Below are 55,419 nucleotides of genomic sequence, written 5' to 3'. Positions count from 1 at the left end.
CGAGGTGGCCGAGAAGATGGGCCGCACATTCACGGCCCGCTACCCCGGCGTGAAGGTCAACGTGGTGCGCACGACGGCGCAGGTGGCGTTCCAACGCCTCAACCAGGACCTCAAGGCCGGCACGCCCAACTGTGATGTGTTCACCTCCACGGACCTCGCGCACTACGTGGACCTCAAGGGCCGCAACCTGCTGCTGAAGTTTCTGCCGGCCGCCGTGGCGCAGCAGGACAAGCGCGTGCAGAACATGGACCCGGACGCGTACTTCCACGCGTCGAGCTGCTTCATGATGGGCCTGATCTACAACACCCAGAAGGTGCAGGCCGCCGCCGCACCCAAGCGCTGGAGCGACCTGCTCGACCCCCAATGGAACGGCGCCGCCCTGGTGGCGCACCCGGCCTACAGCGGTGCGGCCGGTGCCTGGTGCATCGAGATGCGCAAGCTGCACGGTGACGGCTTCTTCCAGAAGCTGGCCGCCAACAAGGCGCATGTGAGCCGCTCCACCATCGACGCCGTGACGACGGTGATCTCTGGCGAGGCCTCCGTGTCGGCCGGACCCATGAGCCTGGCGGCGCGCTCGGCCGCCAAGGGCAACCCGGTGGCCACGCTGGCGCCCAAGGAGGGGCCGGTGCTGATCCTCTCGCCCTCGGGCATCATGGCCAACACGCGCCGGCCGAACGCCTCCAAGCTGTTCATGGAATGGCTGCTGGGCAGCGAGGATACCGAGCGCATCTCGGTCGAGGAATTCAGCGTGCCGCTGCGCGCCCATGCCAAGCCGGCGCCCGGCGTGCTCGGCCTGGGCGATGCCAGCCCGCTGCTGGCGCCCACGCCGCCGCAGATGGTGGCGCAGATCCCCAAGGTGATCGACGCCTGGCGGGAGGCTTTCGGTGTCTGACGCCATGGCCCTCCATCCCCCTGCGGACCGCATGGCGGCGCGCCGCTTCGGCGACCCGGCCGTGTGGCTGTTCGGCGTGCTCATCGCCGTGCTGGTCCTGCTGGTGGCCAACCCCATCCTGCGCCTGGTGTGGGACAGCTTCCACACCGCCGATGGCGCCTGGTCGCTGCAGAGCTACGCCCAGGCCCTGGGGCGCAGCCGCAACCTGCAGGCGCTGCTCAACTCGCTCTACCTGGGCGCGGCGGTCACGGCCATCGCCCTGGCCCTGGGCGTACCGCTGGCGCTGGCGGTCTCGCGCACCAACATGCCGGGCCGGGGCTTCACCCACCTGAGTGTGCTGGCGGCCTTCGTCATGCCCAACTTCCTGGGTGCCATCGCCTGGATCCTGCTGGCCGGCCCCAATGCCGGCTGGCTCAACCGCCTGGTCGTGGAACTTGCTGGCGTGCAGAAGGGGCCGTTCAACATCTTCAGCTTCTGGGGCCTGGCCTTCGTCATTGCGCTGTACACCTACCCGCTGATCTATGTGTTCACCAAGTCGGCGCTGGACCTGGTGTCCACCGAGCTGGAGGACGCGGCCAGCATCCACGGCGCCGGCAAGTTCCAGACCATGGCGCGCGTGACCCTGCCACTGGTGCTGCCGTCCATCATCGGCGCGGCCATCCTGATCTTCCTGGAGGCCATCGCCCTGTACGGCACGCCGGCGCTGATCGCCATACCGGCGCGCATCAACCTGGCCACCACGCAGATCGTCTCGTTCTTCCAGTACCCGCTGCAGGTGGAGCAGGCGGCCGCCTTCTCCATGCCCATCCTGCTGCTGACCATCGTCATGCTCATGCTGCAGCGCCGGCTGCTGGCGCGGCGCGGCTACGTCTCGGTGTCGGGCAAGGGCGGTGAGCGGCGGCCCTTCGACATCGGCGCCTGGAAATGGCTGCTGCTGGCCTACTCAGGCCTGGTGGCCCTGCTCAGCGTGGTGATGCCCTTGGCCATCCTCATCCTGGCCTCGTTCTCCAAGGCCTGGGGCAAGGGGCTGGCCCTGGACAACCTCACGCTGGCCAACTTCTACGGCATCTTCTTCGAGCAGCTCACCGTGCGCTCGGCCCTCCTTAACACCGTGCTGTACTCGGGCGCCACGGCGCTGATCTGCGTGGGCATGGGCATCTGCATCGCCTATGCCACGCAGCGGCGCATCACGCCGTTTCCGGTACTGGTGCAGTTCCTGGCGCTGGCGCCCGTGGCGGTGCCGGGGCTCATCCTGGCCATCGGCCTGTATGCGGCGTATGCCGGCCCACCGTTCTCGCTGTATGGCATGGGCGTGCTGATCGTGATCGCCTTCACCACGCGCTTTCTGCCCATCTCGGTGGCCGCCAGCTCGGCGGGGGTGCGGGCCCTGAATCCCGAGCTGGAGGAGGCCGTGCGCATCCTCGGCGGTGGTCGTATCACCGTGCTCACCCGCGTGGTGGCACCGCTGCTCAAGAAGACGCTGGTGGGGGCCTTCATCCTGGTGTTCGTGATCTGCACCAAGGAGCTGTCCACGGCCGTGTTCCTCACCGGGCCGGGCTCGCGTGTGGTGTCGGTGCTCACCCTGGACCTGAGCGAGCAGGGCAACTACGAAACGCTGGCCGCCATGGGGGTGGTGCTGGTGCTCATCGTCACCGTGGTCGTGGCCATCGGCATGAAGCTCGCAGGGCGCGACTTCATGCTGCGCCGGGGCTGATTTCAGGAATCAAAAACCATGTCCAAACTCGAACTCAAAGAGCTGCGCAAGAACTACGGCGGCGCGTCTGTGGTGGACGGCGTGTCCCTGCAGTTGCAGCGCGGCGAACTCGTCACGCTGCTGGGCCCCTCGGGCTGCGGCAAGACCACCACCTTGCGCATGATTGCGGGCTTCATCGAGCCCAGCGCCGGTGCCATCCTGGTGGACGGGCGCGAGGTCTCCACACCCGCGCGCTCGGTGCCGCCCGAGCACCGCGGCATGTCCATGATCTTCCAGAGCTATGCCATCTGGCCCAACATGACCGTGGCCGAGAACGTGGGCTTCGGCCTGCAGGTGCGCAAGACGCCGGCCGCCGAAACCGCGCGGCGTGTGCAGGAGATGCTCGACGTGGTCAAGCTCGGCCCCTATGCGCAGCGCTACCCGGCCGAGCTGTCGGGTGGCCAGCAGCAGCGCGTAGCCTTGGCCCGCGCCATGATCGTGCGGCCCGAGGTGCTGCTGCTCGACGAGCCGCTGTCCAACCTCGACGCCAACCTGCGCGAGGAGATGGCCGCGGAAATCCGCCGCCTGCACGACGAATTCCGCTTCACCACGGTCTACGTCACGCACGACCAGACCGAGGCCATGGCCATCTCCGACCGCATCGCCGTGCTGCACCAGGGCCGGCTGGAGCAGATCGACACGCCCTGGAATCTCTACAACCGGCCGCAGACGCCGTTTGTCGCGGGCTTCATCGGCAAGACCAACCTGGTGCAGGGCGCCGTGCAGGGCGGGCGCATGCGGCTCGACGGCCTCCCTGACGGCATTCCGCTGGCGGGTGCGCAAGGCGACCGTGCCAGCCTGCAGGCGTCCATCCGGCCGCAGTCGCTGTACCTGGGCGCGGGGCCCGATGGGGCCGTGCCGCTCGGGTCCGTGTCGGTGGTGGGCCGCACCTATCTGGGTGAGTACTGGCACTACCTGGTGCAGCCCAGCGCGGGTGGCGGCACGCTCAAGGTCCATGCGGTGCCGTCCATGGTGCTGGAGGTGGGGCAGCAATCGGTGATCTACGTCGATCCCGCAGCCGTGGCGGCGGTGCAGTGATGTCTTCCATGAACGAACTCCCCATGCAACCCCCCGCCCATGCCGCCTCCGCCATGCCGCTGGCGGGCTACCGCGTGCTCGACCTCACCATTGCGCGTGCCGGCCCCGTGGCCGTGCGCCTGCTGGCCGACTGGGGCGCCGATGTCGTGCGCATCGACCCGCCGGACCGCAAGCCCACCCTGGGACCACGCCGGGGCTCCGACGAGCAGAACCTGCACCGCAACAAGCGCAGCCTGAGCGTGAACCTCAAGACCGCCGAGGGCATGCGCGTGCTGCGCCAGTTGGTCGAGCGCAGCGACGTGGTGGTGGAGAACTTCCGCTCCTCCGTCAAGGAACGCCTGGGCCTGACCTACGAGGCGCTGCGCGCGGTGAACCCGCGCATCATCCTGGCCAGCATCTCGGGCTTCGGGCAGACCGGCCCGTATGCCGAGCGCCCGGGGCTCGACCAGATCGTGCAGGGCATGAGCGGACTCAGCTCCGTCACCGGCGAGCCGGGGCGCGGCCCCTACCGCACGGGCATCGCCATCTCGGACACCACCGCCGGCATGTTCCTCGGCCAGGGCATCCTGCTGGCGCTGTTGCACCGCGAGCGCACGGGCCAAGGCCAGTGGGTGCACACCTCGCTGCTGGAAGCCATGCTCAACAAGCTCGACTTCCAGGGCGCGCGCTACACCGTGGAGGGCAAGGTGCCAGGCCAGGAAGGCAACTCGCACCCCACGCTGGTGCCCATGGGCACCTTCGCGGCGCGCGACGGGCAGGTCAACATCTGCGGGCCCGGTGCCGCCATGTGGGGCAAGCTGTGCGAGTTCCTGCAGGCTCCCCACCTGGCCGAAGACGGGCGCTACAAGGACCAGCCCTCGCGCCTGGCGCACCGGCGCGAGTTGGAAGAAGCGATCAGCGCCATCACGCGCCAGTTCGATGTGGCGGACCTCGTGGAGCGCCTGAACCAGGCCGGCGTGCCCTGTGGCCCGGTGTACGACATCGGCCAGGCTTTCGAGGATGTGCAGGCGAAACACCTGCGCATGACGCGCCCCGCACCACACGCCGAACTGGGGGCGCTGCCGCTGCTGCGCTCGCCCATCAACCTGTCGGGCTGCAGCCACCCCGAGGCCTTCCAGCGCGCTGCCCCCGATGCGGGCGAGCACACCAACGAGGTGCTGCGCGAGCTCGGCTATTCCGATGCGTCGATCGCGGCGATGCGCGGCGAGGGAGCGGTGGCATGAGCGCTTTGGACCTGGGAACCCCGCGCATCCTGGCCGAGGTGCGTGATGGCGTGGGCTGGATCACCTTCAACCACCCCGAACGGCGCAACGCCATGTCGCTGGACATGTGGCAGGGCCTGGGCATCGCGGCCGAGGCTTTCGAGCGCGACCCGGCCGTGCGTGCCGTGGTCATGCATGGAGCGGGCGGCAAGGCCTTTGTCTCGGGGGCCGATATCTCCGAGTTCGAGCAGCACCGCGCGGATGCGGCGCAGAAGAAGACCTACGACGAGATCGCCGCACGCGGCCATGCCGGCCTGGCCGCGCTGAGCAAGCCGCTGATCGCCATGATCGACGGCTATTGCGTGGGCGGCGGGCTGGCCATTGCGCTGGCGGCCGATGTGCGCTTTGCGTCGGCGTCCTCACGCTTTGCCATCCCCGCAGCGCGGCTGGGCCTGGGCTACGACTACCGGGGCGTGGCCGCGCTGGCGCGCCTGGTGGGGCCTTCGGTGGCCAAGGACATTCTGTTCAGCGCGCGCTTCCTGGAGGCCGAAGAGGCGCTGCGCGTGGGCCTGGTCAATGGCGTGGTCGAGGGGGGGCAGCTCGGGGAGCATGTGGCGGCCTATGCCGCGCAGATCGCCGCCAATGCCCCGCTCACGGTGCATGCCGCCAAGCAGGCGCTGCGGGCCTTCGAGCACTACTCCGATGGAGCGCCTGGCGCTGACGCCGTGGCCGCCCTGGTGCTGCGCTGCTTTGACAGCGACGACTACCGGGAAGGCCGCCGTGCCTTTCTGGCCAAACGCCAACCCCAATTCCAAGGCCGGTGAAACGACCGATGAACGAACTTCCCGAACTCAGCACCGATGGCGCCATCGCCACCATCACCCTGCGCCGGCCCGGGCAGGCCAACCGGCTCACGGCCGATGACCTGGAGCACCTGGCCGCCTTGATCGAAGAGGTCAATGATCGCCCCGAGATCCTGGTGCTGCTGCTGCGCAGCACTGGCAAGTACTTCTGCAGCGGCTACGACATCGGCAGCATCGGCGCCCCGCGCAAGATCGATTTCGCCGGCATGGTCGATGCGCTGGAGATGGCGCGACCCGTGACCATTGCCGTGCTGCATGGCGGGGTCTACGGCGGCGCGACCGATCTGGCGCTGGCCTGCGACTTCCGCGTGGGGGCCGAGGGCATCGACATGTTCATGCCCGCCGCACGCCTGGGCCTGCACTACTACCGCTCGGGCATGGAGCGCTATGTGAGCCGCCTGGGCCTGGACAATGCCAAGCTGCTGTTTCTCACCGCGCGCAAGATCGGTGCAGCGCAGATGCTGCGCATCGGCTACCTGACGCAACTGGTGGAGGCGGCGCAGCTGGAGCACGAGGTGGCCGATCTGGCGCGCGACTGTGCCAGCATGGCACCGCTGGCGCTGGTGGGCATGAAGCGCCACCTGAACCGCATGGCCCGGGGCACGCTGGACGTGGAGGCGTTCAATGCCGATGCGCTGCGCGCCTACCAGTCCGCCGACCTGCGCGAGGGACAGGCGGCCTGGGCGCAAAAGCGTGCGCCCCGGTTCACGGGCCAGTGAGGGATGGCACAGGAGACCAACGCCATGAAATTGCTGCATTGCATCGCAGGAGCCCTGCTGCTGGGCCTGGCAACGGCTGCCCAGGCCAGCGGCTACCCCGCCAAGCCCATACGCCTCATCGTGGGCTACTCGCCCTCGGGCGCCGGCGATGGCATCGCACGCATCGTGGCCGAAGCCATGGCCAAGGAGCTGGGGCAGGGCATCGTCGTGGACAACAAGCCCGGCGCCGGCAGCACGCTCGCGTCCACCCTGCTGTCGCGTGCCCCAGCCGACGGCTACACCATCGGCCTGGCCACTGGCACGCTCTACGGCATCGACCAGCATCTGTATGGCGTGCGCTACATGCCGGCCGATTTCACGCCCATCAACCGCCTCACGGTCTCGCCCCTGGTGCTGGCGGTCAGCCCCAAGAGCGGCATCACACAGCTCAAGGACCTGATCGCGACGGCCAGGGCGCGGCCGGGCCAGCTCAACTATGCGTCGTCGGGTATCGGCGGCTCGCCACACCTGGCGGCGCTCACGTTCGAGAAGGCCATCGATGCGGCCATGGTGCACATCCCGTTCAAGGGCGGTGCACCGGCGCTGCAGGCCGTGGCCACGGGCGAGGTGGACCTGTCCTTCGGCACCGCGGCATCGGTGTTGCCCCTGGGCCGACAGGGCGTGGTGAAGATGCTGGGTGTGACCACGCAGCAGCCTTCGGCCGTGGCCCCCGGCGTGCCCACGCTGGACGCGCAGGGCCTGCCGGGCTTCGAATTCTCGTTCTGGTTCGGGCTGTTCGGTCCGGCCAAGTTGCCGCCCGCGGTGCAGGCACGGCTGGTCGCCGCCTCCAGCAAGGTGCTGGCCGACCCGCAGGTGCAGGAAAAGCTGCTGTCCACCGGCAACGAGGCCGCGCCCTTTGCCAGCCCGGCCGCGTTTCATGCCTGGGCAGTCGAAGCCGGCAAGACCCAGCTCGAACGCGTGAAGATCGCCAACGTCAAGGTGGAGTGAGCGATGATCGACGTGTATTCCTGGGCCACGCCCAATGGCCACAAGGTCCACATCCTGCTGGAGGAATGCGGTCTGCCGTACCGGGCCCACGCCGTGAACATCGGCGCGGGCGACCAGCTCCGGCCCGAGTTCCTGGCCATCAGCCCCAACAACAAGATCCCGGCGATCCGCGATCCCGAGGGGCCGGACGGTCAGCCCATCACCCTTTTCGAATCAGGTGCCATCCTGCTGTACCTGGCGGGCAAGACCGGGCGTTTTCTGCCACCGGACGACCGGGGCCGCTACGAGGTGCTGCAGTGGCTCATGTTCCAGATGGGTGGCGTGGGCCCCATGCTGGGGCAGAACCACCATTTCAGGCTGTATGCACCGGAGAAGATTCCCTACGCCATCGACCGCTACACCAACGAGGCCAAAAGGCTCTATGGCGTGATCGAGCGCCGCCTGGCGACCAGCCCCTGGCTGGGCGGCGCGGACTATTCGATTGCCGACATGGCAGTCTGGCCCTGGCTGCGCAACTGGGAGAAGCAGGGCATCGCCCTGTCGGACCATCCGCACCTTGAACGCTGGTTTGCCGCCGTGGGCAGCCGCCCCGCCGTGCAGCGCGGCATTGCGGTGCTGGCCGACTTGCGCCAGCCGGTGCACGACGCCCAGGCGCGCGAGGTGCTGTTCGGCGCGCAGCAGTACGCCAGGCGCTGAGCTGCTCAGGTAAAGGTGACCGACAGCCGCGACAGCGGCGCGTCGAAGTCCGCACTCCAGCGCTGGCCGGGCTGCACCGGCCAGGCATCGGTCCAGGTGCCGGTGGTCACCACATCGCCGGGTTGCAGGTCCGGCGCGCCGGGGCAGGCACGCAGTTCCTTCAGGAAATGGTGCAGGGCGTTCAGTGGGCCACCCAGCACATTGGCGCCCTGGCCTTGTTCCCTGGCTTCGCCATCGCAGTGCAGGGCACTGTCGGCCACGGTCTGGGCAGCGGTGAACTTCCAGCCGGGCTGGTGCGACTGCACGATCTCGAAACCCGGCGCCACCCAGTCGATGGCATCGAACAGGTCGTCCAGGGACGCATCGGGCGCGGGCGTGGCCTTGAGGCCGAACACCGCCTCGGGCTCCAGCCGCGGCTGGGCGCAATGGTCCAGCGACACGCGGCCTTCGCCCGCGCAGAAGCGGAGCGTGGTCGACCACACCGTGCCCCAGATCGGGCCGAACACCTGATAGTGCGCCCAGATGTTGCGGTTGGTGAAGCCGATCTTGTAACCGCGCGGCTCTTCGCCCCGCGCCTGGCGCAGGCTGCGCACGGCCAGGGCCTGCTGGTAGGCCACGGCCACGTCGCCGCCGATGCCGGCGGCGGCCTGGGCGGGCCACAGGGTGCCGTTGTCGTAGTGGGCGAGAAGGGTGCGGGGTTCCATGGCGTGCTCCGTTGCCGGCCAGTCTACAAGCTCACCCGGCGCGGCCCCCTGGCGGGGCGGCGTTCAAAGGCTTACATTGACCCAGGTCAAGATTGGACAGGCGTACTCAATCAACTCCAGGGAGTGTGTTCCATGAAAAACTTTGCCAGCCGCTCCATCGCTTTCAAACTGTCTTTCGTGGCCCTGGCCAGCCTGCTGGTGGTGCTGCTGTCCACCATGGCCCTGGTCAGCAGCATGGTGTGGAAGAGCTTTGGTGATGCATCCCGGGGCGAGGCCCGGCAGTATGCATCGCAGGTCGCCACCCTGGTCAAGACCATGGACGAATCGGCCCAGCAACTGGCGCGGCGCGATTTCGGCCTGCTGAAATCGCGCTTTGCCGGAGCCTTCAGCCTGGCAGAGCAGCCCGGTGCCGACGGCAAGCCCGAGGCGGTGCTGAGCCTGGACGGCAACCCGCTCAACGGCAATTTCGACCTGGTGGACCGTTTCTCCAAGGACGCGCAGGGCGCCGTGGCCACCCTCTTTGCACGCACGGGCGACGACTTCATCCGCGTGACCACCTCGCTCAAGAAGCAGGACGGCGAGCGCGCCTTCAAGACCCTGCTGGACCGCAAGCACCCCGCCTACGCGCTCATGGCCGAAGGCAAGCCCTACATCGGCCGCGCCAACCTGTTCGGCCGCGACTACATGACCGTCTATGAGCCCATCCGCGAGGGCAACCGCACCATCGGCATCCTGTTCACCGGCTCGGACATCGCGCCCATCCTGAACAGCCTGGGCGAGCTGATGGCCAGCCGCAAGCTGTTCGACTCGGGTGCCGTCTATGCCGTCGATGTCTCCTCGGGCCCGGCGCGGGGGCGCATCTCCGGCCTGGGCGGCTCGGGAACGCCGCCTGTGGTGGTGGACGAGAAGGCAGAGGAGGGCAAGGCCTGGCTCGCATCCCTCACGGCGGCGGAGCAGGCTGGCGATTTCGAGGCCACCTGGTCGCCGCGCCCCTCTGCCAAGGCGTCCGAGCGCCGTTTTGTGGCGGTGGAGCGCTACAAGCCCTGGAACTGGGCCGTGGTGGCCGAGGCACCCGTGGCCGAGCTCATGGGCGAGGCGCGCATTGCGTTGACCTGGCTATGGCTGGGTGTGCTGGTGGCGCTGGTGCTGCTGGCCGTGGTGCTGGTGCTGGCCACCCGGCGCCTGGTGGGCGCGCCGGTGCAGCAGCTGAGCACGGCCCTGGGCTACCTGGCACAGGGCGATCTGACGCACGGCGTCAGCATCCGGTCGCGCGACGAGATCGGCACGCTGGCGCAGGCCATGGAGGGCTTTCGCCTGCGCCTGCTGGAAAGCCTGGGCACGGTGCGCAACAGTGCCGAGAGCGTATCGGCCGCCAGCTCCGAGATCGCCCAGGGCAACCAGGATCTGTCGGCCCGCACCGAAAGCCAGGCCAGCTCGCTGGAGCAGACCTCGGCCAGCATGGAACAGCTGGGCGCCACCATCCGCCACAACGCCGACGGTGCCGCCCAGGCCAACCAGCTGGCCGTGCGCGCCAGCCAGGTGGCCACCGACGGAGGGAAGGTCGTGTCCCAGGTGGTGAGCACCATGCACGGCATCAACACCAGCAGCCAGAAGATCGCCGACATCATCGGCGTGATCGATGGCATTGCCTTCCAGACCAATATCCTGGCCTTGAATGCTGCCGTCGAGGCCGCGCGCGCCGGCGAGCAGGGGCGTGGCTTCGCCGTGGTGGCGGCCGAGGTGCGCAACCTGGCGCAGCGCACGGCCGCCGAGGCCAAGGCCATCAAGGAGCTGATCGGCACCAGCAGCGCCATGGTGCAGCAGGGTTCGGTGCTGGCCGACCAGGCGGGCAGCACCATGCAGGAGGTGGTCGATGCCATCGGGCGCGTGGCGGCCATGGTCGCAGAGATCAGCGCCGCCAGCCGCGAGCAGACCGCTGGCGTGGGCCAGGTGGGCGAGGCCGTCACCCAGCTCGACCAGGCCACGCAGCAGAACGCCGCCCTGGTGGAGGAAATGGCGGCCGCCGCCAGCAGCCTGCGCAGCCAGGCCGAGCAGATGGTCGGCGCAGTGGCGCAGTTCAACCTGGGTGCGGTGCCGGGTTCGGCATTGCCCCGGCCGTCTTTGCGGCTTGCTGGTCGCTAGCCTCCACCCCCGGAGGGGCTTGGGGGAAAGGGCGTTTGCTGCTGCAAGGCCGCTGCTGGAGGTTTATGTCTGGTGTTTGCAAAAGCCGGTGGCTACACTGCCTGCCGCGCACGCGTTCGCACCATTCTCAAGAGGGACCCAGCAGGTATGACGATTCATCTGGACAGAGCTCCGCAGTTCATTGCGCCCACGCAAGGCCAGGTGGCCGGCACGGGGTTCGACAAGGGTGCGGTGGCCTTCAAGGGGCTGGAGCGTGCGGGCAAGGCCGACAAGCTGTGCGTGTTCCAGCCGTCCTCCCACAAGCATGTGATGACCGATGTGCCCAAGGCCGACTTCACCCGGCTGATGAAGCTGGACCCCGCCACGGTGCGCTTTGCCAGCAGCCATGAAAAGGAGTTCCAGGCAGCCCGGTCCATTCTCCAGCATGCGGGCGTGCCTGGCGTGGAGGGCATGAGCACGCGGCTTACGCTGAGCCTGGCCAAGCAGGTGGGTTCCGGCCAGATGACGCCGGAGGCCGCCGCGCTGGTGGCCCGCACCCCCACAGCGGCCCAGCGCGAACAGCTGATGGCACTGGCCAGTGCCAGCCCGCATGTCGTGCAGTTGATGGCGGCGGCGGACAAGGGGACGGTCACGGCGTCGCAGTTGCAGGGCCTGCAGGACCTGGTCGGCATCCATCCCGCTGCGGCCGACCGCCTGGCGGAGAAGGCGCTTGCCCACCTGGCCGACCCCTCCCAACCCATGCCGGACATGGATGCAGGGATTGTCCGGGGCGGCATCGACGCGAGTGCCGAGGCCGGCACCCGCCAGGGCGCGAGCGGCCTGCAGGATGCAGGCGCCGCCCGCAAGACGGCCCTGTCGCTCAACCTCGCCAAGCTGGTCACCAACCCGGACGGCTCCTTGAACGCGGGGCGCCTGGATGCCGCGATCACCCAGTTGGGGCAACCGCCCACGCCGCAGACCGAGCACACACGCGTGGCCGTCAAGATGCTGACCCGCCTGCGCGATGACGGCGACTTTGCTGCCCAACTGCAGTCGATCGGTGCGCCGCGCACGGCAGACAACCCCGCGCACGGCATTCTGCGTGCCACCCTGGGCCTCAAGCCCGACCAGACTGTCACGGCCGCACATGCGCGCCAGGCCGCCCTGTCCGCGCTGGTGTCGGACCTGCGCCAGAGCAGCGTGGGCTCGTGCTTTGGCACGGCAACGGCCGTCATGGTGCACGACTCCATGCCGGAGAAGTTCCTGGCCGAGATCAAGTCGCTGATCGAGGACGGCCACTTCGACAAGACCGTCGATGGCCACGACGAGCAGGTGGCGATCAGCCAGCGCGTGAGCACCAAGGAGCTGCAGCAGACCATCACGCTCAACACCCAGGGCCTGCTGGCCACAGCGGGGGGCAAGCCGGTAGACCCGCCCACCGCGCTGCATGAGACGCCGGGGATGCGTGCCGGGCTGGCGGCGTTGGGCGTTGCACCGGATGCCATGGCGTCCACGGTCAGTGGCGCCGTGAAGGCCATGGGCAAGAACGCCGTGCTGACGCCGCAGGCCATCCTGCAGCAGATCGCCATGCAGCAGGAGGGCCTCAGTGCCGCGCACCTGGCCAGCGTGGAGCGCATCCGCACGCTGGAAGGGCAGGTGCGCGAGCTGTCCATCGCGGTGCAGCGTGGCGGCCCGGACGCCGCCGAGGCGCAGCGGCAGATGGCCGGCGTGCAGCGCGATCTGCAGAAAGCACTGAGCGGTATCGGCTTCAGCTTCAAGACGGAAGCCATGGACCGGCTGGCCCAGGCCATGGGCCGGGCGACCGATGCCTTCCAGGGGCAGATGGACAACCGCTTGCTGCGTGCCTGGGAGTACACCGTGTCGTCCGTGCTGGAAAAGGGCGAGGGCGACCGCGTCAAGGCCGATGCCCTCAAAGGCCTCAAAGGCCGGATTGGTTCGTCCGGTGCCGACCCCACACAAATGGGCATGGACACCTTTGCGCGCCATACCCTTTTCTCATCGAATACGGTGACCCTCGAAAGAGGCAAGCGGGGGCACTTCGACAAAACCGGCGATGTCTTCACGGTGCGTCCTGATCTGGGCATGCCGGCGATCGACCGCTCGCTCGTGACCGATGACGACCGGGCCCAGTTCAATCCCAACCCCGCGAACCGGGCGCCCACCGAAGACAACCCCTCTCCCAAGAACTGGCCACCCAGTGATGAAGTGGTTTTCCTGCACAAATTCCAGACCCAGATGCAGAGCCGTTTCGAGGAGGTCATGGCGGAACGCCTGGCGGTGCAGTACGACGCTGCCGCCATGGGCTCCGGCGAGATCGCGGCGGATGGCAGCTCGGACCGAGGCGGCTTCGTGCTGCACGACACGGCGGGCCAGGCCGATCCCTTGACCTGGCGCCCCATCGACACCCCGCAGGCCTACAAGGCGCTGGCTGCCAGCGTCATGCGCGACGTGGGGCGCGAAGTCGCCGCCAGCGTGGCGCGCGGCCAGCCCGCCGCGGTGCAGCAGTGGCTGACCCAGTTCAGCGACAAGGTGGGCGCCCATGCCGAAACCGAGGCCTTCACGGCCGTGATGGTGGACCGGGCCCGCTTCAACTCGCCCCTGCCCAGCGACTCCAACCCCAAGCCCTGGGAGCCCGCATCGGGTGGCAAGACCCATGTCACCGGCAAGTACCTCGGATCCGGTGCCCCCAAGGAGGTGTCGCTGTATGGCAGCTCCGGCGAGAAGGGCGTGACCCCCGTTCATGCCCAGGGTGTGGATTTCGTGACCAAGGTGCTCGATACCTTCAAGGGCATGAAAGATACCTTGCCCCTGGCCGGGCAGGGCCGCGATGTGGGCGTGCCTGTGCGCACCACCGGGCACGCGTTCCTGGCCCGCCCGGGCCACCCGTCCCTGGCCGGCGCCCTGGCATCGCCCGACACGCAGGCCTGGGTGACGGACAAGCTGGTGACCCCGGGGCAGGCCCAGGCCAGTACGCCCCTGTCGGCGGCCGAGCAGCGCCCGGTGGTCGAGGCCGTGCTGACGGCGCTGAAAGTGCCGGACAACCACCCGAGCCGTGCGACCATCCTGGGGGCCTTGGCCGGGGGCAAGACCCCGGCCCAGTTGCACACCTGGGTCAAGGACCAGCTCGAAACGCACAACCCAGAGGCCTTCGGTGACAAGCTCAAGACCCCCGAGACCCGCGCTGCAGCCATCGAAGTCGCCATGGTCAAGAGCCTGAAACCGGCCGTGCCCGGCATCGTGATGGCGGACACCAATTGGGAGGTGCGGGGCGGCCGCGTGGAACTGGGCATGGTGTTCAACCCGATCTCGGGCGGCGTGGAGCCGTGGTTCTCGCACGAGGATGGAAGCTTGCTCGGCGGCAATGCCAAGCCCGAGGCATCGACCTGGGCATCCTGGAACCTGATGACCAACCCCGCCGAATTTGGCTATACCTGATGGGACGAAAGACGCAAGATGAGCATGAATGAAGCGACCGTGGTGAACCAATGGCTGGCCGGGCTGGCCGCCAAGGCCGGTATCGATGGCCTGGGCCTGGACGAACAGGGCGGCGTCGCGCTGCGCTATGGCGATGACATCGAATTGCTCATGGAACTGCCCGAACAAAGCCCGGTGCTGCACCTCTATGTGCCCGTGCTGCAGCTGTCGCAGGGCATGGAGCAGGGCGCTGTCTTCCGCCAACTGCTGGCCCGCAACCTCTTTGCCCTGGAGACCCAGGGCGCGACCTTTGCGCTGGACGAGACCCATGAGCGCATCGTCCTGCAGTACCCGCTGGTGGTAGCGCATTCCGATGCCACCGTGTTCGAGCGCGTGGTGGGCAACCTTCTGGAAGCCGCTGTGGCGTGGAAGGCGCGCCTGCGCGATGAGCAGTCAGGCGTGCCGCAGGCCCCAGCGGTCAAGGCGCCAGTGCTGGCGGTGGAGCCCGCGTCCTTCAACGCCTTCATGGTGCGGGTTTAACGGCCATTCGCCAACAAAAAAGCCGGCTCCGCATTCTTGCAGGGCCGGCTTTTGGCGTTTTGGAGCGGGTGAAGGGAATCGAACCCTCGTATGAAGCTTGGGAAGCTGCCGTTCTACCATTGAACTACACCCGCGTTGCGCCGGATTATAGGGGCAGAGCCGGGTGGTGCTATGCCGCCTGTGCCAGCACCGTGCGGCGCCCCTCGGTGGCCAGCACCTGTTGGGCATTGAGGCTGCGGATGGGAATGGACGCATCCTGCGGTATGCCGCCCGACAGCTGCAAGGCCATGTAGCGGCCGCAGCACACGCGCAGGAAGGAGGCGAAGTTCTCCACCTCACCGCGCTCGGCCACCAGCTCGTCGTACAGCTTCGTGCACAACTGGGGCACGCCCATGCCGTCGCGCCGGGCGATCTCGCCGAGCACCTGCCAGAACAGGTTTTCGAGCCGGATGCTGGTGGCCACCCCGTGCAGCCGCACCGAGCGGGCGCGGCTTTCGTACAGGGTGGGGTCGGCGCTGATGAATACCTGGCACATGGTGCGAGCCTTTCAGAACGGCCTCTATCATCGGGGGCCGTTCTGACCGCGTCAAATCGGTTTACAAGCTGATGCGCGTGCCCAGCAGCGCCAGGAACTGCGCGATCCAGGCCGGGTGCGCCGGCCAGGCCGGGGCCGACACCAGGTTGCCCTGGGTCACTGCGGCGTCGATGGCGATCTCGGCATAGGTGCCACCTGCCAGCTCCACCTCGGCCCGGCAGGCCGGGTAGGCCGAGCAGGTGCGGCCCTTGAGGACGCCGGCACCGGCCAGCAGTTGCGCGCCATGGCACACGGCGGCCACGGGCTTGTTGGTGTCGAAGAAATGCTTCACCGCCGCCACCACGGCCGGGTAGGTGCGCAGGTATTCGGGGCCGCGGCCGCCAGGAATCACCAGGGCGTCATAGCTGGCCACCTCCAGGCCGGCAAACGTGGCGTTGAGCGTGAAGTTGTGGCCCGGCTTTTCGCTGTAGGTCTGCGCGCCCTCGAAGTCGTGGATCGCCGTCTTGATGTGGTCGCCAGCCTTCTTGTCCGGGCACACCGCATGCACCGTGTGGCCCACGGCCAGCAGTGCCTGGAAAGGCACCATGGTCTCGTAGTCCTCGCAGTAGTCGCCGCACAGCATGAGTATCTTTTTTGCCGCCATCTTTGTCTCCTTGGGGGTTGGGAGAGCGCATTGTTGGGCGGCGCTGGCAGCGATGGGTGTTAGCCGGCTACTACAGGTGCATCGGCGTTGGCCCTGGCCTGGCGCCACTCCCGTGGAGTCACCCCGCACTGGGACTTGAAAGCCCGCGACAGCGCCGCCTCGCTGCCATAGCCCACGTCCACCGCGATCATCTTGAGCTGCCGGCCCTGGCGCAGCGCCTGCTGCGTGAGCCGCACGCGCCAGCCCTGCAGGTAGCTGCCCGGCGTGCAGCCCACCACGTCGCGGAAGGTGTTGGCGAACACGCTGCGCGACATGCCCGCCAGCTCGCCCAGGGCCTCCAGCGGCCAATCCTGCGCAGGGCGCTCGTGCATGGCCACCAGCGCCCGGCGCAGCCGCGGGTGCGACAGCCCGGCCAGCATGCCGCCCTGCACCTGGTCGTCCTCCATCACCTGCCTGAGCAACTGGATCACCACCACCTCGAACAGCCGGTCGATCAGCGCGTGGCGGCCGCAGTTGCTGCCGAAGGCCTCTTCGAACAGCACGGCCAGCACCCGTTCTGCACCGTCGATCCGGGCCAGGGGCAGGCAGATGAAGTCGGGCAGCGCGGCCACAAAGGGGTTGTCGGTACCGCCCTCGAAGCGCACCTCCGCGCACGCCAGGTCGGCGCCGCGCTCGGCGTCGGTGACGAAGCGGCGGGCCATGGGGCGTGGGTAGAACAGCAGGCTCGGCTCCTCCACCCGCAGCGCGGGGCGCCCGGGGTGGATGAGCTCCATCGCCCCGGCCCGCACCAGGTGCATCTGGCCACCCTCGCCAGCGCCCGCAAAGTCCGTGATGCCGCACAGCGCGCCGGCCTGGAACATGCGCGCCCGGATCGGGAAATGCTGCAGCAAGGCATCGAGACGGTCAGGGCAGGAGGTGTTCAATTCAATACTTTCAATCAAGTATTTGAAATTTTAAGTGATTAATAGTTTCGATGCGGGGCCTAAAGTTCGTTCTGCCTCCACGGCAAGTCCATTCCACCCGCTACTCCACCAAGGATCCACACCATGCAGTTCAAGCACCATCTCGTCGCCGCTTCCGCCCTGGCCCTGGCGTCCACCCTGTCCCTGGCCGCCGGCAGCCCCGGGGTCGAGCGCAATACCCAGGCCTTTCTCGAAGCCCTGGCCAAGGGCGGTGGCCAGCCGCTCGAAACCCTGTCGCCGGCCGAGGCGCGCCAGGTGCTCGTGGGCGCGCAAAAGGGCGCGCGGCTGCCCGCTGCCGATGTCAGCGAAAAGACCATCACCGTCGATGGCAAACCCATCGCCCTGCACATCGTGCGCCCGGCCGGCGCCAAGGGCGTGCTGCCGGCCTTTGTCTTCGTGCACGGCGGCGGCTGGATCCTGGGGGATTTCCCCACGCACGAGCGCTTCGTGCGCGACCTGGTGGCCGACTCCGGCGCCGCTGCCATCTTCGTGAACTACACGCCGTCGCCCGAAGCGCGCTACCCCGTGGCCATCAACGAGATCTATGGCGCCACCAAGTGGGTGGCCGAGAACGGCGCGCAGATCCAGGTGGATGGCAAGCGCCTGGCCATCGTGGGCAACAGTGTGGGCGGCAACATGGCCACCGCCGTGGCGCTGATGGCCAAGGCCAAGGGCACGCCCGCGCTGCGCGCGCAGGTGCTGTTCTGGCCCGTGACCAACGCCAACTTCGAGAATGCTTCCTATGACGAGTTCGCCAACGACCACTTCCTGACCAAAGGCATGATGAAGTGGTTCTGGGATGCCTATTCCACGGATCCCCAGCAGCGCCAGCAGATCTACGCCTCGCCGCTGCTGGCCACGCCCGAACAGCTCAAGGGCCTGCCGCCCGCGCTGATCCAGACGGCCGAGAAGGACGTGCTGCGCGATGAAGGCGAGGCCTATGCGCGCAAGCTCGACGCAGCGGGCGTGAACGTGGTCGTGACGCGCTACAACGGCATGATCCACGACTTCGGCCTGCTCAACGCGCTGGCCGACCTCCCAGCGACGCGCGCGGCGCTGCACCAGGCCAGTGAGGAACTCAAGTTGCGCCTGCGCTGAGCGGCCGGGGCGCGCGCGGGCCGGCCAATCCCATTCGGTCCGTGCGGCCATGCTCGCGCCTTTTTCGCATATCCAAGCGCGTTTTGCTTTGTTCCTCTGCGGGCGGGGTGCCCCTAAATTCCTTCCATCGGTTGCCGCAACGGTTGCAGCACCGGCCACCCGAATGAAAGGATGACCCGCATGAGCCAGCCACAGCACACGACGACGATCCACCCCACCCAGTCGCTGGGCCGCCGCCTCGGCGCATGGGTCCTGGGTGCCGGCATGGTGTTCGGCGGGGCAGCCGTGTGGGCCGCCACGCCCATCCCGGCGGGCCCGCTGGTCAGCACCGAATGGCTGGCGCAGAACCTGGACAACACCCAGGTGCGCATCGTCGAGGTCAGCGTGAACCCGGGCCTGTACGAACGCAGCCACGTGCCCGGTGCCGTGAACTTCTCCTGGCACCAGGACCTCAACGACAAGGTGCGCCGCGACATCGTCGGCAAGGAAGCCTTCGAGGCACTGCTGTCCAAGGCCGGCATAGCGCAGGACACCACCGTGGTGCTCTACGGCGACACCAACAACTGGTTTGCCGCCTGGGGCGCCTGGGTGTTCGACATCTACGGCGTGAAGAACGTCAAGCTGCTCGATGGCGGCCGCAAGAAGTGGGAGGCCGAGAACCAGCCGCTGAACAACCGCGTGCCCGAGTTCGCTGCCACCAGCTACAAGGTCGCACAGGTCAACACGCAGCTGCGTGCACGCCTCACCGACACCCTGGCCGCGGCCGAGGGCAAGAGCAATGCCAAGCTGGTGGACATCCGCTCGGCCGATGAATACTCCGGCAAGATCTTTGCACCGGCCGGTGTGCCCGAGCTGAGCATCCGCGCCGGCCATATCCCCGGCGCGGCCAATGTGCCCTGGGGCCAGGCGGTCAAGGAAGACGGCACCTTCAAGTCGGTCGAGGACCTGAAGAAGCTCTATGCCAACGTGGGCATCGACGGAAGCAAGCCGGTCATCACCTACTGCCGCATCGGCGAGCGCTCCAGCCACACCTGGTTCGCGCTGTCCAAGATCCTGGGCTACAGCGTGAAGAACTACGACGGTTCGTGGACCGAATACGGCAACGCCGTGGGCGTGCCCATCAACAACCCGGCCGGCACCGTCTGGGCCGCCAAGTAGCCGGGCACACAGCGTTTTTTGGTAGGGGGTCTCATTTACAGCCCGCTTCGGCGGGCTTTTTTTTTGGCAGCCCATGGCGACGACACACCAGCATCCACTTCGACACTACCTTTCCCCTGCCGCCGCCGTGGCACTGTTGGCCGCACTGGCCCTGTCCACGCGCTGGATCGAAACCCAGGCCGGTGGCCGCACGCTGGTGTTCGCCCTGGTGACCGGTGCCGTGCTGGGCCTGGTGCTGCAGCGCTCGCGCTTTTGCTTTTACTGCCATGCACGCGATTGGTTCGAGGGCGGCAACCCGCGCGGCCTGCTGGCCATTGTGCTGGCCTTGGCGGTGGGCTTGGTGGGCTACACCGTGGTGCTGGGGGGCTGGCTGCCGGTGCCGCAGCCGGGCAAGCTGCCGCCGGACATGCACATCGGCCCGGTGAGCTGGGTGCTGGTGGCGGCCGGCCTGTCCTTCGGCGCAGGCATGGTGGTCTCTGGCTCGTGCATCAGCGCGCACTGGTACCGGCTGGCCGAAGGTTCGGCCGTGTCGCCGTTCGCATTGCTGGGATCGGCCCTGGGTTTCATCCTGGGGTTCAAGACCTGGAACGGCCTGTACAGCCAGAGCGTGGCCGATGCGCCCGTGGTCTGGCTGCCCGCGCACCTGGGCTATGGTGGCGCGCTGCTGGTGCAGTTGGCCGTGCTGGCGGCCGTGGCGGCCTGGCTGTGGCGTGGTTTTGCGCGCGAGGCCATCAAGGAGGGGGCTCCAGCGACCCGCGTGCCCGGTCTGGGCGCCGTGTGGCGGCGCTTGTGGGCCGGCCGCTGGAGCTACTGGGTGGGCGGCTTGGCCGTGGGGCTCATCGGTGCGCTGGCCATTGTGCGCATGCGCCCGCTGGGCGTGACGGCCACGCTGGGCAGTGCGGCGCGCCAATGGGCGCAAGGCTGGGGATGGATCCCCGAGCGGCTCGACGGGCTCGACGGCTTTGCCGGTTGCGCCACCGCGCCGCAGTCCACCTGGCTCACGCCCAACGCCTTGCTGCTGGCCGGGCTGGTGGCCGGGGCCTTCATCGCCGCACTGGCCAGCCGCCAGTTTGCCCCGCGCTGGCCCACCTGGCGCGATGCCGTGCGCGGGCTCTCGGGCGGCGTGCTGCTGGGCTGGGGCGCGATGACGGGGCTGGGCTGCACCATTGGCACACTGCTCTCGGGCGGCATGGCCGGGGCCCTGTCGGGCTGGGTGTTTGCGGCGGCCTTGTTCTTCGCCGTGTGGGCTGGCTTGCGCGCCAAGGCGGCCCTGAGCACCGTGGGGCCATCTCAAGGCATTGGCTGACGCTGGTTGCGCGCCGGCTGCGGCACCATGCAGCGATGGCCCCGTCGGCGGGCCTTCATCGCACGAGGGACTGCATGGCATCCAAGGACAAGGAAAAAGACACGAAGAAAGCCCACAAGAAGGCCGAGGCCGCCAAGCCCAGCGCTGCGCGCGAGGAAAAGGAGGCCCGGGCCCAGCGCGAGCTGGGCATCGTCGGCCCGCATGGCGACATGCGCCTGGCCTCGGTCGTCATCGAGGGTTACAGCCTGGAGCTGCGCGATGGCGACGGCTTTGTGGGCGATGTGGCCAGCCGCACGGCCTTTCGCCACATGCTCGACGCCTGGCGCAAGCTGTTCACTGCCATGGATGGCAAGGACCCCATGGGCCGCAAATCCACGCGTGAGCTGAGCAAGCACCAACTCGATGCCATGCTGGAGAAGGACGGCATCGCCGCCCAGGCCATAGCAGCGGCCACCGAGGACTATGCGCTGCAGCTGGCCCATGTGGTGCAGCGCTTTCTCCAGCACAAGAGCTGGAAGGGCGTGGAGCGCATCATCATCGGCGGGGGCTTTCACCAGAGTGAAGTCGGCGGCATGGCCATCGCGCGCGCCGGCAAGATCCTCCAATCCGAGAAGGTGCCCGTGGAACTGCGCACCTTGCACCACCATGCGGACGAGGGCGGCCTGATCGGCTGGGTGCACCTGGCGCCGCCGGCCCTGCTGCAGAGCTACGACGCCATCCTGGCGGTGGACATCGGCGGCACCAATGTGCGCTGCGGCATCGTCCAGACGCACCTGCACAAGGCGCCCGACATGTCGCTGGCCGAGGTGCCGCGCCGCGAGAAATGGGCCCATGCCGACGACGAACCCAAGCGCGACGAGCTGGTGGAGGGCATTGCAACCATCCTCGAGGATCTGATCGCCTACGCGGAGAAGAAGGAGATCCGCCTGGCCCCGTACATCGGCGTGGCCTGCCCCGGGCTGATCGTGGAGGACGGTTCGCTCGCCGGCGGCACGCAGAACCTGCCGGGCAACTGGGAGAGCACGCGCTTTCATCTGCCGCGCGACCTGTGCGAGCGTTTGCCGCACATCGGCGATGGCCGCACCCAGGTCTGCCTGCACAACGACGCCGTGGTGCAGGGCCTCTCGGAGATGCCTTTCACCAACGACGTGGAGCGCTGGGCCATCCTCACCGTGGGCACGGGGCTGGGCAATGCCAGCTTCACCAACCGGCGCGATGCGCCGGGGCAGGAATGAAGCGCCTTCAGCGCTGGTAGCAGCGGCTCGCGCTCTTCACGATCTTGCAGTTGAAGAGGGTGGCACTGACGCCCATGGGCCCATGGGTGTAGTCGGCAAGCTGGTTGTCGTTGTAGCGGGTGTGGTGGGGCTGGCCCGTGGGCTTGTCCAGGCTGTCGGACCAGACCTTGATATGGCAGGAACCCTTGTTCTGGTCGGCGCAGAACTTGTAGGCCGCGCGACCGATGTAGTCGGTGTCCTGCGCCTTGTCGGTCGGCACCATGGCGTAGTGCGTATTGCCGTGGGTCTCGAAGACGTCCAGCGTCTGGGCGTGGGCAACGGCGGTTGCTGCGGTCAGCAGCGCAAGGATCAAGGCTTTCATGGTGGGTTCTCTCCAGTGTGCACGTGGCCGGCGGGCAAGGTGCCACGTGCCGCGGTGATGGATGCGCGCAACCCCCTGTGGGCTGCGCACGGTGGCCGGCCGGCCTCGGGGATTCTGCATGGGTGCAGTGCTGCCCGACTGGACGAATTGTCCACCGGCCATCGCCGGCCGCTCACTGCTGGTAGCAGCGGCTGGCGGTGGTCACGAGCTTGCAATTGAAACGGATGCCATCGGCGATGCCACTGTAATTGCGCATGTACTCGGCCAGTTTGTTCTCATCGTAGCGTGTATGGAAGGGGTTGCCTGTGGGCTTGTCCAGGCTGTCGGACCAGATCATCACGCGGCAGCTGCCTTTGTTCTGGTCCTGGCAGAACTTGTAGGCCGCTCTTTCCATGTACTGGGTGTCGCGCGCCTTGTCGGTGGGCACCATGGCGTAGTGCATGTTGCCGTGGGATTCGAAGACTTCCAGTGCTTGTGCGTGCGCGGCGGAAGTCGCTGCGGTCAGCAGTGCAAGGATCAAGGCTTTCATGTGGGTGGGTTCCCTCGGTGTGCGCAGCCGGTGGGCACGCTCGGAATGCGCGCCTCTGATGGATGAAAAGCAAAGCAGCCCCCGTGGGGGCTGCTCGTGCATGTCGGCTGAGTGCAGGGATTTTGCCCTGCCTTCCGTGGGTTCAGCTGTTTATTTCTGAACATCTCCGATGCACAGGTATTTGATTTCCACATAGTCGTCGATGCCATGGTGCGAGCCCTCGCGGCCCAGGCCCGACTGCTTGACACCGCCAAACGGCACATGCTCGGTGGCCAGCAGGCCCACGTTCGCGCCCACCATGCCGTATTCGAGTGCCTCGCTCACGCGGAAGATGCGGCCCACGTCGCGCGTGTAGAAGTAGCTGGCCAGGCCGAACTCGGTGGCATTGGCGGCGTCGATGGCCTCCTGCTCGGTCTTGAACCTGAAGACCGGGGCGAAGGGGCCAAAGGTCTCCTCGCGCGCGCACAGCATGTCGGGCGTGGCATTGGCCACCACCGTGGGCTCGAAGAACTGGCCTGCCAGGCGCTTGCCGCCGGCCACCACGCTGCCGCCCTTGGCCAGGGCGTCGTCCACATGGCGCTGCACCTTTTCAAGCGCCGCTTCCTCGATCAGCGGTCCCTGGTTCACGCCGTCCTCGAAGCCGTTGCCCACCTTGGCCGTCTTGACCTTGGCCGCGAACTTGGCGACGAACTCGTCGTACACGCCTTCCTGCACATAAAAGCGATTGGTGCACACGCAGGTCTGGCCGGCGTTGCGGTACTTGCTGGCGAAGGCGCCTTCCACGGCGGAGTCGATGTCGGCGTCGTCGAACACCAGGAAGGGCGCATTGCCGCCCAGCTCCAGCGACATTTTCTTGACCGTGGGGGCCGACTGCGCCATCAGGATGCGGCCGACTTCGGTGCTGCCCGTGAAGCTGATGTGGCGCACCACGTCGCTCGCGCACAGCACCTTGCCGATGGCAATCGAGTTGGCGCTGTCGGCCGGCAGGATGTTGAACACCCCGGCCGGGATGCCCGCGCGGATCGCCAGCTCGGCGGCCGCCAGCGCGGTCAGCGGTGTCAGCTCGGCCGGCTTGATGACCACCGGGCAGCCCGCGGCCAGGGCCGGGGCCACCTTGCGCGTGATCATGGCCAGGGGAAAGTTCCAAGGCGTGATGGCCGCGCACACGCCGATGGGCTGGCGCAGCACCAGCAGGCGGCGGTTGTTGTCGAACTGGGGCAGGGTTTCTCCGTTGATGCGCTTGGCTTCCTCGGCAAACCATTCCACGAAGCTCGCGCCGTAGGCCACCTCGCCCTTGGCTTCGGGCAGGGGCTTGCCCTGCTCGGCGGTCATCAGGCGGCCCAGGTCGTCCTGGTTTGCCATGAGCAGGTCGAACCACTTGCGCAGGATGGTGCTGCGTTCCTTGGCCGTCTTGGTGCGCCAGGCCGGCCAGGCGGCGTTGGCGGCGGCAATGGCGGCCTCGGCATCCTGCGGGCCCAGGTTGGCCACGTCCGCGAGCTTCAAGCCCGTGGCCGGGTCGTTCACGTCAAAGCGGCCGCTGCCCGCCACCCACTGGCCGTTGATGAGGCCATCGGTCTTGAGCAGGCTGGGGTCATTGAGCAGGGAGAGGGGGGAGGTCTTCATGTCCATGGTGTTGTCTCGCTGTGGAAGTGGTGAACTGGAGGGAGGAAGTCCGGGAAAGGCGGGTACACCGCCGCGCAGCCAAGCTTAGTCCTGATGGAGTGGGCGTGGGTGTCTCGGGTGTATCAGTGGTTTGCGCCTGTAGAGAGGACCTGTGAGGGGGTCAGGCCTTGCGCCCGCGCAGCCATTCGAGCACCAGCAGCAGGCTGGTGGTGAACAGGATGAGCAGCGTGGCCACGGCGGCGATGGTGGGCGAGATGTTTTCGCGGATGCCGGTGAACATCTGGCGCGGCAGCGTGGCCTGCTCGGCCCCGGCCAGGAACAGTGTGACCACCACCTCGTCGAACGAGGTCGCGAAGGCGAACAGCGCACCCGAAATCACGCCGGGCGCGATCACCGGCAGCGTGATGCGAAAGAAGGTGCGCAGCGGTGTCTCGCCCAGGCTCAGCGAGGCACGCACGAGGTTGTGGTTGAAGCCGGCCAGCGTGGCCAGCACCGTGGTCAGCACGAAGGGCGCGCCCAGCGCGGCGTGCACGATGACCAGGCCCGCATAGCTGTCGGCCAGGCCCAGCGGTGCGAAGTACAGGTAAGTGGCCACGCCGACCACGATGATCGGCACCACCATCGGCGCGATGAGCACGCCCATCAGCAGGCCCTTGAAGCGGAAATCCGCACGCGACAGGCCCACTGCCGCCAGCGTGCCCAGCACGGTGGCGATCAGTGTGGCCGCGGGGGCCACGATGAAGCTGTTGCGCGTGGCGCGCGCCCACTCGGCCGACTCGAACAGGTTGCGGTACCACTTGAGCGACCAGCCGTGGATCGGATAGGCCAGGAAGGAGCTTTCCGAGAACGACAGCGGCACCATCACCAGGATGGGCGCGAGCAGGAAGACGAGCACGGCCACGCACAGGGCGCGCAGCAGCCACCACAGTGCCTTGTCGGTCAGCGTGGTGTAGCGGGGGAATTCGGGCAGTCGGAACATGGTGGGGGTTCTGCGGTGGTGTCGGGACGCTCGGGGTCAGCCCAGGCTGAGCTCGGCCTTGCCGATGCGGCGGTACACGCCATACAGCACCAGGGTGGCTGTGAGCAGCACCGCGCCCAGCGCGCAGGCCATGCCCCAGTTGACTTCAACGTTGGTGTAGCGGGCGATGTAGTAGCTGAGCATCTGGTCGTCGGCGCCGCCCAGCAGCGCCGGCGTGACGTAGTAGCCGATGGCCAGGATGAACACCAGCAGCGCGCCCGCGCCGATGCCCGGGTAGGTCTGCGGTACGTAGACGCGCAGGAAGGCCGCCAGCGGATGGCTGCCCAGCGAGACGGCGGCGCGCAGGTAGCTCGGTGGCACGCTCTTCATCACGCTGTACAGCGGCAGGATCATGAAGGGCAGCAGGATGTGCACCATGGCGATCACCACGCCCGTGCGGTTGAACAGCAGGGCCAGGGGCTCGTTCACCAGGCCCAGGCCCATCAGCCCGCGGTTGACCAGGCCTTCGGACTGCAGCAGCACGATCCAGGCGGCCACGCGCACCAGGATGGAAGTCCAGAACGGCACCAGCACCAGGATCATCAGCACGTTGGCCGAGCGGGCCGGCAGCGAGGCCAGCCACCAGGCCAGCGGGTAGCCGACGGCCAGGCAGATGAGCGTGACCACCAGGCTGATATGGAAGGTGCGCAGCAGGATGGCGCCAAAGGCGCGCTGCTGCTCGGGCATGCGCTCCACCTGGCCCATGGCGTCGCGCTGCAGGTCCACCGAGGCGAGCAGGTAGTCCGGGGTCCAGCGCGCACCGTTGCGCGCGATGGCCCGCCACAGCGGGGGCTCGGCCCAGCGCGCGTCCTTGCCGACCAGCTGTTCGCGGATGGACTCGGGCGTGCCCTGCAGGGGCAGCGCGCGGTAGGCGCCCATGATGAGCGAGCGTGCGCCGGGCACGTCGGAGTTGAGCCGCCGCGCCAGCGCGCCAGCGTCCGCACTGTCGGGCAGGCGCGCGAGGTCCTGCACCAGGGCCGCATAGGCCGACGGGCCGGGGGCTTCATGGCGGTCCCAGCCGTCCAGCGCCGAGATGGTGGCCGGCAGGGTGTTGGCCACCTCGGGGTTCTCGATGGCGCGCTGCAGCAGCGCCGCGATGGGAACCAGCAGGGTGAGCAGCAGGAACACCAGCAGGGGCAGCGTGAGCGCAAAGGCGCGCCACTTGCGCCGGGCCTCCGCGCGCGACAGGGCCTTGCGCAGGGCGCCGGGGTCAAGGGCGTCCGGTGCGGATGCAGCACGGGGGACGGCGAGGGTGGCTGGGTGCATGGTGTCCTGCATTGCGTCGGTGGCCTGCGGTTTACTGGGTGGCCCAGGCGGCGAAGCGCTTCTCCAGCGCCTCGCCCTGGTCGGCCCAGAAGCCCACGCTGAACTGCAGTGCTTCCTTGGCGTTGGTGGCCGAGGTGGGCAGGTCGTCCAGCACCTTCTTGTCCAGCTGGGCCAGGGCCTTGGTGTTGGCCGGACCGTAGGCGATGTTCTGTGCGTAGGCTGCCTGGTGGGCCGTCTGCATGGTGAAGGCGATGAACTTCACGGCCGCATCCTTGTTGGGCGTGCCCTTGGGAATGGCCCAGTAGTCCAGGTCGTAGATGCCGCCCGGCCAGAAGATCTTGAGATTGCGGCCTTCGCGGTTCGCCGCGTCGATGCGGCCGTTGAACACGGTGGTCAGCACCACGTCGCCGGCCACCAGGAACTGGGGCGCCTGGGCGCCGGCCTCCCACCACTGGATGCTGGGCTTGAGCTCGGTCAGCTTCTTGAAGGCGCGGTCCGCCCCTTCCTTGGTGGCCAGCACCTTGTAGACGTCACCGGGCTTCACACCGTCGGCCAGCAGCGCGAATTCCAGGTTGTAGCGCGCGCCCTTGCGCATGCCGCGCTTGCCGGCGATCTTCTTGGTGTCGAAGAAGTCGGCCCAGCTGCTGGGCGGGGTCTTGAGCTTGTCGCCGTTGTAGGCCATGACGGTGGACCACACGAAGATGCCCACCGCACACTCGTTGACCGCCGCGGGCAGCAGGTCGGCCTTGTCCACGATCTTGCTGTAGTCGAGCTGCTCGAACAGGCCTTCGTCGCAGCCGCGCGCGGCATCGGGCGACTCGACCTCCACCACGTCCCAGGTCACCTTCTTGGTCTCGACCATGGCCTTGATCTTGGCCTGCTCGCCGTTGTATTCCACGGCCACCAGCTTGTTGCCGGCCTTCTCATAGGGCTCGTAGAAGGCCTTCTTCTGGGCATTGGCGTTGGCGCCGCCGAAGTTGACGACGGTGATCTGCTGCTGCGCGAAGCTGGGCAGCGCCATGCAGGCAGCAAGGGTTGCGCCGGCGATCAGGCTCTTTTTCATGGTGCGGTTTCCTTGGAAGGAGGTGGAAGGGAGAACGAACGGAAAAAGGACAAAAAGGACAGGACCGGGGGCTCACATCGCATAGATGCGGGTGGACTCCGGCGGGAACTCCAGCAGCACGTTCTGTCCCGGTTGGGGATAGGCCGATGCGTCGGAATGGGTGAGGGCCACTTTCACGGTGGCGTGCTCCTGGCCATGGCCCAGGTCGCACATCAGGCGCAGGTGGTCGCCGTAGTAGATCGAGCGTGTCACGGCCGCGGGGATCGCCGAGCCGCGCGGGTAGGCGGCATAGGGGTGCAGCACGATGCGCTCGGGCCGCACGCAGGCCTGCACCCGGCTGCCCAGGGTGGCGCCGTTGACGTTCACGCCCGGCAGCAGGTAGCCCCCGGGCATCTGGATCGCCGTGCCATCGCCCGTGCCCTGCAGGGTGCCGCTGAGCACCGTGTTGTCGCCCACGAAGCCGGCCACGAAGCGGTTGGCCGGGCTTTCGTACAGGTCTTCCACGCTGGCCAGTTGCTGGATGACGCCTTCGTTGAATACGGCCACGCGGTCGCTCATGGTCAGGGCCTCGCCCTGGTCGTGCGTCACGTACACGAAAGTCACGCCCAACTGGCGGTGCAGCTCCTTGAGCTCGATCTGCATGTGCTCGCGCAGCTGCTTGTCCAGCGCGCCCAGGGGCTCGTCCATCAGCACCAGCTGGGGGTTGAAGACCAGGGCGCGGGCCAGCGCCACGCGCTGCTGCTGGCCGCCCGACAGGCGTGCGGGCAGGCGCTCGCCCATGCCGGCCAGGCGCACCATGTCCAGCGCCTTGCGCACGCGCTCCTGCTGCTCGGCACGGGGCACCTTGCGCACGGTGAGCGGGTAGGCCACGTTCTGCTCGACGGTGAGGTGCGGGAACAGCGCGTAGTTCTGGAACACCATGCCGAAGTTGCGCTTGTGCGGCGGTGTGCCGGTGATCTGGCGGCCATCGAGCAGGATGTCGCCCGAGGTCGGCGATTCGAACCCGGCCAGCATCATCAGCGTGGTGGTCTTGCCCGAGCCGGACGGGCCCAGCAGGCTCAGGAACTCGCCGCGGTGGATGTCCAGGTCCAGCGAGCGCACGACCAGCTGTTCGCCGTCGTAGCTCTTTTGCACGCCGCTGAAGCGGACCAGGGGTTCGTCGGAGGCCATGGGGGTCGCCACGGGATCAGGCCACGGCCGCGAAGCTGTCGGCCAGGATGGCCAGGCCTTCGTCGAGCAGCTCGTTGGACGCCGTGAGCGGCACCAGGATGCGCACCACATTGCCGTAGGTCCCGCACGACAGCAGGATCAGGCCGCGGCGCGCGGCTTCGGCCACCACCTTCTTCGTGAGGTCGGCGTCGGGGCGGGCCTTGTCGCCCGCTTCGAACAGCTCGATGGCCACCATGGCGCCCAGCCCGCGCACGTCGCCGATGGCCGGCACCTTGGCCGCCATGTCCTTGAGTCCGCGCACCAGCTGGGCGCCCATATCCTGGCTGCGTGCCAGCAGCTTTTCCTGCTCGAAGGCCTCGATCACGGCCAGGGCCGCGGCGCAGGCCACGGGGCTGCCGGCGTAGGTGCCGCCCAGGCCGCCGGGGGCGGGGGCATCCATCACCTCGGCGCGGCCCACCACGCCGGCCAGCGGAAAGCCGCCGGCCAGCGACTTGGCGGTGGTGATCAGGTCGGGCGCCACGGGCCATTGCTCGCAGGCGAACCAGGTGCCGGTACGGCCGGCGCCGGTCTGCACCTCGTCGGCGATCAGCAAAATGCCGTAGCGGTCGGCCAATGCCTTGAGGCCGCTGATGAATTCGGGCGGGGCGATGTAGAAGCCCCCTTCGCCCTGCACGGGCTCCAGGATGAAGGCGGCCACGCGCTGGGGCTCGATGTCGTTCTTGAACAGCAGCTCCACCGAGTGCAGCGCGTCCTGCACGCTCACGCCATGCAGGGCGTTCGAGAACAGGGCATGGTAGACCTCGCCCGGGAAGGGGCCGAAGCCGATCTTGTAGGGCGCAACCTTGCCCGTGAGGCCCAGCGTCATGTTCGTGCGGCCGTGGTAGCCGCCGGTGAAGGCGATGACCCCGGGGCGGCCGGTGTGGGCGCGGGCGATCTTGATGGCGTTTTCCACCGCTTCGGCGCCTGTGGTGAGCAGCAGCGTCTTCTTGGCAAAGGCGCCGGGCGCCAGGGTGTTCAGTCGCTCGGCCACCTCCACATAGGGCTCGTAGGCCACGACCTGGAAGCAGGTGTGGGTGTACAGGTCCAGCTGGGCCTTCACCGCGGCCACCACGCCGGCGTGCAGGTGGCCGGTGTTGAGCACGGCGATGCCGCCCGCGAAGTCGATGTAGCGGCGGCCTTCCACGTCCCACAGCTCGGCGTTGCGGGCCTTCTGCACGAAGATCTCGTGGGCCTGGCCCACGCCGCGTGCGACGGCGGCGTGGCGGCGGGCGAGAAGGGCGGCGTTGGTGAAATGGCGGTCGTTCTGCATGGCGGTGGTCTCTTGCGGGTCAGGCGCATGAAAGTAGGAATGGAGAGAATTCTGGAATCCGTGGCGCAGACCGTCCATGTACAGCCACACGGCATTTGCCGCGCACTGTGCAGGTCGCAGGTCCTGTACAGGCATTCCCTGATCTGGTGCGCGCCCGCCCAGTGCACAATTCGCTCCTTTTTTGCTTTCCTGATGCTCACTCTCAGCCCGGACCTCCAGACACCTCTGGTCAGCCAGATCGTCGATGGTCTGCGGGGCCTCATCGTCAGCCAGGTGCTCAAGCCTGGCAGCAAGCTCCCTTCGATCCGGGCCTTTGCCGCCGCCCATGGCGTCAGCGTGTTCACTGTGGTGGAGGCCTACGACCGCCTGGTGGCCCAGGGCTGGCTGGTATCGCGGGCGCATGCGGGCTTCTTCGTCAAGCGCCGCGGCGATGAAGGGGGAGGGTCCGCCAGCGGCGCCCGGGAGCGCCCGCTGCCCAGCTTCGATGCGCGCTGGTACCTCAAGCAGATCTTCGAGAACCGCAACCTGCCGATGAAGCCGGGCTGCGGGTGGCTGCCGCACGACTGGCTGTTCGGCGATGCGGTGCGCCGCAGCATGCGGCAGTTGTCGACCGACAGCCCGGCGCTCGACGGCTATGGCCTGCCGCATGGCCACATGGCGCTGCGCATGGTGGTGGCCGAGTCGCTGGGCGAGCAGCACCTGGCCGTCGACCCCGACCAGATCCTGCTGACGCAGGGCTCCAGCCAGGCGCTGGACCTGGCGGCCAGGCTGCTGCTCAAGCCCGGTGACGTGGTGCTGGTGGACGACCCGAGCTATCCCAACCTCCTGTTCATGCTGCGCTTTGCCGGGGCCCATCCCGTGGGCGTGCCGCGCACCCCCACGGGCTACGACCTGCCGGCGCTGGAGGCATTGCTCACGCAGTACAAGCCCAAGGCCTTCTTCACCCAGCCGCGCCTGCAAAGCCCCACCTGTTCCATGGCGTCGGTGGCGCACCTGCACCGCCTGCTGCAGCTGGCCGAGCAGCACGGCTTCACCCTGGTGGAGAACGACATCTACGCCGACATGGACAGCAGCGTGCGCCCCTCGCTGGCCAGCCTGGACCAGTTGAGCCGGGTGATCTACCTGGGCAGCTTCTCCAAGACCATCTCGCCCAATCTGCGCACAGGCTTCGTCGCTGCGCGGCGCGACACGCTGGACGAGCTGCTGCACCTGAAGATGATCTCGGGGCTCACCTCTTCGGAAATCACGGAACGCGTCACCTTCGGCGTGGTGACGGACGGCCGCTGGCGCAAGCACCTCAAGTCGCTGCGCGAGCGCCTGGCCGAGGCGCACCGCAATGTGGGCCGCAAGCTGCTGACCCTGGGCTTCGAGCTGTTCCACGAGCCTGAAGCCGGCATGTACCTGTGGGCCCGGCACCCCGATCTGCCCGACAGTGCCGAGCTGTCCAAGGAAGCCACGGGCGAAGGCATCATGCTTGGCCCGGGCGCTCTGTTCCTCGTGGACCCGCGCCCCACGGGCTGGCTGCGCTTCAACGTGGCGTTCTGCGAGGACGAACGCCTGTGGCGCTTTCTGGAGCAGCGCATCGCGCTGGGGAGCCAGGGAGGGCAGTAGGCGCCTATGGCGTGCGCTGGGCCGCCAGGTGCGCCGCCATGGCCGGGCTCATGAACTGCGTGGGGATCTCCGCGGCCAGCGCCTGCGGATCGTCCAGCGCGAGAAAGCAGGCCTCGAACTCGCGCTGCAGATTGAACTTCGGTGGCAGCATCAGCAGGCTCTTGGGTGCCAGCGCAAAGGCGGCCTGGCGCACGGCGCGCGTCAGTTCCTTGGGTGGGATCCTGGAGAACAGCTCGTGCACCTCGGGCCGGGGCAGTGGGCACTGCGGTGCCAGCAGGGCCAGGTACATGGCCTCGGTGCGCAACTCCTTGGGGACCTTGGCGATGCGGGAATAGTCGCTCCAGACCACGTCGCGCCACTCCTGCGCCGTCTGCGGCGTGGCCATGGACGCCAGACTGCGGCCCTGGCGCAGGCCGGCGCGCACCGATTCCAGCGACAGTGGCGACCTCTTGAGCAGCTTCTTCAAGGCAGCAGGCAGGCGCTCGGAGTCGTCGGAATCCCTGCCGTGGAACAGGTCGATCACGGGCATCCTGCTGCCTTTGGCCGGGGTGCCCCGCACATCGATGCTATGGTCGTCATTGACCAGCGCCTGGGCAATGATCTGCCCGCCCACGACCAGCTGGCCATGGTTGTAGTGGCCGTAGACGACTTCCTGCACGCACAGGTCGCCGCCCACGCGGATATAGGCGCCGCCGCAACTGGCCTGGCGCGCATGCAGCGCGCCGGTCACCAGCAGCAGCGGACCGGACTCGCCATCGGCATTCACCAGCGCGCCGGCAAGGTGCAGGTCGCCCTGCACGCACAGGCCGCAGACCTCCTGCCCTGGGATCCCGGCGAGCGTGGCTGCGGTGCGGCCATCGGTCCAGCCGGCGTTCCAGTCGAGCAGCAGGTCGCCCTCCAGCGCCAGATCGCCCGTGTGCAAGAGCACCGGGTCCGTGGACCGCAGCCAGGACGGCGCGGTGAATGCGCCGGGAAGCTCCGCGATGGTGGTGGTTGTGAACACGGCCGCGCTCACCGGTCGATGATGCGCCGCGCGAACTGCTCCAGGTAGTCCATGAGCTGGTTGGCGCCGGCCACGGCATGCGCCTCGTCGCCGCTGGCGATGCCCTGGGCCAGGTGCATGTGGGCGCGTGCGCCCTCGCTCACGTCGCCCTCGTGCTGGTAGGCATACCAGAAGCGGCGGCACTGCACGATGAGCGGTGCCACCGACTTCACGGCCGACTGGTTCTGGCTGGCCAGGTGCACGATCTTGTCGAGCTCGTGGTCGGCCAGCATGTAGCCGTCAAGCTCGCCACGCTCGGCTGCGCGCACCATCTCCTCGGCGCAGCGCACGATGGCCTGGCGCTGCGGCGCGGTGGCGCGCCGTGCCGCGCAGGATGCGATCAGGCGCTCCAGCACGCGGCGCGTCTGGATCACGTCCAGGTGGTCCGCCAGGTCGATGTTGGAGACCTGCAGCCCGCGGCGCGGCTGCTGCACGATGAGGCCGATGGAGACCATGCGCAGCAGGGCCTCGCGCACGGGCGTGCGGCCCAGTCCCGTGCTCTCGGCGATCTCGGCCTCCACCACCGGGCTGCCGGGTTGCAGCTGCAGGGTGGCGATCATGGCCTCGATGGCTTCGTAGGCCACGTCCGCCGCGCGCCGCTTGGGGCCGGTGTCTTTGCGGGGGGAGGGGCTGCTGCTCAAGGTCATCGGGGGAGAAATGCGGGTGGAGTGCGGCCCCGTGGGGGCCGCCCTGTGCCGATCTTAAGGCAACACTGAACAAGTCCCTCGCGCGTCGCGCGCCCCGCTTTGGGCGGTCTGCGGCGTTGCAAATGCTCGCCATAGCACCGGCTATGGCTGCGCTTTGCGCCTGGCAGCCCATCCCAAATCTGGGCACGCGTCATCGCGAAGACTTATTCAGTGTCGCCTTGAATCACAGCGCGGCCCCTGCCTTGCGCAACTCGGCGATCTGCGGGGCCTTGGGCAGCCACAGCTTGTCGAACTCCTGGATGCTGGCATCGGGGTTGAAGGACGAGGCGGTCTTGAACGCGATGGAGGTGCCCTTGAACTTGTCGATCAGGCCGGCCTCGGTGGTCACGATGTCGTTGATCTGCGCATTGAGCGACTGGGCCACGAGCTTGCGGATCAGCTCCTTGTCCTTGGCGTCCAGCCCCTGCCAGATGCGGCCCGAGACCAGCGGCGCGAAGGGCATGAACAGCGCGTTCATCTGCAGCAGGGTCTTGGCGACCTTGTCGAAGCGCTGGTTCCACGAGAACTCGATGTCGGCCTCCAGCCCGTCCACCTGGCCGTTGCTCATGGCGTCGAACACCTGGGGCGTGGGGATGGGCGTGGGCGCGGCCCCCAGCATCTGGTAGAAGTCGCGGTACACGGGCGTGGGGTTGATGCGCAGCTTCATGCCCTTGAGGTCGGTGGGGCTGGCGATGTCCTTGGTGGAGAACACCGCGCGCATGCCGGTGATGCCCCAGCCCAGGCCGATGGTGCCGGTCTCGCGCGGCAGCACCTCCAGCAGCTTGGTGGCCGCCGGGTGTTTGACCAGCTTGGCCACGCTGGGCGTGGAGCGCACCAGGTAGGGGGCATTGATGGCCGCGACGCTGGCCACGCGCGAGCCCAGCTCGGCGGCCTGGATCCAGCCCATGTCCAGGGCGCCCGACTGCAGCTGCTGCATCATGGCCGCCTCGTTGCCGAGCTGGCCCGAGTGGAACACGGTCACGCTCAGGCGGCCTTCGCTTTCCTTCTTGAGCGCCTCGCCGAACTGCAGCGCGGCGCGGTTCCACGAGTGCCCGGCCGGGGTGATCAGGCCCAGGCGGAATTCCTTGGCGCCCGCGCCCTGTGCGAACACGAGCGGGGCGGCGACGGTGGCAGCAGCGGCCACGGCATGGCGCTGGATGAACTGGCGGCGGGTGGTGGTCATGGTGGACTCTCCTTGGTCGGGGGAAGGGACAGGCGGGAACGGAATGGGGGAGGGGCAGGCCTACTCGAGCAGCGCCAGCGACAGGCTGGGGAACAGCGACAGCAGCACCAGCGCCACGCAGCTGATGAGAAAGAAGGGCAGCGTGACGATGAACATCTTTCCGGGCTTGGCCCCGGTCACGGCCGAGGCGACGAAGAAGCTCAGGCCCACGGGCGGCGTCATCAGGCCCAGCACCAGGTTGACCACCACCACCACGCCGAAGTGGCGCGGGTCGATGTGGTAGACCTCGGTGGCGATCGGCAGCAGGATGGGCACGGTCATGATGAGCCCGGGAATGCCGTCGATCACCGTGCCGATGACCAGCAGGATCACGTTGGCCAGCAGCAGGAAGGTGACCGGGTCGTGCGCCACGGTCTGTATCCAGGCCGCCACCATCTGCGGCACCTTGCCGTAGATCAGCAGCCACGAGAACACGGCCGCCGCCGCCACCAGGAACAGCACGATGGCCGAGTAGATGGCCGAGCGCAGCAGGATGGCCGGAATGGCGTTGAAGCGGAATTCCTTGGTCACATAGCGGCCCACCAGGGCCGAAGCCAGCGCTCCTACGGCGGCTGCCTCGGTGGGGTTGGCGATACCACCCAGGATGGAGCCCACGATGACGATGGGGATCAGCAGCGTGGGGCTGGCCTGCACGATGGTGCGCGCGCGCTGGGCCAGCGTGCGCTTTTCGCTGCGCGGGTAGTCGTAGATGAAGCCCATGAGGGCGATCACGATGAAGAACAGCAGCGTGAGCAGCACCCCGGGCAGGATGCCGGCGATCAGCATGTCGCCCACGGCCACCTGGGCCAGCACGCTGAACACCACGAACATCACCGAGGGCGGAATGATGGGCCCGAGCATGCCGCCGTAGACCGTGAGGCCGGCCGCGAAGGTCTTGTCGTAGCCCTGCTTTTCCATCTCGGGCACCATGACCTGCGACATGATGGCCACCTGCGCCGTGGCCGAGCCGATGATGGACGAGACCAGCATGTTGGCCAGGATGTTCACGTAGGCCAGGCCGCCCTTGACCGAGCCGATGAAGGCCATGGACAGGTCCACCAGCCGCCGCGTGATGCCGCCGCTGTTCATGATCTCGCCGATCAGGATGAACAGCGGGATGGCGATCAGCCCATAGCTGTCCACCCCCGCGAACATCTGCATGGGAAACGACTGGAACAGCACCGTGCCGCCGGTGGCGACGATGTAGACGATGCCCGAGAGGCACAGGCACACGCCGATGGGCACGCCCACCAGGAGCGCGATGGTGAAGAAGAGGGTGGTGATCATGGGGCGCCTTCCGGGGTCAGTTCACGGCGTCGGCGTTGACCACGTCGAAGCCGGGGTGGATGCGCCGCTCGGCCGCGCCCAGGTCTTCGAGCAGGTTGGCCAGCGCATGCACGCAGAAGGTCGCCGAAAAGACCGGCAGGATCAGCTGCAGCACCCAGGTGGGCCAGTTGAGCGTCTGCGTGCGCTCGGTGTAGAGAAAATTGAAGCTCTCGGCCGCGTACTCCTTGGCATCGAAGCCGTAGCGGGCGATGCCGATGGGGTCCATCCACAGCCAGCACATCCACAGCATGGCCACACCGAAGGCCGTCACGCCCAGGGTGGCCACCGACTTGGCGACCCGCGCGCCGCGCGCACCCAACTGGTCGGTGAGCATGGTCACGGCGAAGTCCATGCGCAGCCGCGTCATGACCGAGGCGCCCACGAAGGTCAGCCACACCACCGTGTAGACCGCCGCCTCGTCGACCCAGTAGATGGGCATGCCGGTGTAGCGCGTCACCACATTGAGCAGGATCAGCAGGATCAACAGCGCCATCAGGGCCGTCAGCGCATGGCGTTCCATGCGCAGCAGCCAGCCGGAGAAATCCAGCAGCCAGCGCACGGGCGCGCGCGGCGGGGCGGCAGAAGGGGTGGGGGTGCTGGGAGCGGTGGCCATGGCGTCGGTTTGTTGTGGGTGCTTGTGAACGGGAGACCGGAACTGGTGCAATAAATATGTTGCTGATATATGTAAAAGCAAAATGGATGCCGGGCACGGGGGCGCAAGCGCCCGCCTAGGGCGTGGTTCAGCCCGGTGGGTCGCCGGGGGCCGCGGCGAGCGTGGCGATGCGTGCCGGTGCGAGCAGGTGGCGTGCTGGCGCTGGTGTCCAGCCGAAGAGTTGCTGCGTTGCGGCCCCGCAGATGCGGCCCTGGCAGGCGCCCATGCCGCAGCGCGTGCGCAACTTGGCGTCGATCCAGCCGCTGCGCCCCACCAGCTCGGCATGGGGTACGTCTTCGCAGCGGCAGACCAGGGTGTCCGGCCGGGCCAGGGTCTTCAGGGCATCGTTCAGTGCGAAGGAGTGCTGCAGTGCCTGGGCAAAGCCTTCCCAGCGGCGCAGCGTGGCCTGCAGGGCTTGCACCGGTGTGGTGTGGTTCGCGGCGGCGTGGCCGGCGAGAGCGCCCTGTGCCAGTGCACGCTCGCTGCCGCCAAAGCCTGTGCATTCACCTGCGGCGTAGACACCAGCCACGCTGGTGCGCATCTGGGCATCGACCTGCAGGCCCAGGCCATGGCTCAGCGGCCCGCCCAGGGCGCAGCCCAGCATCTGCCCCAGGTGTGTGTTGGGCACCAGGCCGAAGCCGCAGGCCAGGCGCTCGCAGGCGATGCTTTCTTCGCCCGAGGGCGTGCGCAGGCGCACGGCTTGCACCTGGCCATCGCCCTGGGCTTCGAGCACATGGCTGCCTGCCCGCAGTTGCGGCTGCAGCAAGGTGAGTGCCTGCATGGCCTTGGCGGGCCAGCGCGGCAGTTGCATGGCAAAGCCGGCCAGTGCGCGCCAGCCGGCCTGCTCGGCCACGCGCACCACCTGGGCGCCCGCCTTGGCGGCCGTGGCGGCCGCTGCCAGCAGCAGCGGGCCCGTGCCCGCGACCACGATGCGCTGGCCCTGTACGGGCAACCCGGCCTTGACCAGGGCCTGCAGGCCGCCCGCGCCGGTCACGCCCGGCAGCGTCCAGCCCGGAAACGGCAGCAGCAGCTCGCGCGCCCCGGTGCACAGGATGAGGCGGTGGCTGTGCTGGGCCCAGCCGTGCTCGGCATCTTCGAGCAGCAGGGTGGGGGCTTCCCCTGCGGTGGGCGCATCGCCCAGACCCACCACGCGCGTGCCACGCAACAGGGTGATGTTGGTGTGCCGGGCCAGTGCCTCGCGGTGCTGGCGGGCCAGCGGGGGCAGGCTGGCGCCCGGGCCGTCGCGCCAGATCTGGCCACCGGCCTCGGGGTTGTCGTCCACGAGGGTGATGGCCGCGCCGCTCGGGGCGGCCGCCAGCGCCGCCGCCATGCCCGCGGGGCCGGCACCGATGATGAGGATGTCGCAGCGCGCAGGCGCCGGCTGGGGGAGGGATGTGTTCATGGCCTGGCGGTGCCGGTATCGGTATGGACCTGCATGCCCTCGGTGCACAGGGTCTGGCAGGCCAGGCGCACGCGGCCGTCGATGCGCACGCGGCATTCATGGCACACACCCATGCCGCACAGCGGTGCGCGCGGCTGGCCGGTGACGGACGTGCGTGTGCGCCCGGGCGGCACCTGGGCCAGGGCGGCGGCCACGCTGGTGCCGCGGGCGACCTGCAGGCGTACGCCATCGGCATGGATCTGGAGGGTGGGGGCGGTGCTCATGCCGGGGTACCCAGGTCGAAGCGGTCGGGGGAATAGGGCGCCGGGTCCAGTGGCGGCGTGGCGCCCGTGATTTGCGCCGCCAGCAGTTGGGCCGTGGCCGGTGCCGTGGTCACCCCCAGGCCCTCGTGGCCCACGGCCAGCCACAGGTCGCGGTGCTGCGGGTGGCGGCCGATGAGCGGCAGGCCATCGGGCGTGGCCGCGCGAAAGCCCGTCCAGGTGCGGAGGGCGTTGAGTTCGGCCAGGCCTGGCACGTATTCCAGCGCGCGCTGCAGCATGCGCGCCAGCACCGCGTTGTCGATGGCCGGGTCGGTGGTGTCGAACTGGCGCGACGAGCCGATCAGCAATTGCCCTGTGGGCCGCGGCTGCAGGTTGAAGGCGACCGAGGTGCCATCGCTCTGGTGCGCATTGGTGATGTAGCCCAGCTCCACCAGCTGGTGCCGCACGGTGCCCGGGTAGCGGTCGGTGATGGCCAGGTGCCCCTTCTTGGGGCGGATGGGCAGGCCGGGGCACAGGTCGGTGGCGTGGATGCCCGCGGCCAGCAGCACGGCGCCGCCCTCGCGCACGCTGCCGTCGGCCAGGTGCACACGCCGGCCCTCGATGCGTGCCACCTGGGCATGTTCGACGGTGATGGGCTGGGCCGCATGGGCCAGCAACCACTGCGCGGCATTGGGCGCATAGACCACGCTGTCGCCCCCCACCTTGAGCGCGCCATGCAGGCCGGGGCGCAGCGCTGGCTCCTCTCGGGCCAGCGTTGCGGCGTCCCACAGTTCGCAGGCTATGCCGTGTGCACGCAGCCCGGTGGCCTTGGCTTCGGCACCGGCCATTTCTTCGGCATTGGCCGCGATCCAGAGCGTGCCGCAGTTGGCGTAGGCACAGCCCGGCAGGTCGGCATTCATGCGCGGGCCCCAGGCATGCCACTGCTCCAGTGAGGCCTGGCTCAGCGACAGTTCGGCGGCGTTGTCGTCCATCACCACCAGGTGGCCCATGCCGGCCTGTGTGGCGCCGCCCCGGCGCGCATCGAGCACCAGTACCGACAGGCCGGCGCTGGCCAGCAGGTGGGCGCAGGCCGCACCCACCATGCCGGCGCCGATGACGATCACATCCGCAGTGTGGGGCATGGCCTTAAAGGCGGATGCCCCAGGCAAAGGGGTCGTCCTGCGCGATCAGCAGCGTGGCTTCGGCGCTCATGTGGGCGCTGCCGCGCAAGGTGGGGATGATGCGGCCCGGCATGGCATCGGGCTGGTAGCTGGCCTCGAAGCTGCTGCCGATGATGCTGGCCTGGCGCCACACCTGGCCGGGCGCGAGCTTGCCATCGGCCGCCAGGCAGGCCAGCTTGGCGCTGGTGCCCGTGCCGCAGGGCGAGCGATCGTAGGCACGGCCCGGGCAGAGCACGAAGTTGCGGCTGTCGGCCACCGCGTCATCGGCGAACAGTTCGATGTGGTCGATCTCGCCGCCGTTGTCGCCGCGGATGCCCTGCTCCTTCAGGGCCTGCTGGATGGCGCAGGTGTAGTCGATCAGGGCCTGCAGGTTGTCGCTGGCCACGCGCTGGCCGTGCTCGCTCATCAGAAAGAACCAGTTGCCGCCCCAGGCCACATCGCCCGTGACGCTGCCGATGCCCGGCACCGTGAGCGACAGGCCCTGGTGCAGCCGGTAGGCCGGCACATTGCGCACGCTGACCGAGCCATCTTCGTGCAGCGTGGTCGTCACCGTGCCCACGGGCGTCTCGATGCCATGCTCGCCGGGCTGGATGCGGCCCAGGTAGGCCAGCGAGGCCACCAGGCCGATGGTGCCGTGGCCGCACATGCCCAGGTACCCGGTGTTGTTGAAGAAGACCACGCCCGCCGCGTTGGCCGGGTCCTGCGGTGTGCACAGCAAGGCCCCCACGATCACGTCGTTGCCGCGCGGCTCCAGCACCGTGGCCGCGCGCCAAGCATCGTGCTGGCCGGCCAGCAGCGCGCGGCGCTCGGCCATGCTGCCCGTGCCCAGGTCGGGAAAGCCGCCGACCACAAGGCGCGTGGGTTCCCCCCCGGTGTGGGAGTCGAGGATCTGGATGCGTTGCATGGCGCGGTTGGGGGTCATGGTCAGTCGCTGAGGGTTGGATGCGGGGATCGTAGCGATCCCCGCGCGGTGTCAATAGCTGGCGAGGGGGACAGGCGCAGCGTTTTTGAACGTGAGCACCGTGATCGGCGCCTGCTTGAGGTTGCCCTTGTCATCGTAGGCATAGGTGCCGGCAACGCCCTGGTGGCTCAGCTGGCCCATCTGGGCGCCGACCTTGGCGGGGTCGGTGGACTGGGCCTTCTGCATGGCCTCGGCCATGAACATCACCTGGTCGTAGTAGGAGGCCGCATAGGCATCGGCGTCCTGCTTGAAGCGCGCCTTGTACTTCGCCTTGAAAGCCGGGCCCGAGGCCACCTTGTCGAGCATGGTGCCGCCCTGGGCGCAGACCACGGTGTCGTTGACGGCTTCGCCGCCGAGCTTGCCGACCTCGGGGCTGCACAGGGTGTCGCCGCCCAGCAGCTTGGCGCTCAGGCCCAGTTGCTTCATCTGCCGCGCCATGGGCGCGGCCTGCGGGGCGTAGCCGCCGAAGAAGATGGCCTCGGGCTGCTTGCCCTTGAGGCTGGTGAGGATGGACAGAAAGTCCGTGGACTTGTCGGTGGTGAACTCCTGGCCCACCACGGTGAGGCCCTGCTTCTTGGCCTCCTTGCTGAACTGCTCGGCCACGCCCTGGCCGAAGGCGGTGCGGTCGTCGATCACGGCGACCTGCTTGACCTTGAGCTCCTTGGCCGCATACACGGCCATGTTGGAGCCGATCTGGGTGTCGCTGGCGATGATGCGGAACAGGTTCTTGTAGCCGTTCTCGGTGACCTTGGGGTTGGTGCCCACAGTGGACACCATGGCCCCGCCCTCGTTGTAGACGCGTGAGGCCGGGATGGCCACGCCCGAGCAGTACGGGCCCATGACGAACTTGACGCCGCTGTCCACCAGCTTCTGCGCCACGCTCACGCCGGTGCGGGCGTCGCACTGGTCGTCTTCCGACACCAGCTCGAACTTGAGCGTTTTGCCCCCCACCACGATCTTCTTGGCATTGAGCTCCTCCACGGCCAGGCGCACGCCGTTCTCGTTGTCCTTGCCCGCGAAGGCATTGGGGCCGGACAGCGGGCCGCTGTGGCCGATCTTGACCACCTGCTCCTGCGCGGACGCAGGGGCCGACAGCAGCAGTGCCGCGGCCGCAATGGCCACGGGGGTCATGAATCCAGTCGATGTACCTGTCATGGAAAACCTTTGTTGTGAAGGGGAGGGGGAGAGGGGGCGTCGGTGCTCAGGCGACCGACTGGTACTCGGTGGGGCGCGTCTCCAGCGCCTTTTTCACGATGCGCTCGACGAAGGCGCGCTCCTCGCCGATCAGCGGCAGGCGCGGGCGGCGCATGTGCTCGGTGCCCACGCCCACCAGCAGGTCAATGAGCTTGAGGTTCTGCACCAGCTTGGTCGACACATCGAGGTGCAGCATGGGCGTCATCCACTGGTAGAGCTTGAGCGCCTCGGCAAAGCGGCCGGCCTTCATCAGGTCGTACAGCGCCACCGTCTCGCGCGGGAAGGCGCAGCCCACGCCGGCCAGCAGGCCGTCGCAGCCCAGGGCCAGGCCTTCGTAGGCCAGGTCGTCCACGCCCAGGAAGAGCTGGTAGCGGTCGCCCACGGTGTTGCGCAGGTCGGTGATGCGGCGGATGTTGTCGGTGCTCTCCTTGATGGCGGCGATCCACTCGCAGTCGGCCAGCTCCAGCATGTGTTCGGGCTTCAGGTCCACGCGGTAGGCCACGGGGTTGTTGTAGACCATGAGCGGCTTTTGCGCGGCCTTGGCCATGGCGCGCACATTGGCCATGGCCTCGCGCGCATCGGCCACGTAGATCACCGAGGGCATCACCATGTAGCCGGCCACGCCCAGCTTGTTGCCGCCATCGATGTAGCGCAGCGCCTCGCGGGTGCTGGTTTCCGAGACGTTGGCCAGCACGGGGATGCGGCCGTCGGCGGCTTCCAGGGCGATCTTGGCGACCTGCAGTTTTTCTTCCAATGTGAGGGTGCTGGCCTCGCCCAGCGAGCCGCAGGTGACGAGGCCGTGGATGCCGTTGCGGATCTGGAAGTCGATGTGGCGCGCCGTGCCTTCGGCATCGATGCTCTCATCGGCGTGGAACTTGGTGGTGATGGCGGGGAAGATGCCTTGCCAGCGGGGATTGCTCATGGATGGACTCCTGGGAAAAAAGAGGAAGGACGAAGAATGGGAAGGGGGTCGGTGCGAGAGGATTAGTAAATATATTAAGAAAATATTTGAAATATCTTGTCAGGGTATTTAGCAGCTTGCGTGCCAGCTGGTTTTGCGCTTGGCCTCCCCGGGAGGCGAGGGGCGCATGCGGGCGCCCGGGGCCGGATGCCCCGTTTTCGGGGCGGTGTCTGCCCCGGCGTGGGGCGCAGGGCACCGCAACGGGGCGGGGTGCAGGGGCAAGGGGCGCCGTGCCCTGGGCATGCCCGCAAGGCCCCACGGGGGCTGGCTGCTTGTGCCAGAAGGCGCGCCGGTGGGCCCTGGCGGCAGCGAACTGCGGTGTCTCTGGCGGCCGCCGGCCGTTTCACCCCGCGGTCTCGATAGAATCGTGGGTTCTCCCCATAAACCGGGTGGCTGCGCCGCGTGCGCGAGGCCCCTCACTGATCCAGGCCTGTTGCCCCTTTTCGCACATGACCAACAACACCACGCCATCGTTCTCGGTTGCCGACATCCGCAAGTCCTTCCTGGACTTCTTTGCCTCCAAGGGCCACACCATCGTGGCCTCGAGCTCGCTGGTGCCCGGCAACGATCCCACGCTGATGTTCACCAACTCCGGCATGGTGCAGTTCAAGGACGTGTTCCTGGGCACGGACAAGCGCCCCTACAACCGCGCGGTGTCGGTGCAGGCCTGCCTGCGTGCCGGCGGCAAGCACAACGATCTGGAGAACGTCGGCTACACCGCACGCCACCACACCTTCTTCGAGATGCTGGGCAACTGGAGCTTTGGCGACTACTTCAAGCGCGAGTCGCTCAAGTGGGCCTGGGAGCTGCTGACCACCGTGTACAAGCTGCCCCCCGAGCGCCTCTTGGCCACCGTGTACGAGGAGGACGACGAGGCCTACGACATCTGGACCAAGGAAATCGGCCTGCCGCCCGAGCGCGTGATCCGCATCGGCGACAACAAGGGCGGCCGCTACAAGTCCGACAACTTCTGGATGATGGCCGACACCGGCCCCTGCGGCCCCTGCAGCGAGATCTTCTACGACCACGGCGACCACATCCCCGGCGGCCCTCCCGGCAGCCCCGATGAAGACGGCGACCGCTTCATCGAGATCTGGAACAACGTGTTCATGCAGTTCGACATGGCCGAGGACGGCTCGGTCACGCCGCTGCCCGCGCCCTGCGTGGACACCGGCATGGGCCTGGAGCGCCTGGCCGCCATCCTGCAGCACGTGCACAGCAACTACGAGATCGACCTGTTCGACGCGCTGATCAAGGCCGCCGGCCGCGAAACCGGCGTGGCCGACCTGAACAACAAGAGCCTGCGCGTCATCGCCGACCACATCCGCGCCACCGCCTTCCTGGTGAGCGACGGCGTGATCCCGAGCAACGAGGGCCGCGGCTATGTGCAGCGCCGCATCGTGCGCCGCGCCATCCGCCACGGCTACAAGCTGGGCAAGAAGACGCCGTTCTTCCACAAGCTGGTGGCCGAACTGGTGCGCGTGATGGGCGATGCCTACCCCAAACTGCGCGAGCAGGAGCAGCGCATCACCGAGGTGCTCAAGGCCGAGGAAGAACGCTTCTTCGAGACCCTCGCCAACGGCATGGAAATCCTCGACGCCGCCCTGGCCGGTGGCGCCAAGGTGCTGCCTGGCGACGTGGCCTTCAAGCTGCACGACACCTATGGCTTCCCGCTGGACCTGACCAACGACGTCTGCCGCGAGCGCGATGTCGAGGTGGACGAGGCTGGCTTCAAGGTCGCCATGGAAAAGCAGAAGGCGCAAGCCCGTGCTGCCGGCAAGTTCAAGATGGACAAGGCCCTGGAGTACACCGGCGAGGTGAACCGCTTCACCGGCTACGAACAACTGGCCGAAACCGCCAAGATCACCGCCATCTATGTGGACGGCACCAGCACCGCCGCCCTCAAGGCCGGCCAGAACGGCGTGGTGGTGCTCGACACCACCCCCTTCTATGCCGAAAGCGGCGGCCAGGTGGGTGACGAAGGCGTTATCACCAGCGGCTCGGCGCGCTTTGCGGTGGGCGACACGCTCAAGATCAAGGCCGACGTGTACGGCCACCACGGCACCCTCGAAGAAGGCACGCTGAACGTGGGCGACACCGTGCAGGCCGAGGTCAACACGGCCCTGCGCGCCGCCACGGTGCGCAACCACTCGGCCACCCACCTGATGCACAAGGCCCTGCGCGAAGTGCTGGGCAGCCATGTGCAGCAAAAGGGCAGCCTGGTGAACGCCGAGCGCACGCGCTTCGACTTTGCCCACAACGCCCCTGTGACCGACGCCCAGGTGCGCGAGATCGAGCGCCTGGTGAACGAGGAAGTGCTGGCCAACGTGCCCACCCAGGCGCGTGTGATGGACATCGAATCGGCCCAGAAGACCGGCGCCATGATGCTGTTTGGCGAGAAGTACGGCGAGACCGTGCGCGTGCTCGACATCGGCACCAGCCGCGAACTGTGCGGCGGCACGCACGTGCAGCGCACGGGCGACATCGGCCTGTTCAAGGTGGTGGCCGAAGGCGGCGTGGCCGCTGGTGTGCGTCGCATCGAGGCGGTGACCGGTACCAACGCGTTGGCCTACCTGCAGCAGCTCGAAGACACGGTGACCCAGGCGGCCGGCAGCTTCAAGACCCCGGTGGCCGAACTCAACAGCCGCATCGGCCAGACCCTGGACAGCGTCAAGGCGCTGGAAAAGGAAATCGCCGCGCTCAAGGGCAAGCTGGCATCGAGCCAGGGTGACGAACTGGTGAGCCAGGCGGTGGACGTGAACGGCATCAAGGTGCTGGCTGCGGCCCTGCCCGGTGCCGACGCCAAGGCCTTGCGCGACACCATGGACAAGCTCAAGGACAAGCTCAAGTCCGCCGCCATCGTGCTGGCCGCCGTCGATGGTGACAAGGTGCAGATCGCTGCCGGCGTGACGGCCGACAGCGTGGGCAAGGTCAAGGCCGGCGAGCTGGTCAACTTCGTGGCCCAACAGGTCGGCGGCAAGGGCGGCGGCAAGCCCGACATGGCCATGGCCGGCGGCACCAACGCTGCCGGCGTGCCGGCCGCGCTGGCCAGCGTCGAGGCCTGGGTGCGCGAACGCGCCTGAGGCCACGGACCGGGTCGGGGCACGGACCGCAGGCACACCGAATGGGCCGCCCCGTGCCAACCCCTTCCATTGCGGCCTGGCGTGCGGGTGCGCTGGGGCTGATCGGCCTGCTGGGGTTGGTATTGCCGGCCCGGGCGCAGCTTGCCCTGGAGGCGGTCGAGCGGGTGCAATTTCCGGCGCCCGCCGGTGATTCCGGCGGTACCGTGAGCTTGCAGGCCTGGTGGTACCGCCCGCCGGCGGCGCTGGCCCCGGTGAGCGGTAAGGACGTCCAGAAGCCCCAACCTGCCGTGCTGCTGCTGCATGGCTGCGGCGGCATGCTCAACCGGCGCGGCCAGCCGGCCGAGCGCATGCGCGAATATGCGGCGCTGCTCAACGAGCAGGGCTGGCATGCGCTGGCCGTGGATTCACTGACGCCGCGCGGCGAAAAGGAGCTGTGCACCCAGCGCGTGGGCACGCGCAAGATCAACCAGAACGACCGGCGGCGCGATGCCCTGGCCGCCCTGCAGTGGCTGGCAGCCCAGCCGGGCGTGGACGGCCAGCGCCTGGCGCTGCTGGGCTGGTCGCACGGCGGCAGTGCCGTGCTGGCTGCCAGCAACCTGCGCCATGCCGATGTGGCCGCCACCAAGGTGCTGCCGCGCCTGTCCGTGGCCTTCTACCCGGGCTGCGGCTCCGACCTGCGCGGTGGCTACCGGCCGGCGACCGACACGCTGATGCTGGTGGGCAAGGCGGATGACTGGACCCCCGCCGCCCCTTGCCAGGCCCTGGCCGCACCACGCAGCGATGCCGCGGGCGGCCGCGAGGTGCGGGTCGTGGCTTATGACGGGGCCTATCACGGCTTCGACAGCACCGTGCCCTTGCGCCTGCGCACCGATGTGCCCAATGGGGTGTACCCGGGGCAGGGCGTGCATGTGGGCGGCCACCCGGTAGCGCGTGAGCAGTCGCGCAAGGAGTTGCTGGCGGCGTTGAACAAGGCGTTCGGCCGTTGAAGTAAACATCCCCTGGGTCGCTTCGCGCCTCGGCACCACCGCCAGAGGCGGTGGCTCTTCGGGCACGTCCAAGCCTGCGCAGGCAGGCTTGGAGCCGCGGCCCTCAGCCCCTCTCTCATATTGCTTCGCAATCTGGGAGGGGGACGCCCCCGGTGCGGCGGGGCGGCCCTTGCACGGGGGCACTGGCCTTGGCCGCGCTGGTTTCACGCGTCGAGGTGAAGTCCTCGAGCGGGAGGATCAGAACAATTCGACGTCGTCGTTGGCGACCTTGGTCGCCAGGTGGCCCGCTGCCACCAGGTCCTCGTAGAAGCAGACCTGGTTGCGGCCGTGTTCCTTGGCGTAGTAGAGCGCCTGGTCGGCCTGGCCCAGGATCTCCACCGGCGAGCCGCGCGAGGTGCCCACGAAACCCAGGCTGACCGTCACGCGGCCCACCTGCGGAAAGTCGTACTCCTGCACGGTCTCGCGGAAGCGGTTGAACACCTTGTGTGCGCGTGCCAGCGTGATGTTGCGCAGCAGCACCACGAACTCCTCGCCACCGAAGCGGAAGATGCGGTCGTGCGAGCGGAACGAGCTGCGCAGGATGTTGGCGATCAGGATCAGTACCTCGTCGCCGTAGAGGTGGCCGAAGCGGTCGTTGACCAGCTTGAAATGGTCGATGTCCACCACGGCCAGCCAGTTCTGCGCGGGCTCGCTGTCGGTCGTCACTTCCTCGTTGACCAGCGCTTCGGCGCCCTGCGGGCGGCTGCTGCTCAGGCCGCTGGCGGCATTGCGCGAGAACTGCTCGTCGAAGGTCTTGCGGTTGAACAGGCCCGTGAGCGCGTCGCGCTCGCTGTAGTCCAGCAGGTTCTGGTAGTTCTGGTAGACCAGGAACACGCCCTTGATCACCTCGAGCTTGTGCGCCGAGAAGGGGCGCGACTGGGTGACTTCCAGGCAGGTGCTGACCTTCTCATGCATCCACACCGGCAGCCAGAGCGTGTGGCGCCCGGGGCGGTGCGCCAGCGCGCTGTCGCCCTGGTTCTTCACGCATTCGCACAGCTCGGCGTACTGCTCCAGCAGCTCGCGCCGCGGGTCGGCCGCGGCCTCGGAATCGGTGGAGACCAGTTGCCCCTCTTCGACCCAGGTGCGTGGCCGCACATGGGCCACGCCCTTGTCGGTGAACAGCTCCAGCGCCCGGACCGCCTTGATGCCGCTGAGCTTTTGCAAGGTGGAGAGCACCGACACCTCCAGCCGCAAGTGGTCGCGGTGGCCGGTCATTTCAACCAGGTGTTGCAGAATGGGCTTCATAGGCGGGGTGGTGGCGGTCCGGTAAAGGGGGCGCAGCTAGTTGCGCCGTACGAACACGATGTCCCAGACGCCATGCCCGAGGCGCAGGCCGCGGTTCTCGAACTTGGTCAGCGGGCGGTAGTCGGGCTGCGGTGCAAAGCCGTCGGCGGTATTGGCCAGCAGGGGCTCGGCACCCAGCACCTCCAGCATCTGCTGGGCGTAGGGTTCCCAGTCGGTGGCGCAGTGCAGGTAGCCGCCGGGCTTGAGCCGGGCGGCCAGCTTGGCCACCAGCGGCGGCTGGATCAGCCGGCGCTTGTTGTGCTTGGTCTTGTGCCAGGGGTCGGGAAAGAAGACGTGCACGCCATCCAGGCTGGCCGGTGCCAGCATGTGGTCGATGACTTCCACGGCATCGTGCTGCAGGATGCGGATGTTGGCTATCTCCTGTTCGCCGATGCGCTTGAGCAGGGCCCCCACGCCGGGCTCGTGCACTTCGCAGCACAGGAAATTGTCATCGGGGCGCACGCGCGCGATGTGGGCCGTGGCCTCGCCCATGCCGAAGCCGATCTCCAGGATCAGCGGGGCCGTGCGGCCGAAGGCGGCAGCGGCGTCGAGCGGGGCGGCGGCATAGGGCAGCAGGAAGCGCGGGCCCAGGTCTTCGAAGGCCTTGGCCTGGCCTGTGGTGGTGCGGCCGGCGCGGCGCACGAAGCTCTTGATGGTCTTGGGGTGGGTCACACCGGCGGGCACAGCGCCATCGCCGGGTTGCCGCGGCACCTTGGCCGCGGGGGCCGCCTTGTCAGCGGCGGGAGAAAGGGGTTGCAGTTCGGTCACGATGGGCCATTGTAGTTTCTGGACCACGCTCTGACCCATTGCGCCAGCGCATCGCCGCTGCAAGTGTTGTGCGGATGTGCCAGCGCAGGCAGGCCCAGGGCCCGTGCAGCCTGCTCCAGCGCCCGCACGGGCTGGCCCAGGTCCAGGGCCTGGGCGCCGTTCTGCTTGGACAGCTTTTCGCCATTGTCACCGCAGACCAAAGGGGTATGCAGGTACTGCGGTGTGGCCACGCCGAGCGCACGCTGCAGCAGGATCTGGCGCGGCGTGTTGTCGGCCAGGTCCTCCCCGCGCACGATGTGGGTGATGCCCTGGGCCGCGTCATCGACGACCACGGCCAACTGGTAGGCCCAGAGGCCATCGGCGCGGCGCAGCACGAAGTCGCCGATGTCCGTGGCCACATCCTGCTGCTGGGCCCCCAGGCGCCGGTCGGTCCATTCCGTCGGGGGCAGCCCCGCCGGGACGCGAAAGCGCCAGGAGCGGCCTGCCCGCCCGTTCAGGCCATGGCGGCAGGTGCCGGGATAGGGCAGGGCCGCATGGCGTTCGCGCGCATGGCCGAGCGCGAGCTGGGCCTTCTCGATGTCCTTGCGCGAACAGGCGCAGGGGTAGGCCGCGCCTTCGGCCACCAGGTGGTCCAGGGCCTGCTGGTAGGTGGGGCCCCGCGCAGACTGCCACAGCGGCTGCGCGTCGGGTACCAGGCCGCAGGCGGCCAGTTGCTGCAGGATGAACTCGCCCGCGCCCGGGATGCAGCGCGGCGTGTCCACGTCCTCGATGCGCACCAGCCAGCGGCCCCCCGCAGCACGGGCGTCAAGCCAGCTGGCCAGGGCGGCCACCAGCGAGCCCGCATGCAGCGGGCCTGTCGGCGAGGGGGCGAAACGACCGATATAGGCCCCCGCCGGGGCACCACCTCCCGTCATGCCACGGCCAGGGCCAGCTCCAGTCCGGACACGAAGGCATCTTCGAGGCGGTGGCCAAGGCACCAGTCGCCGCAGGCGCCCAGTCCGGCCTGGGCATCCCACAGGTGGCTGCGCCCCAGGGGGTGCGTGGTCTGGGCATAACGCCAGCGCTGGGTCTGGGCGTGCGCGGGCTGGGCGCGGATGCCGGTCACCTCGGCAAAGGCCTTGATCAGCTTGGCCTGCACGCGCTCGGCATCGTCTTCGAGGTGTTCGGCCGACCAGGCGGGGCTGGCCTGCACGGTCCAGCGCTCCACGCTGGGGCGGCCGGGCTTGGAGGATTCGCGCGCCAGCCAGGCAATGCGGTGGTGCGTGCTGCGCGCGGCATTCCACTGCGGTCCCAGCGTGGTCAGGCCGGGGCGCACGGCCTGCGGGTAGGCCAGCATCAGCGTCCAGCAGGGGGCGATGGCCACGCTGGAGAGGGCCGGCGACAGGCTGCTGTCGATCCCCGAGGTGGACAGCAGGGCTTGCGCGGGCGTGGCGGGCTGGGCCAGCAGCACGGCGTCGAAGCCGGCGTACACATGCTGGCCGCCATCGGCGTCTTCGGTGCGCAGCTGCCAGCCGGTGGCATTCAGGGCGTCGTGCTCGATGCGCGTGACGCGGGTGTGGGTGAGCAGCCGGCCGGCCTGGGCCAGCGGCTCGGCCCAGGCGGCGACCAGCGATTGCATGCCGGGGCTGGCGACCCAGTGCGCTTCGCGCGTGGGCAGGCCGGCGGCGGTCACGCGGCCCGCCGCGTCGAGCACGCGCACGGAATTGGCGCTCCAGCGCTTGCACAGGCCGGGCACGGTGTCGATGGCGCGCGCAAAGCGGGCGTCGCGCACGGTGAAGTACTGCACGCCGGCATCGAAGCCGCCGAAGGGGGAATCGATGGTGGTCGTGCGCCCGCCGGCGGCGGCGGATTTTTCGAAGACGGTGACCTGGTGCCCTGCCTGCACCAGGGTGCGGGCACAGGCGATGCCGGCCATGCCGGCGCCGATGATGGCGAAATGCCGGGGAGATGGGGTGCCGGCAGCGGGCGAGGAGGATGGGGTGGCTGCCTTGGCCGGGGCGGCTGCAGGGCGTCGGGGCCGTTTGGCGGGGCGGGAGATGGGTTTGCTCATGGGAGGCCTTTCGGGAACGGTTGGCTGAAAAACTCCGGCATGGACCACTCTACACGCCCGGCACAGGGCTGCGCATCAGAAATGATGGTGGTTTTCCAGCAGTGCGCGCCGCGTGGCAGGGCTTTGCAGCTGGTTGAGCCACCACTGCAGCGCGCGGCCGGGCGCGGTGAAGCCGGGGCCGCCCCAGGCATAGTTCACGCGCACCAGGCGCTCGGGTCGGGCCACCTTGCGCGCCACCAGGCGCCCGGCCTCCAGGTAGGGCCGGACCATGGGCTCGGGCAGGAAGCCGCCGCCCAGGCCGCGCAGTTGGGCGCGCACCTTGGCCTGCATGGTGTCCACGGTGAGCACGTCCTGCCCACCCAGCAGGCCCATGGTGGCGCCTCCGCGCAGGGCCGAGTCGGCCACGGCCACGGCGCGGTGCTGCAGCAAGGTCGCGTCGGTGATCGGTTCGGGTTCGTTGGCCAGGGGGTGGTGGGGCGCCACCACGTAGATGAACAGCACGTCGCCCAGCGGCGCCTGCTGCAGGCCCGCCACGCTGGAGCCGGCAATGGTCACGCCGATGGCCAGGTCCGCCCGGCCCGAGGTCAGTGCCTCCAGCGTGCCGGTCATGATGCCGTCGCGCAGCTTCAGGCGCGTGGGCGGGGCCATGGCGTAGAAGGCGTCCACCAGCTCCATCATGGTGTGCGGCGAGATCGCGCCATCGACCGACAGCGTGAGCTGCGGCTCCCAGCCCGTGGCCACGCGGCGCACGCGGTGGGCCACGGCATCGATCTCCTGCAGCACGCGGGTGCCCTCGCGCAGCAGTTCCGCGCCCGCTTCGGTGGGGCGGGCCTGGCGCGCGCTGCGGTCAAAGAGCAGCACATCGAGCGCGTCCTCGATCTGGCGCACCCGGTAGGTCAGGGCGCTCGGTACCAGGCCGAGCTGCCGCGCCGCTGCGGCAAAGCTGCCGGCCTCGGCGATCACCTGCAGCATGGTCAGGCTGTCCGGGGTCAGCACATCGCGTGGGTTTTGCATGGTGTTGCCATGTTAATTCAATTTTTTTGAATCATGCCATCAATACGCCAGCCCCCGGTGCCAGGGGCAGAGGCCTACAGTCGAGTCTTGAAAGGGGCACACACCATGCTGACTGTTCGCAAATCCCAAGACCGCGGCTATGCCGACCATGGCTGGCTGCATTCGTACCACAGCTTCTCGTTCGCGGGCTACTACGACCCCGAGCACATGGGCTTTGGCAACCTGCGCGTGATCAACGAAGACCGCATCGCTCCGGGCATGGGCTTCGGCACGCATGGCCACCGCGATATGGAAATCATCAGCTACGTGCTGTCGGGCGAGCTGGCCCACAAGGACAGCATGGGCAACGTCAAGGGCATTCCGCCCGGCGACGTGCAGCGCATGAGCGCAGGCACGGGCGTGCAGCACAGCGAATTCAACCACGCCGAGGGCCAGACCACGCATTTCCTGCAGATCTGGCTCCTGCCCGACGTGCAGGGCGTGGCGCCCGGCTATGAGCAAAAGACCTTTGCCGATGCCGAAAAGCGCGGCCGCTTGCGGCGCGTGGCATCGCCCGATGGCGCCGAGGGCTCCGTCCGGGTGAATGCCGACGCCACGCTCTATGCCGGCCTGCTTGACGGCAGCGAGTCGGCGAGCCTGGTGCTCGACCCCGCGCGCAAGGCCTATGTGCACCTGGTGCGCGGCAGCCTCAAGGCCAATGGCCAAGCCCTCTCGGCAGGCGACGCTGCGCTGATCGAGCAGGAAACAGCCCTGGCGCTGACCGAGGGCCACGGTGCCGAAGTGCTGGTATTCGATCTCGCACCCTGACCCGCTTTTTCCCATCCATCCACCGCTTTTTACCTGTCACCTGAAGGAGTCCACCATGTTCAATTCCCTGCAAAACCCCCTGGCCCTGGCTTCGCGCCTGCTGCTGGCCGCTCTGTTCCTGCCCGCCGGTATCGGCAAGCTCACCGGCTTTGCCGGCACCGTGGGCTACATCAGCTCGGTCGGCCTGCCCATGCCCACCGTGGCCGCTGCGATTGCCGCTGCCGTGGAAGTGCTGGGCAGCCTGGCCCTGATCTTCGGCGTCGGCACGCGCTTCGCGGCCCTGGCCCTGGCGTTCTTCACGCTGGTGGCGAGCTTCTTCTTCCATGCCTACTGGGCCCTGCCGGCCGACAAGCAGATGATGCAGCAGCTGATGTTCTTCAAGAATGTGGGCGTCGTCGGCGGCCTGCTGGCCCTGGCGGCCTTTGGTGCGGGCGGCTGGAGCGTGGACGCGCGCCGTTCCGCAAACTGAGCCCGATCCTGCGGCATGATCGGCGTATTGTTTGCACCCATCCCACCGCAAGGAAACGCCGCATGCCGCAGATCGCTGTCGTCTACCACTCGGGCTATGGCCACACCCAGCGCATGGCCCAGGCCGTGGCCGACGGGGCGGGTGCCGAACTGATCGCCATCGATGCGGACGGCAATCTGCCCGAAGGCGGCTGGGAGAGCCTGGCCGCCGCCAGTGCCATCATCTTCGGCTCGCCGACCTACATGGCCGGGCCGAGCTGGCAGTTCAAGCGCTTCGCCGACGCCTCGTCCAAGCCCTGGTTCAGCCAGGCCTGGAAGGACAAGCTGTTCGCCGGCTTCACCAACAGCGCCGCCACCAATGGCGACAAGCAGATCACGCTCGACTACCTGTTCCACCTGGCCATGCAGCATGGCGGCCTGTGGGTGGGTGCGGGCGTGCTGCCATCGAACTCCAAGACCGCCACGCGCAACGACGTGAACTGGCTCGGTGCCTACAGCGGCGCCATGGCGCAGTCGCCGTCGGACGCTTCCGCGGGCGAGATGGCACGGGGCGACCTGGACACGGCCCGCGTGCTGGGCCAGCGCGTGGCCGAACTGGCGGCCCGGTTCCACAAAGACTGACACGACCCACCACGATCACAGGAGCATCCCATGACCCCATGCCACAGTCCTTCTTTTGCGCACCAGGGAGCACGCCCATGAGCGCCGTTCTGCGCCTGTCTGGCCATGCCAAGGACCTCGGTGGCGGCTTCACCGTGCGGCGCCTGCTGCCGGCCGCGCAGTGCCGCTCGGTCGGGCCTTTCATCTTCTTCGACCATTTCGGTCCGGTGACGGTGGAGCCTGGTGCCGCGCACGATGTGCGGCCCCATCCGCACATCGGCCTGGCCACGGTGACCTACCTGTTCTCGGGCGCCATCATGCACCGCGACAGCCTGGGCTATGTGCAGCAGATCGAGCCCGGCGCCATCAACTGGATGACGGCCGGCAATGGCATCGTGCACTCCGAGCGCCGCCCCGAGTCGCTGGCGGACCAGCCCTATGTGAACCATGGCATCCAGCTGTGGGCGGCCCTGCCGGTGGCGGCCGAGGAGGTCGACGCCTCCTTCGTGCACACGCCGGCCGCGGCGATTCCCGAAGTGCGGGTGGGCGATGCCGTGGTGCGCGTGCTGATCGGCACGGCCTTTGGCCAGACCTCGCCCGTGGCCACCTATGCGCCCACGCTCTACCTGGATGTGCAACTGCCTGCGGGCGGTGTGCTGGAGCTGCCGCCGGCCCTGGCGCAGGAGATGGCGCTCTACCCGGTGGATGCTGCGCTGCTGCTCGATGGCGAGCCGCTGCCCGACCACACCCTGGCGGTGCTGCCCGCCGGCGGCACGGCACCTGTGCGGCTCCAGGCGGGCGACCAGGCCGTGCGCCTGATGCTCATTGGCGGCGATGCACTCGATGGCCCGCGCCACATGTGGTGGAACTTCGTCTCCAGCCGCAAGGAGCGCATCGTGCAGGCCGCTGCGGATTGGGAGGCCGGCCGCATGACGTCTGTGCCCGGCGAGACCGAATTCATCCCGCTGCCGGAGCACCGCTTCCGCGCGGATTGAGTCAGGCCTTGGGTGGCGTATCGGTCGACAGGTCGGACGCCAACACCCGGCGCTCGTCGAAGACGAAGCAGCCGCCGTGGTAATGCGCGCCATCGGTCTCCTCGAAATACTTGAGGATGCCGCCTTCGAGCTGGTAGACATGGGGCAGGCCTTCCTCGCGCATGAGGATGGCCGCCTTCTCGCAGCGGATGCCGCCGGTGCAGAAGCTCACCACGGTCTTGTCCGCCAGCTCGGCCTTGTGGGCGCGCAGGGCGGGCGGGAACTCGGTGAACTTGTCGATGCGCCAGTCGATGGCGTTGTCGAAGGTGCCCTCGTCCACCTCGAAGGCGTTGCGGGTGTCGAGGGTCACCACCTCGCGGCCTTCGTCGTCATGGCCCTGGGCCAGCCAGCGGTGCAGCGTGGCCGGCGTCACGGCCGGGGCGCGGCCGGTGGAGGGCTGGATGGTGGGGTGGTCCATGCGGATGATCTCGCGCTTGACCTTGACCAGCATCTTGCGAAACGGCACCGTGTCCGACCAGCTCTCCTTGGGCGCGAGGTCGGCAAAGCGCGCATCGCTGCGCATCGCATCGACGAAGCCGCACACCGCATCGGCCGGGCCCGCCAGGAAGAAGTTGATGCCTTC

General features: G+C 68.3%; 51 protein-coding genes and 1 tRNA gene (2 of these 52 only partly in view). 22 read left to right on the top strand and 30 right to left on the bottom strand.

The genetic code is table 11. From position 1 onward, the window contains the following. The 8 genes in view from HNP48_RS28865 to HNP48_RS28830 are tightly spaced (at most 24 nt apart) and all read left to right on the top strand, a layout consistent with a single transcriptional unit that may run on beyond the window. On the top strand, positions 1-892 hold the 3' portion of the coding sequence (locus HNP48_RS28865; protein ID WP_184863770.1) for an extracellular solute-binding protein. Its footprint begins 152 nt before the window's first position; 892 of the gene's 1,044 nt are visible here — the last part of the coding sequence; its start codon lies off the left edge, out of view; its stop codon occupies positions 890-892. Positions 893-896: 4 nt separating this feature from the next. Continuing rightward, on the top strand, positions 897-2,606 hold the full coding sequence (locus HNP48_RS28860) for an iron ABC transporter permease (protein WP_184863768.1): 1,710 nt from the start codon (positions 897-899) through the stop codon (positions 2,604-2,606). 18 nt (positions 2,607-2,624) lie between these two features. Continuing rightward, the gene (locus tag HNP48_RS28855) at positions 2,625-3,683 is read left to right on the top strand and encodes an ABC transporter ATP-binding protein (protein ID WP_184863766.1); all 1,059 of its coding nucleotides are present in this window, start codon (positions 2,625-2,627) and stop codon (positions 3,681-3,683) included. Between the two features lie 23 nt (positions 3,684-3,706). After that, complete coding sequence (locus HNP48_RS28850) at positions 3,707-4,906, top strand: CaiB/BaiF CoA-transferase family protein (protein WP_221480386.1); 1,200 nt, start codon at positions 3,707-3,709, stop codon at positions 4,904-4,906. Further along, positions 4,903-5,709 (top strand): enoyl-CoA hydratase, encoded by an 807-nt coding sequence (locus HNP48_RS28845; RefSeq protein WP_184863762.1) that lies wholly within the window; start codon positions 4,903-4,905, stop codon positions 5,707-5,709. The genes HNP48_RS28850 and HNP48_RS28845 overlap by 4 nt, the downstream gene beginning before the upstream one ends. Positions 5,710-5,717: 8 nt before the next feature. Continuing rightward, positions 5,718-6,467 carry an enoyl-CoA hydratase/isomerase family protein gene (locus tag HNP48_RS28840; RefSeq protein WP_184863760.1) on the top strand — a complete coding sequence of 250 codons (750 nt, stop codon included), beginning with the start codon at positions 5,718-5,720 and terminating at the stop codon, positions 6,465-6,467. Between the two features lie 24 nt (positions 6,468-6,491). After that, positions 6,492-7,454 carry a tripartite tricarboxylate transporter substrate binding protein gene (locus HNP48_RS28835; RefSeq protein WP_184863758.1) on the top strand — a complete coding sequence of 321 codons (963 nt, stop codon included), beginning with the start codon at positions 6,492-6,494 and terminating at the stop codon, positions 7,452-7,454. Positions 7,455-7,457: 3 nt separating this feature from the next. After that, a complete protein-coding gene (locus tag HNP48_RS28830) occupies positions 7,458-8,150 on the top strand; it encodes a glutathione S-transferase N-terminal domain-containing protein (protein ID WP_184863756.1) in 693 nt (230 codons plus the stop codon). Between the two features lie 5 nt (positions 8,151-8,155). On the opposite strand, the gene HNP48_RS28825 is transcribed toward HNP48_RS28830, so the two are convergent. After that, a complete protein-coding gene (locus HNP48_RS28825; protein ID WP_184863754.1) occupies positions 8,156-8,854 on the bottom strand; it encodes a 2-keto-4-pentenoate hydratase in 699 nt (232 codons plus the stop codon). Between the two features lie 132 nt (positions 8,855-8,986). On the opposite strand from HNP48_RS28825, the gene HNP48_RS28820 reads away from it, so the two are divergent. The 3 genes from HNP48_RS28820 (at position 8,987) to HNP48_RS28810 (ending at position 14,950) form a co-directional block, all read left to right on the top strand. Further along, positions 8,987-10,996, top strand: coding sequence for a methyl-accepting chemotaxis protein (locus HNP48_RS28820; RefSeq protein WP_184863752.1), 2,010 nt, complete (start codon positions 8,987-8,989; stop codon positions 10,994-10,996). 147 nt (positions 10,997-11,143) lie between these two features. Continuing rightward, a complete protein-coding gene (locus tag HNP48_RS28815; RefSeq protein ID WP_184863750.1) occupies positions 11,144-14,431 on the top strand; it encodes a hypothetical protein in 3,288 nt (1,095 codons plus the stop codon). 24 nt (positions 14,432-14,455) lie between these two features. After that, complete coding sequence (locus HNP48_RS28810; protein ID WP_184863748.1) at positions 14,456-14,950, top strand: CesT family type III secretion system chaperone; 495 nt, start codon at positions 14,456-14,458, stop codon at positions 14,948-14,950. 60 nt (positions 14,951-15,010) lie between these two features. Here HNP48_RS28810 and HNP48_RS28805 read toward each other — a convergent pair. From HNP48_RS28805 to HNP48_RS35720, 4 genes are all read right to left on the bottom strand, one after another. Further along, positions 15,011-15,084: transfer RNA gene (locus tag HNP48_RS28805), tRNA-Gly, on the bottom strand. A gap of 35 nt (positions 15,085-15,119) precedes the next feature. Beyond that, positions 15,120-15,485 carry a ribbon-helix-helix domain-containing protein gene (locus tag HNP48_RS28800; protein WP_184863746.1) on the bottom strand — a complete coding sequence of 122 codons (366 nt, stop codon included), beginning with the start codon at positions 15,483-15,485 and terminating at the stop codon, positions 15,120-15,122. Positions 15,486-15,546: 61 nt separating this feature from the next. Beyond that, the gene (locus HNP48_RS28795; RefSeq protein WP_184863744.1) at positions 15,547-16,128 is read right to left on the bottom strand and encodes a DJ-1/PfpI family protein; all 582 of its coding nucleotides are present in this window, start codon (positions 16,126-16,128) and stop codon (positions 15,547-15,549) included. 59 nt (positions 16,129-16,187) lie between these two features. Further along, positions 16,188-17,051, bottom strand: a complete 864-nt coding sequence (locus tag HNP48_RS35720) for an AraC family transcriptional regulator (protein ID WP_221480385.1) — start codon at positions 17,049-17,051, stop codon at positions 16,188-16,190. A 123-nt stretch (positions 17,052-17,174) separates the two neighbouring features. Here HNP48_RS35720 and HNP48_RS28785 point away from each other — a divergent pair, with 123 nt between their 5' ends. The 4 genes from HNP48_RS28785 (at position 17,175) to HNP48_RS28770 (ending at position 21,887) form a co-directional block, all read left to right on the top strand. Then, positions 17,175-18,188 carry an alpha/beta hydrolase gene (locus HNP48_RS28785; protein WP_184863743.1) on the top strand — a complete coding sequence of 338 codons (1,014 nt, stop codon included), beginning with the start codon at positions 17,175-17,177 and terminating at the stop codon, positions 18,186-18,188. 180 nt (positions 18,189-18,368) lie between these two features. Next, on the top strand, positions 18,369-19,346 hold the full coding sequence (locus HNP48_RS28780) for a sulfurtransferase (protein WP_184863741.1): 978 nt from the start codon (positions 18,369-18,371) through the stop codon (positions 19,344-19,346). Positions 19,347-19,419: 73 nt separating this feature from the next. Then, entirely contained in the window at positions 19,420-20,652 is a 1,233-nt protein-coding gene (locus HNP48_RS28775) for a YeeE/YedE family protein (protein WP_184863739.1), read from the top strand. Positions 20,653-20,726: 74 nt separating this feature from the next. Further along, a complete protein-coding gene (locus HNP48_RS28770; protein ID WP_184863737.1) occupies positions 20,727-21,887 on the top strand; it encodes an ROK family protein in 1,161 nt (386 codons plus the stop codon). Positions 21,888-21,894: 7 nt separating this feature from the next. On the opposite strand, the gene HNP48_RS28765 is transcribed toward HNP48_RS28770, so the two are convergent. The 8 genes from HNP48_RS28765 to gabT all read right to left on the bottom strand — a co-directional run bounded on the left by HNP48_RS28765 (position 21,895) and on the right by gabT (position 30,226). Next, positions 21,895-22,248 (bottom strand): hypothetical protein, encoded by a 354-nt coding sequence (locus HNP48_RS28765; RefSeq protein ID WP_184863735.1) that lies wholly within the window; start codon positions 22,246-22,248, stop codon positions 21,895-21,897. A 172-nt stretch (positions 22,249-22,420) separates the two neighbouring features. Continuing rightward, complete coding sequence (locus HNP48_RS28760; RefSeq protein ID WP_184863733.1) at positions 22,421-22,777, bottom strand: hypothetical protein; 357 nt, start codon at positions 22,775-22,777, stop codon at positions 22,421-22,423. Positions 22,778-22,927: 150 nt separating this feature from the next. Further along, positions 22,928-24,406 (bottom strand): NAD-dependent succinate-semialdehyde dehydrogenase, encoded by a 1,479-nt coding sequence (locus HNP48_RS28755; RefSeq protein ID WP_311773870.1) that lies wholly within the window; start codon positions 24,404-24,406, stop codon positions 22,928-22,930. Positions 24,407-24,560: 154 nt separating this feature from the next. Beyond that, entirely contained in the window at positions 24,561-25,379 is an 819-nt protein-coding gene (locus HNP48_RS28750; RefSeq protein ID WP_184863731.1) for an ABC transporter permease, read from the bottom strand. Between the two features lie 36 nt (positions 25,380-25,415). Then, complete coding sequence (locus tag HNP48_RS28745; protein WP_184863729.1) at positions 25,416-26,684, bottom strand: ABC transporter permease; 1,269 nt, start codon at positions 26,682-26,684, stop codon at positions 25,416-25,418. Between the two features lie 31 nt (positions 26,685-26,715). Beyond that, on the bottom strand, positions 26,716-27,747 hold the full coding sequence (locus HNP48_RS28740) for an ABC transporter substrate-binding protein (RefSeq protein WP_184863727.1): 1,032 nt from the start codon (positions 27,745-27,747) through the stop codon (positions 26,716-26,718). Between the two features lie 72 nt (positions 27,748-27,819). Next, positions 27,820-28,917, bottom strand: coding sequence for an ABC transporter ATP-binding protein (locus HNP48_RS28735; RefSeq protein ID WP_184863725.1), 1,098 nt, complete (start codon positions 28,915-28,917; stop codon positions 27,820-27,822). A 16-nt stretch (positions 28,918-28,933) separates the two neighbouring features. Then, on the bottom strand, positions 28,934-30,226 hold the full coding sequence (gene gabT, locus HNP48_RS28730; RefSeq protein WP_184863724.1) for a 4-aminobutyrate--2-oxoglutarate transaminase: 1,293 nt from the start codon (positions 30,224-30,226) through the stop codon (positions 28,934-28,936). A gap of 192 nt (positions 30,227-30,418) precedes the next feature. On the opposite strand from gabT, the gene HNP48_RS28725 reads away from it, so the two are divergent. Beyond that, a complete protein-coding gene (locus HNP48_RS28725; RefSeq protein ID WP_184863721.1) occupies positions 30,419-31,837 on the top strand; it encodes a PLP-dependent aminotransferase family protein in 1,419 nt (472 codons plus the stop codon). Between the two features lie 4 nt (positions 31,838-31,841). Here the strand turns inward: HNP48_RS28725 and HNP48_RS28720 are convergent, their stop codons facing one another. The 11 genes from HNP48_RS28720 to HNP48_RS28670 form a co-directional block, all read right to left on the bottom strand. Then, entirely contained in the window at positions 31,842-32,840 is a 999-nt protein-coding gene (locus HNP48_RS28720; protein WP_184863719.1) for a hypothetical protein, read from the bottom strand. An 8-nt stretch (positions 32,841-32,848) separates the two neighbouring features. Next, complete coding sequence (locus HNP48_RS28715) at positions 32,849-33,526, bottom strand: GntR family transcriptional regulator (protein WP_184863717.1); 678 nt, start codon at positions 33,524-33,526, stop codon at positions 32,849-32,851. A gap of 223 nt (positions 33,527-33,749) precedes the next feature. After that, on the bottom strand, positions 33,750-34,748 hold the full coding sequence (locus tag HNP48_RS28710) for a TRAP transporter substrate-binding protein (RefSeq protein ID WP_184863715.1): 999 nt from the start codon (positions 34,746-34,748) through the stop codon (positions 33,750-33,752). Between the two features lie 60 nt (positions 34,749-34,808). Then, the gene (locus HNP48_RS28705) at positions 34,809-36,074 is read right to left on the bottom strand and encodes a TRAP transporter large permease (protein WP_184863713.1); all 1,266 of its coding nucleotides are present in this window, start codon (positions 36,072-36,074) and stop codon (positions 34,809-34,811) included. Positions 36,075-36,090: 16 nt separating this feature from the next. Then, positions 36,091-36,726 (bottom strand): TRAP transporter small permease, encoded by a 636-nt coding sequence (locus HNP48_RS28700; protein WP_184863711.1) that lies wholly within the window; start codon positions 36,724-36,726, stop codon positions 36,091-36,093. Between the two features lie 127 nt (positions 36,727-36,853). Then, a complete protein-coding gene (locus HNP48_RS28695; protein WP_184863709.1) occupies positions 36,854-38,167 on the bottom strand; it encodes an FAD/NAD(P)-binding oxidoreductase in 1,314 nt (437 codons plus the stop codon). Continuing rightward, complete coding sequence (locus HNP48_RS28690; RefSeq protein WP_184863706.1) at positions 38,164-38,430, bottom strand: (2Fe-2S)-binding protein; 267 nt, start codon at positions 38,428-38,430, stop codon at positions 38,164-38,166. The genes HNP48_RS28695 and HNP48_RS28690 overlap by 4 nt, the downstream gene beginning before the upstream one ends. Then, positions 38,427-39,548: an FAD-binding oxidoreductase gene (locus tag HNP48_RS28685; RefSeq protein WP_184863704.1), complete on the bottom strand. Its 1,122-nt coding sequence runs from the start codon at positions 39,546-39,548 to the stop codon at positions 38,427-38,429. Before HNP48_RS28685 ends, HNP48_RS28690 begins: the two co-directional genes overlap by 4 nt. A 4-nt stretch (positions 39,549-39,552) precedes the next feature. Then, on the bottom strand, positions 39,553-40,491 hold the full coding sequence (locus tag HNP48_RS28680; protein WP_184863865.1) for a 4-hydroxyproline epimerase: 939 nt from the start codon (positions 40,489-40,491) through the stop codon (positions 39,553-39,555). A gap of 69 nt (positions 40,492-40,560) precedes the next feature. Beyond that, positions 40,561-41,679: a branched-chain amino acid ABC transporter substrate-binding protein gene (locus HNP48_RS28675; RefSeq protein ID WP_184863863.1), complete on the bottom strand. Its 1,119-nt coding sequence runs from the start codon at positions 41,677-41,679 to the stop codon at positions 40,561-40,563. Positions 41,680-41,749: 70 nt separating this feature from the next. After that, positions 41,750-42,664, bottom strand: coding sequence for a dihydrodipicolinate synthase family protein (locus HNP48_RS28670; RefSeq protein ID WP_184863702.1), 915 nt, complete (start codon positions 42,662-42,664; stop codon positions 41,750-41,752). 488 nt (positions 42,665-43,152) lie between these two features. Between HNP48_RS28670 and alaS the strand changes: the two genes are divergently transcribed. Both alaS and HNP48_RS28660 read left to right on the top strand, forming a co-directional pair. Next, positions 43,153-45,786, top strand: coding sequence for an alanine--tRNA ligase (alaS, locus tag HNP48_RS28665; RefSeq protein ID WP_184863700.1), 2,634 nt, complete (start codon positions 43,153-43,155; stop codon positions 45,784-45,786). Between the two features lie 53 nt (positions 45,787-45,839). Further along, positions 45,840-46,772 (top strand): dienelactone hydrolase family protein, encoded by a 933-nt coding sequence (locus tag HNP48_RS28660; RefSeq protein WP_184863698.1) that lies wholly within the window; start codon positions 45,840-45,842, stop codon positions 46,770-46,772. Positions 46,773-47,009: 237 nt separating this feature from the next. On the opposite strand, the gene HNP48_RS28655 is transcribed toward HNP48_RS28660, so the two are convergent. The 5 genes from HNP48_RS28655 to HNP48_RS28635 all read right to left on the bottom strand — a co-directional run bounded on the left by HNP48_RS28655 (position 47,010) and on the right by HNP48_RS28635 (position 51,927). Beyond that, complete coding sequence (locus HNP48_RS28655) at positions 47,010-48,056, bottom strand: GGDEF domain-containing protein (protein WP_184863696.1); 1,047 nt, start codon at positions 48,054-48,056, stop codon at positions 47,010-47,012. A 36-nt stretch (positions 48,057-48,092) separates the two neighbouring features. Further along, positions 48,093-48,902 carry a tRNA (guanosine(46)-N7)-methyltransferase TrmB gene (gene trmB, locus HNP48_RS28650; RefSeq protein ID WP_184863694.1) on the bottom strand — a complete coding sequence of 270 codons (810 nt, stop codon included), beginning with the start codon at positions 48,900-48,902 and terminating at the stop codon, positions 48,093-48,095. Beyond that, complete coding sequence (gene gluQRS / locus HNP48_RS28645) at positions 48,860-49,777, bottom strand: tRNA glutamyl-Q(34) synthetase GluQRS (protein WP_184863691.1); 918 nt, start codon at positions 49,775-49,777, stop codon at positions 48,860-48,862. The genes trmB and gluQRS overlap by 43 nt, the downstream gene beginning before the upstream one ends. Further along, a complete protein-coding gene (locus HNP48_RS28640; protein ID WP_409362590.1) occupies positions 49,774-50,778 on the bottom strand; it encodes an NAD(P)/FAD-dependent oxidoreductase in 1,005 nt (334 codons plus the stop codon). The genes gluQRS and HNP48_RS28640 overlap by 4 nt, the downstream gene beginning before the upstream one ends. A gap of 210 nt (positions 50,779-50,988) precedes the next feature. Then, positions 50,989-51,927, bottom strand: a complete 939-nt coding sequence (locus HNP48_RS28635; RefSeq protein ID WP_184863687.1) for a LysR family transcriptional regulator — start codon at positions 51,925-51,927, stop codon at positions 50,989-50,991. A gap of 105 nt (positions 51,928-52,032) precedes the next feature. On the opposite strand from HNP48_RS28635, the gene HNP48_RS28630 reads away from it, so the two are divergent. The 4 genes from HNP48_RS28630 to HNP48_RS28615 all read left to right on the top strand — a co-directional run bounded on the left by HNP48_RS28630 (position 52,033) and on the right by HNP48_RS28615 (position 54,797). After that, a complete protein-coding gene (locus HNP48_RS28630; RefSeq protein ID WP_184863685.1) occupies positions 52,033-52,734 on the top strand; it encodes a pirin family protein in 702 nt (233 codons plus the stop codon). Positions 52,735-52,789: 55 nt separating this feature from the next. Next, positions 52,790-53,203 (top strand): DoxX family protein, encoded by a 414-nt coding sequence (locus HNP48_RS28625; protein WP_184863684.1) that lies wholly within the window; start codon positions 52,790-52,792, stop codon positions 53,201-53,203. Between the two features lie 62 nt (positions 53,204-53,265). Continuing rightward, the gene (locus HNP48_RS28620; RefSeq protein ID WP_184863682.1) at positions 53,266-53,823 is read left to right on the top strand and encodes a flavodoxin family protein; all 558 of its coding nucleotides are present in this window, start codon (positions 53,266-53,268) and stop codon (positions 53,821-53,823) included. Between the two features lie 77 nt (positions 53,824-53,900). Beyond that, complete coding sequence (locus tag HNP48_RS28615; protein WP_184863680.1) at positions 53,901-54,797, top strand: pirin family protein; 897 nt, start codon at positions 53,901-53,903, stop codon at positions 54,795-54,797. Position 54,798: 1 nt separating this feature from the next. Here the strand turns inward: HNP48_RS28615 and HNP48_RS28610 are convergent, their stop codons facing one another. Beyond that, positions 54,799-55,419 carry the 3' portion of a sulfurtransferase gene (locus tag HNP48_RS28610; protein WP_184863678.1) on the bottom strand. Its footprint extends 126 nt past the window's final position, so only the last 621 of its 747 coding nucleotides appear in the window; its start codon lies beyond the right edge, outside the window — the gene reads right to left on this strand; the stop codon is at positions 54,799-54,801.

This window comes from Acidovorax soli (genome assembly GCF_014207955.1).
GTDB lineage: Bacteria > Pseudomonadota > Gammaproteobacteria > Burkholderiales > Burkholderiaceae_C > Acidovorax > Acidovorax soli_A.
Note: the sequence above shows the minus strand (reverse complement) of the source record. Positions and strands in the feature narration are given on the sequence as shown.

What these genes read in the sequence shown, in the direction of transcription:
- HNP48_RS28860 (WP_184863768.1), top strand. Translation starts at nt 897, where the DNA reads ATGGCCCTCCATCCCCCTGCGGACCGCATGGCGGCGCGCCGCTTCGGC.
- HNP48_RS28855 (WP_184863766.1), top strand. Translation starts at nt 2,625, where the DNA reads ATGTCCAAACTCGAACTCAAAGAGCTGCGCAAGAACTACGGCGGCGCG.
- HNP48_RS28850 (WP_221480386.1), top strand. Translation starts at nt 3,707, where the DNA reads ATGCAACCCCCCGCCCATGCCGCCTCCGCCATGCCGCTGGCGGGCTAC.
- HNP48_RS28845 (WP_184863762.1), top strand. Translation starts at nt 4,903, where the DNA reads ATGAGCGCTTTGGACCTGGGAACCCCGCGCATCCTGGCCGAGGTGCGT.
- HNP48_RS28840 (WP_184863760.1), top strand. Translation starts at nt 5,718, where the DNA reads ATGAACGAACTTCCCGAACTCAGCACCGATGGCGCCATCGCCACCATC.
- HNP48_RS28835 (WP_184863758.1), top strand. Translation starts at nt 6,492, where the DNA reads ATGAAATTGCTGCATTGCATCGCAGGAGCCCTGCTGCTGGGCCTGGCA.
- HNP48_RS28830 (WP_184863756.1), top strand. Translation starts at nt 7,458, where the DNA reads ATGATCGACGTGTATTCCTGGGCCACGCCCAATGGCCACAAGGTCCAC.
- HNP48_RS28825 (WP_184863754.1), bottom strand. Translation starts at nt 8,854, where the DNA reads ATGGAACCCCGCACCCTTCTCGCCCACTACGACAACGGCACCCTGTGG.
- HNP48_RS28820 (WP_184863752.1), top strand. Translation starts at nt 8,987, where the DNA reads ATGAAAAACTTTGCCAGCCGCTCCATCGCTTTCAAACTGTCTTTCGTG.
- HNP48_RS28815 (WP_184863750.1), top strand. Translation starts at nt 11,144, where the DNA reads ATGACGATTCATCTGGACAGAGCTCCGCAGTTCATTGCGCCCACGCAA.
- HNP48_RS28810 (WP_184863748.1), top strand. Translation starts at nt 14,456, where the DNA reads ATGAATGAAGCGACCGTGGTGAACCAATGGCTGGCCGGGCTGGCCGCC.
- HNP48_RS28800 (WP_184863746.1), bottom strand. Translation starts at nt 15,485, where the DNA reads ATGTGCCAGGTATTCATCAGCGCCGACCCCACCCTGTACGAAAGCCGC.
- HNP48_RS28795 (WP_184863744.1), bottom strand. Translation starts at nt 16,128, where the DNA reads ATGGCGGCAAAAAAGATACTCATGCTGTGCGGCGACTACTGCGAGGAC.
- HNP48_RS28785 (WP_184863743.1), top strand. Translation starts at nt 17,175, where the DNA reads ATGCAGTTCAAGCACCATCTCGTCGCCGCTTCCGCCCTGGCCCTGGCG.
- HNP48_RS28780 (WP_184863741.1), top strand. Translation starts at nt 18,369, where the DNA reads ATGAGCCAGCCACAGCACACGACGACGATCCACCCCACCCAGTCGCTG.
- HNP48_RS28775 (WP_184863739.1), top strand. Translation starts at nt 19,420, where the DNA reads ATGGCGACGACACACCAGCATCCACTTCGACACTACCTTTCCCCTGCC.
- HNP48_RS28770 (WP_184863737.1), top strand. Translation starts at nt 20,727, where the DNA reads ATGGCATCCAAGGACAAGGAAAAAGACACGAAGAAAGCCCACAAGAAG.
- HNP48_RS28765 (WP_184863735.1), bottom strand. Translation starts at nt 22,248, where the DNA reads ATGAAAGCCTTGATCCTTGCGCTGCTGACCGCAGCAACCGCCGTTGCC.
- HNP48_RS28760 (WP_184863733.1), bottom strand. Translation starts at nt 22,777, where the DNA reads ATGAAAGCCTTGATCCTTGCACTGCTGACCGCAGCGACTTCCGCCGCG.
- HNP48_RS28755 (WP_311773870.1), bottom strand. Translation starts at nt 24,406, where the DNA reads ATGGACATGAAGACCTCCCCCCTCTCCCTGCTCAATGACCCCAGCCTG.
- HNP48_RS28750 (WP_184863731.1), bottom strand. Translation starts at nt 25,379, where the DNA reads ATGTTCCGACTGCCCGAATTCCCCCGCTACACCACGCTGACCGACAAG.
- HNP48_RS28745 (WP_184863729.1), bottom strand. Translation starts at nt 26,684, where the DNA reads ATGCACCCAGCCACCCTCGCCGTCCCCCGTGCTGCATCCGCACCGGAC.
- HNP48_RS28740 (WP_184863727.1), bottom strand. Translation starts at nt 27,747, where the DNA reads ATGAAAAAGAGCCTGATCGCCGGCGCAACCCTTGCTGCCTGCATGGCG.
- HNP48_RS28735 (WP_184863725.1), bottom strand. Translation starts at nt 28,917, where the DNA reads ATGGCCTCCGACGAACCCCTGGTCCGCTTCAGCGGCGTGCAAAAGAGC.
- gabT (WP_184863724.1), bottom strand. Translation starts at nt 30,226, where the DNA reads ATGCAGAACGACCGCCATTTCACCAACGCCGCCCTTCTCGCCCGCCGC.
- HNP48_RS28725 (WP_184863721.1), top strand. Translation starts at nt 30,419, where the DNA reads ATGCTCACTCTCAGCCCGGACCTCCAGACACCTCTGGTCAGCCAGATC.
- HNP48_RS28715 (WP_184863717.1), bottom strand. Translation starts at nt 33,526, where the DNA reads ATGACCTTGAGCAGCAGCCCCTCCCCCCGCAAAGACACCGGCCCCAAG.
- HNP48_RS28710 (WP_184863715.1), bottom strand. Translation starts at nt 34,748, where the DNA reads ATGACCACCACCCGCCGCCAGTTCATCCAGCGCCATGCCGTGGCCGCT.
- HNP48_RS28705 (WP_184863713.1), bottom strand. Translation starts at nt 36,074, where the DNA reads ATGATCACCACCCTCTTCTTCACCATCGCGCTCCTGGTGGGCGTGCCC.
- HNP48_RS28700 (WP_184863711.1), bottom strand. Translation starts at nt 36,726, where the DNA reads ATGGCCACCGCTCCCAGCACCCCCACCCCTTCTGCCGCCCCGCCGCGC.
- HNP48_RS28695 (WP_184863709.1), bottom strand. Translation starts at nt 38,167, where the DNA reads ATGAACACATCCCTCCCCCAGCCGGCGCCTGCGCGCTGCGACATCCTC.
- HNP48_RS28690 (WP_184863706.1), bottom strand. Translation starts at nt 38,430, where the DNA reads ATGAGCACCGCCCCCACCCTCCAGATCCATGCCGATGGCGTACGCCTG.
- HNP48_RS28685 (WP_184863704.1), bottom strand. Translation starts at nt 39,548, where the DNA reads ATGCCCCACACTGCGGATGTGATCGTCATCGGCGCCGGCATGGTGGGT.
- HNP48_RS28680 (WP_184863865.1), bottom strand. Translation starts at nt 40,491, where the DNA reads ATGCAACGCATCCAGATCCTCGACTCCCACACCGGGGGGGAACCCACG.
- HNP48_RS28675 (WP_184863863.1), bottom strand. Translation starts at nt 41,679, where the DNA reads ATGACCCCCGTGGCCATTGCGGCCGCGGCACTGCTGCTGTCGGCCCCT.
- HNP48_RS28670 (WP_184863702.1), bottom strand. Translation starts at nt 42,664, where the DNA reads ATGAGCAATCCCCGCTGGCAAGGCATCTTCCCCGCCATCACCACCAAG.
- alaS (WP_184863700.1), top strand. Translation starts at nt 43,153, where the DNA reads ATGACCAACAACACCACGCCATCGTTCTCGGTTGCCGACATCCGCAAG.
- HNP48_RS28655 (WP_184863696.1), bottom strand. Translation starts at nt 48,056, where the DNA reads ATGAAGCCCATTCTGCAACACCTGGTTGAAATGACCGGCCACCGCGAC.
- trmB (WP_184863694.1), bottom strand. Translation starts at nt 48,902, where the DNA reads ATGGGTCAGAGCGTGGTCCAGAAACTACAATGGCCCATCGTGACCGAA.
- gluQRS (WP_184863691.1), bottom strand. Translation starts at nt 49,777, where the DNA reads ATGACGGGAGGTGGTGCCCCGGCGGGGGCCTATATCGGTCGTTTCGCC.
- HNP48_RS28640 (WP_409362590.1), bottom strand. Translation starts at nt 50,778, where the DNA reads ATGGCCGGCATCGCCTGTGCCCGCACCCTGGTGCAGGCAGGGCACCAG.
- HNP48_RS28635 (WP_184863687.1), bottom strand. Translation starts at nt 51,927, where the DNA reads ATGCAAAACCCACGCGATGTGCTGACCCCGGACAGCCTGACCATGCTG.
- HNP48_RS28630 (WP_184863685.1), top strand. Translation starts at nt 52,033, where the DNA reads ATGCTGACTGTTCGCAAATCCCAAGACCGCGGCTATGCCGACCATGGC.
- HNP48_RS28625 (WP_184863684.1), top strand. Translation starts at nt 52,790, where the DNA reads ATGTTCAATTCCCTGCAAAACCCCCTGGCCCTGGCTTCGCGCCTGCTG.
- HNP48_RS28620 (WP_184863682.1), top strand. Translation starts at nt 53,266, where the DNA reads ATGCCGCAGATCGCTGTCGTCTACCACTCGGGCTATGGCCACACCCAG.
- HNP48_RS28615 (WP_184863680.1), top strand. Translation starts at nt 53,901, where the DNA reads ATGAGCGCCGTTCTGCGCCTGTCTGGCCATGCCAAGGACCTCGGTGGC.